Origin of the sequence: Agrilactobacillus fermenti, assembly GCF_021030645.1 — a bacterium.
Lineage (GTDB): Bacteria > Bacillota > Bacilli > Lactobacillales > Lactobacillaceae > Agrilactobacillus > Agrilactobacillus fermenti.
The window spans coordinates 1-57,671 of the sequence record NZ_JACGCJ010000015.1 but is presented as its reverse complement, the minus strand read 5'-3'; the positions used below and the strand labels follow the sequence as shown (position 1 = coordinate 57,671).

At 39.4% G+C, this 57,671-nt stretch carries 61 protein-coding genes and 1 other annotated feature (1 of these 62 running past the window's edge); of the genes, 9 read left to right on the top strand and 52 right to left on the bottom strand.

Features of this window, described 5'->3' with window-relative positions; translation table 11 throughout:
• From radC to FHQ08_RS07060, 8 genes are all read right to left on the bottom strand, one after another.
• Positions 1-648, bottom strand: the 5' portion of a protein-coding gene (radC, locus tag FHQ08_RS07095) for a RadC family protein (protein ID WP_230913703.1). Its footprint begins 30 nt before the window's first position; 648 of the gene's 678 nt are visible here — the first part of the coding sequence; its start codon is at positions 646-648; its stop codon lies beyond the left edge, outside the window.
• A gap of 63 nt (positions 649-711) precedes the next feature.
• Entirely contained in the window at positions 712-1,362 is a 651-nt protein-coding gene (locus tag FHQ08_RS07090) for an HAD family hydrolase (protein ID WP_230913702.1), read from the bottom strand.
• On the bottom strand, positions 1,355-2,671 hold the full coding sequence (locus tag FHQ08_RS07085; RefSeq protein ID WP_230913701.1) for a bifunctional folylpolyglutamate synthase/dihydrofolate synthase: 1,317 nt from the start codon (positions 2,669-2,671) through the stop codon (positions 1,355-1,357). The genes FHQ08_RS07090 and FHQ08_RS07085 overlap by 8 nt, the downstream gene beginning before the upstream one ends.
• Before the next feature lie 351 nt (positions 2,672-3,022).
• Complete coding sequence (locus FHQ08_RS07080) at positions 3,023-5,662, bottom strand: valine--tRNA ligase (protein WP_230913700.1); 2,640 nt, start codon at positions 5,660-5,662, stop codon at positions 3,023-3,025.
• 272 nt (positions 5,663-5,934) lie between these two features.
• Positions 5,935-6,600, bottom strand: a complete 666-nt coding sequence (locus FHQ08_RS07075; protein WP_230913699.1) for a redox-sensing transcriptional repressor Rex — start codon at positions 6,598-6,600, stop codon at positions 5,935-5,937.
• Between the two features lie 222 nt (positions 6,601-6,822).
• Positions 6,823-8,052 carry a tRNA uracil 4-sulfurtransferase ThiI gene (thiI, locus tag FHQ08_RS07070; RefSeq protein ID WP_230913698.1) on the bottom strand — a complete coding sequence of 410 codons (1,230 nt, stop codon included), beginning with the start codon at positions 8,050-8,052 and terminating at the stop codon, positions 6,823-6,825.
• A 14-nt stretch (positions 8,053-8,066) separates the two neighbouring features.
• Positions 8,067-9,215, bottom strand: coding sequence for a cysteine desulfurase family protein (locus tag FHQ08_RS07065; protein WP_230913697.1), 1,149 nt, complete (start codon positions 9,213-9,215; stop codon positions 8,067-8,069).
• 250 nt (positions 9,216-9,465) lie between these two features.
• Positions 9,466-11,175, bottom strand: coding sequence for a septation ring formation regulator EzrA (locus FHQ08_RS07060; protein ID WP_230913696.1), 1,710 nt, complete (start codon positions 11,173-11,175; stop codon positions 9,466-9,468).
• A gap of 147 nt (positions 11,176-11,322) precedes the next feature.
• Here FHQ08_RS07060 and FHQ08_RS07055 point away from each other — a divergent pair, with 147 nt between their 5' ends.
• Both FHQ08_RS07055 and rpsD read left to right on the top strand, forming a co-directional pair.
• Positions 11,323-11,787 (top strand): GAF domain-containing protein, encoded by a 465-nt coding sequence (locus FHQ08_RS07055; protein WP_230913695.1) that lies wholly within the window; start codon positions 11,323-11,325, stop codon positions 11,785-11,787.
• A gap of 216 nt (positions 11,788-12,003) precedes the next feature.
• Positions 12,004-12,615 carry a 30S ribosomal protein S4 gene (gene rpsD, locus FHQ08_RS07050; RefSeq protein WP_230913694.1) on the top strand — a complete coding sequence of 204 codons (612 nt, stop codon included), beginning with the start codon at positions 12,004-12,006 and terminating at the stop codon, positions 12,613-12,615.
• A gap of 84 nt (positions 12,616-12,699) precedes the next feature.
• Here the strand turns inward: rpsD and FHQ08_RS07045 are convergent, their stop codons facing one another.
• From FHQ08_RS07045 to FHQ08_RS07035, 3 genes are read right to left on the bottom strand one after another with little or no spacing between them, the layout of a single operon-like run.
• Positions 12,700-13,410 (bottom strand): CPBP family intramembrane glutamic endopeptidase, encoded by a 711-nt coding sequence (locus tag FHQ08_RS07045; RefSeq protein WP_230913693.1) that lies wholly within the window; start codon positions 13,408-13,410, stop codon positions 12,700-12,702.
• Between the two features lie 21 nt (positions 13,411-13,431).
• Complete coding sequence (locus tag FHQ08_RS07040) at positions 13,432-14,037, bottom strand: DUF1054 family protein (RefSeq protein WP_230913692.1); 606 nt, start codon at positions 14,035-14,037, stop codon at positions 13,432-13,434.
• Positions 14,021-16,210, bottom strand: coding sequence for a hypothetical protein (locus FHQ08_RS07035; protein WP_230913691.1), 2,190 nt, complete (start codon positions 16,208-16,210; stop codon positions 14,021-14,023). Before FHQ08_RS07035 ends, FHQ08_RS07040 begins: the two co-directional genes overlap by 17 nt.
• 79 nt (positions 16,211-16,289) lie before the next feature.
• Between FHQ08_RS07035 and FHQ08_RS07030 the strand changes: the two genes are divergently transcribed.
• The 3 genes from FHQ08_RS07030 to FHQ08_RS07020 all read left to right on the top strand — a co-directional run bounded on the left by FHQ08_RS07030 (position 16,290) and on the right by FHQ08_RS07020 (position 18,799).
• Positions 16,290-17,567, top strand: a complete 1,278-nt coding sequence (locus tag FHQ08_RS07030; RefSeq protein WP_230913690.1) for a replication-associated recombination protein A — start codon at positions 16,290-16,292, stop codon at positions 17,565-17,567.
• A gap of 373 nt (positions 17,568-17,940) precedes the next feature.
• Positions 17,941-18,219, top strand: a complete 279-nt coding sequence (locus tag FHQ08_RS07025; protein ID WP_230913689.1) for a hypothetical protein — start codon at positions 17,941-17,943, stop codon at positions 18,217-18,219.
• Positions 18,220-18,295: 76 nt separating this feature from the next.
• Positions 18,296-18,799, top strand: a complete 504-nt coding sequence (locus FHQ08_RS07020; RefSeq protein WP_230913688.1) for a universal stress protein — start codon at positions 18,296-18,298, stop codon at positions 18,797-18,799.
• A gap of 134 nt (positions 18,800-18,933) precedes the next feature.
• On the opposite strand, the gene FHQ08_RS07015 is transcribed toward FHQ08_RS07020, so the two are convergent.
• Positions 18,934-19,788 carry a helix-turn-helix domain-containing protein gene (locus tag FHQ08_RS07015; protein ID WP_230913687.1) on the bottom strand — a complete coding sequence of 285 codons (855 nt, stop codon included), beginning with the start codon at positions 19,786-19,788 and terminating at the stop codon, positions 18,934-18,936.
• A 328-nt stretch (positions 19,789-20,116) separates the two neighbouring features.
• Here FHQ08_RS07015 and FHQ08_RS07010 point away from each other — a divergent pair, with 328 nt between their 5' ends.
• The gene (locus tag FHQ08_RS07010) at positions 20,117-20,812 is read left to right on the top strand and encodes a hypothetical protein (RefSeq protein ID WP_230913686.1); all 696 of its coding nucleotides are present in this window, start codon (positions 20,117-20,119) and stop codon (positions 20,810-20,812) included.
• 107 nt (positions 20,813-20,919) lie between these two features.
• Here FHQ08_RS07010 and FHQ08_RS07005 read toward each other — a convergent pair whose 3' ends face one another.
• Positions 20,920-21,900 (bottom strand): DUF2785 domain-containing protein, encoded by a 981-nt coding sequence (locus tag FHQ08_RS07005; protein WP_230913685.1) that lies wholly within the window; start codon positions 21,898-21,900, stop codon positions 20,920-20,922.
• 12 nt (positions 21,901-21,912) lie between these two features.
• A complete protein-coding gene (locus FHQ08_RS07000; protein ID WP_230913684.1) occupies positions 21,913-22,350 on the bottom strand; it encodes a flavodoxin in 438 nt (145 codons plus the stop codon).
• A gap of 172 nt (positions 22,351-22,522) precedes the next feature.
• Between FHQ08_RS07000 and FHQ08_RS06995 the strand changes: the two genes are divergently transcribed.
• A complete protein-coding gene (locus FHQ08_RS06995) occupies positions 22,523-23,332 on the top strand; it encodes a Cof-type HAD-IIB family hydrolase (protein WP_230913683.1) in 810 nt (269 codons plus the stop codon).
• 95 nt (positions 23,333-23,427) lie between these two features.
• On the opposite strand, the gene FHQ08_RS06990 is transcribed toward FHQ08_RS06995, so the two are convergent.
• The 37 genes from FHQ08_RS06990 to FHQ08_RS06810 form a co-directional block, all read right to left on the bottom strand.
• Positions 23,428-23,823 carry an iron-sulfur cluster biosynthesis family protein gene (locus FHQ08_RS06990; protein ID WP_230913682.1) on the bottom strand — a complete coding sequence of 132 codons (396 nt, stop codon included), beginning with the start codon at positions 23,821-23,823 and terminating at the stop codon, positions 23,428-23,430.
• A 55-nt stretch (positions 23,824-23,878) separates the two neighbouring features.
• Positions 23,879-24,406: a GNAT family N-acetyltransferase gene (locus FHQ08_RS06985; RefSeq protein WP_230913681.1), complete on the bottom strand. Its 528-nt coding sequence runs from the start codon at positions 24,404-24,406 to the stop codon at positions 23,879-23,881.
• Positions 24,407-24,424: 18 nt separating this feature from the next.
• On the bottom strand, positions 24,425-25,774 hold the full coding sequence (locus FHQ08_RS06980) for a replication-associated recombination protein A (protein ID WP_230913680.1): 1,350 nt from the start codon (positions 25,772-25,774) through the stop codon (positions 24,425-24,427).
• A 332-nt stretch (positions 25,775-26,106) separates the two neighbouring features.
• Positions 26,107-26,457 carry a hypothetical protein gene (locus tag FHQ08_RS06975; RefSeq protein ID WP_230913679.1) on the bottom strand — a complete coding sequence of 117 codons (351 nt, stop codon included), beginning with the start codon at positions 26,455-26,457 and terminating at the stop codon, positions 26,107-26,109.
• A gap of 304 nt (positions 26,458-26,761) precedes the next feature.
• Complete coding sequence (locus FHQ08_RS06970) at positions 26,762-27,271, bottom strand: GNAT family N-acetyltransferase (protein ID WP_230913678.1); 510 nt, start codon at positions 27,269-27,271, stop codon at positions 26,762-26,764.
• Positions 27,272-27,439: 168 nt separating this feature from the next.
• Positions 27,440-28,873 (bottom strand): Fe-S cluster assembly protein SufB, encoded by a 1,434-nt coding sequence (gene sufB, locus FHQ08_RS06965; RefSeq protein ID WP_230913677.1) that lies wholly within the window; start codon positions 28,871-28,873, stop codon positions 27,440-27,442.
• Positions 28,860-29,360, bottom strand: coding sequence for a Fe-S cluster assembly sulfur transfer protein SufU (gene sufU, locus FHQ08_RS06960; RefSeq protein ID WP_230913676.1), 501 nt, complete (start codon positions 29,358-29,360; stop codon positions 28,860-28,862). The genes sufB and sufU overlap by 14 nt, the downstream gene beginning before the upstream one ends.
• Positions 29,347-30,585: a cysteine desulfurase gene (locus tag FHQ08_RS06955; RefSeq protein ID WP_230913675.1), complete on the bottom strand. Its 1,239-nt coding sequence runs from the start codon at positions 30,583-30,585 to the stop codon at positions 29,347-29,349. Before FHQ08_RS06955 ends, sufU begins: the two co-directional genes overlap by 14 nt.
• A complete protein-coding gene (gene sufD, locus FHQ08_RS06950; RefSeq protein WP_330166087.1) occupies positions 30,554-31,873 on the bottom strand; it encodes a Fe-S cluster assembly protein SufD in 1,320 nt (439 codons plus the stop codon). The genes FHQ08_RS06955 and sufD overlap by 32 nt, the downstream gene beginning before the upstream one ends.
• A gap of 2 nt (positions 31,874-31,875) precedes the next feature.
• A complete protein-coding gene (sufC, locus tag FHQ08_RS06945) occupies positions 31,876-32,688 on the bottom strand; it encodes a Fe-S cluster assembly ATPase SufC (protein WP_230913674.1) in 813 nt (270 codons plus the stop codon).
• Between the two features lie 345 nt (positions 32,689-33,033).
• Entirely contained in the window at positions 33,034-33,858 is an 825-nt protein-coding gene (locus FHQ08_RS06940) for a MetQ/NlpA family ABC transporter substrate-binding protein (RefSeq protein WP_230913673.1), read from the bottom strand.
• 33 nt (positions 33,859-33,891) lie between these two features.
• Positions 33,892-34,527, bottom strand: coding sequence for a methionine ABC transporter permease (locus FHQ08_RS06935; protein ID WP_230913715.1), 636 nt, complete (start codon positions 34,525-34,527; stop codon positions 33,892-33,894).
• Between the two features lie 46 nt (positions 34,528-34,573).
• Positions 34,574-35,617, bottom strand: a complete 1,044-nt coding sequence (locus tag FHQ08_RS06930; RefSeq protein WP_230913672.1) for a methionine ABC transporter ATP-binding protein — start codon at positions 35,615-35,617, stop codon at positions 34,574-34,576.
• Positions 35,618-35,664: 47 nt separating this feature from the next.
• Positions 35,665-35,898, bottom strand: a binding site (T-box leader).
• A gap of 59 nt (positions 35,899-35,957) precedes the next feature.
• On the bottom strand, positions 35,958-36,266 hold the full coding sequence (locus FHQ08_RS06925; RefSeq protein ID WP_230913671.1) for a glycine cleavage system protein H: 309 nt from the start codon (positions 36,264-36,266) through the stop codon (positions 35,958-35,960).
• An 18-nt stretch (positions 36,267-36,284) separates the two neighbouring features.
• Entirely contained in the window at positions 36,285-37,478 is a 1,194-nt protein-coding gene (locus tag FHQ08_RS06920; RefSeq protein WP_230913670.1) for an FtsW/RodA/SpoVE family cell cycle protein, read from the bottom strand.
• Positions 37,479-37,501: 23 nt separating this feature from the next.
• Positions 37,502-37,732 carry a DUF2969 family protein gene (locus tag FHQ08_RS06915; RefSeq protein WP_230913669.1) on the bottom strand — a complete coding sequence of 77 codons (231 nt, stop codon included), beginning with the start codon at positions 37,730-37,732 and terminating at the stop codon, positions 37,502-37,504.
• 10 nt (positions 37,733-37,742) lie between these two features.
• Complete coding sequence (yidD, locus tag FHQ08_RS06910) at positions 37,743-38,033, bottom strand: membrane protein insertion efficiency factor YidD (RefSeq protein ID WP_230913668.1); 291 nt, start codon at positions 38,031-38,033, stop codon at positions 37,743-37,745.
• Between the two features lie 16 nt (positions 38,034-38,049).
• Positions 38,050-38,256, bottom strand: a complete 207-nt coding sequence (locus FHQ08_RS06905) for a DNA-directed RNA polymerase subunit beta (protein WP_230913667.1) — start codon at positions 38,254-38,256, stop codon at positions 38,050-38,052.
• 18 nt (positions 38,257-38,274) lie between these two features.
• The gene (gene mreB, locus FHQ08_RS06900) at positions 38,275-39,261 is read right to left on the bottom strand and encodes a rod shape-determining protein (protein ID WP_230913666.1); all 987 of its coding nucleotides are present in this window, start codon (positions 39,259-39,261) and stop codon (positions 38,275-38,277) included.
• Positions 39,262-39,354: 93 nt separating this feature from the next.
• Positions 39,355-39,588 carry a DUF1146 family protein gene (locus tag FHQ08_RS06895; RefSeq protein ID WP_230913665.1) on the bottom strand — a complete coding sequence of 78 codons (234 nt, stop codon included), beginning with the start codon at positions 39,586-39,588 and terminating at the stop codon, positions 39,355-39,357.
• A gap of 159 nt (positions 39,589-39,747) precedes the next feature.
• Positions 39,748-40,200: a F0F1 ATP synthase subunit epsilon gene (locus FHQ08_RS06890; protein WP_230913664.1), complete on the bottom strand. Its 453-nt coding sequence runs from the start codon at positions 40,198-40,200 to the stop codon at positions 39,748-39,750.
• A 14-nt stretch (positions 40,201-40,214) separates the two neighbouring features.
• Positions 40,215-41,675 carry a F0F1 ATP synthase subunit beta gene (gene atpD / locus FHQ08_RS06885; protein ID WP_230913663.1) on the bottom strand — a complete coding sequence of 487 codons (1,461 nt, stop codon included), beginning with the start codon at positions 41,673-41,675 and terminating at the stop codon, positions 40,215-40,217.
• A 23-nt stretch (positions 41,676-41,698) separates the two neighbouring features.
• Positions 41,699-42,607 carry a F0F1 ATP synthase subunit gamma gene (locus FHQ08_RS06880; protein WP_230913662.1) on the bottom strand — a complete coding sequence of 303 codons (909 nt, stop codon included), beginning with the start codon at positions 42,605-42,607 and terminating at the stop codon, positions 41,699-41,701.
• A 24-nt stretch (positions 42,608-42,631) separates the two neighbouring features.
• A complete protein-coding gene (gene atpA / locus FHQ08_RS06875) occupies positions 42,632-44,191 on the bottom strand; it encodes a F0F1 ATP synthase subunit alpha (RefSeq protein WP_230913661.1) in 1,560 nt (519 codons plus the stop codon).
• A 21-nt stretch (positions 44,192-44,212) separates the two neighbouring features.
• Positions 44,213-44,758, bottom strand: a complete 546-nt coding sequence (gene atpH / locus FHQ08_RS06870; RefSeq protein WP_230913660.1) for an ATP synthase F1 subunit delta — start codon at positions 44,756-44,758, stop codon at positions 44,213-44,215.
• A complete protein-coding gene (gene atpF / locus FHQ08_RS06865) occupies positions 44,745-45,260 on the bottom strand; it encodes a F0F1 ATP synthase subunit B (RefSeq protein WP_230913659.1) in 516 nt (171 codons plus the stop codon). Before atpF ends, atpH begins: the two co-directional genes overlap by 14 nt.
• A 58-nt stretch (positions 45,261-45,318) precedes the next feature.
• Complete coding sequence (atpE, locus tag FHQ08_RS06860; protein ID WP_230913658.1) at positions 45,319-45,528, bottom strand: F0F1 ATP synthase subunit C; 210 nt, start codon at positions 45,526-45,528, stop codon at positions 45,319-45,321.
• A 29-nt stretch (positions 45,529-45,557) separates the two neighbouring features.
• Positions 45,558-46,268, bottom strand: a complete 711-nt coding sequence (atpB, locus tag FHQ08_RS06855; RefSeq protein WP_230913657.1) for a F0F1 ATP synthase subunit A — start codon at positions 46,266-46,268, stop codon at positions 45,558-45,560.
• Positions 46,269-46,657: 389 nt separating this feature from the next.
• Entirely contained in the window at positions 46,658-47,287 is a 630-nt protein-coding gene (gene upp, locus FHQ08_RS06850) for a uracil phosphoribosyltransferase (protein ID WP_230913656.1), read from the bottom strand.
• A gap of 75 nt (positions 47,288-47,362) precedes the next feature.
• Positions 47,363-48,601, bottom strand: a complete 1,239-nt coding sequence (gene glyA, locus FHQ08_RS06845; protein ID WP_230913655.1) for a serine hydroxymethyltransferase — start codon at positions 48,599-48,601, stop codon at positions 47,363-47,365.
• 131 nt (positions 48,602-48,732) lie between these two features.
• On the bottom strand, positions 48,733-49,440 hold the full coding sequence (locus FHQ08_RS06840; protein WP_230913714.1) for a demethylmenaquinone methyltransferase: 708 nt from the start codon (positions 49,438-49,440) through the stop codon (positions 48,733-48,735).
• Between the two features lie 143 nt (positions 49,441-49,583).
• Positions 49,584-50,033 carry a YagU family protein gene (locus tag FHQ08_RS06835; RefSeq protein ID WP_269073893.1) on the bottom strand — a complete coding sequence of 150 codons (450 nt, stop codon included), beginning with the start codon at positions 50,031-50,033 and terminating at the stop codon, positions 49,584-49,586.
• Positions 50,034-50,210: 177 nt separating this feature from the next.
• Positions 50,211-50,723: a DoxX family membrane protein gene (locus FHQ08_RS06830; protein WP_230913654.1), complete on the bottom strand. Its 513-nt coding sequence runs from the start codon at positions 50,721-50,723 to the stop codon at positions 50,211-50,213.
• A gap of 363 nt (positions 50,724-51,086) precedes the next feature.
• A complete protein-coding gene (locus FHQ08_RS06825) occupies positions 51,087-52,145 on the bottom strand; it encodes an L-threonylcarbamoyladenylate synthase (RefSeq protein WP_330166086.1) in 1,059 nt (352 codons plus the stop codon).
• Between the two features lie 23 nt (positions 52,146-52,168).
• Positions 52,169-53,026 (bottom strand): peptide chain release factor N(5)-glutamine methyltransferase, encoded by an 858-nt coding sequence (gene prmC / locus FHQ08_RS06820; RefSeq protein WP_230913653.1) that lies wholly within the window; start codon positions 53,024-53,026, stop codon positions 52,169-52,171.
• The gene (gene prfA / locus FHQ08_RS06815) at positions 53,004-54,101 is read right to left on the bottom strand and encodes a peptide chain release factor 1 (protein WP_230913652.1); all 1,098 of its coding nucleotides are present in this window, start codon (positions 54,099-54,101) and stop codon (positions 53,004-53,006) included. Before prfA ends, prmC begins: the two co-directional genes overlap by 23 nt.
• Positions 54,102-54,110: 9 nt before the next feature.
• A complete protein-coding gene (locus FHQ08_RS06810; RefSeq protein ID WP_230913651.1) occupies positions 54,111-54,704 on the bottom strand; it encodes a thymidine kinase in 594 nt (197 codons plus the stop codon).
• Positions 54,705-54,855: 151 nt separating this feature from the next.
• Between FHQ08_RS06810 and FHQ08_RS06805 the strand changes: the two genes are divergently transcribed.
• Together FHQ08_RS06805 and FHQ08_RS06800 are read left to right on the top strand one after the other, a co-directional pair.
• The gene (locus FHQ08_RS06805) at positions 54,856-56,202 is read left to right on the top strand and encodes a Mur ligase family protein (protein ID WP_230913650.1); all 1,347 of its coding nucleotides are present in this window, start codon (positions 54,856-54,858) and stop codon (positions 56,200-56,202) included.
• A gap of 40 nt (positions 56,203-56,242) precedes the next feature.
• Positions 56,243-56,590, top strand: coding sequence for a DUF1516 family protein (locus FHQ08_RS06800; protein WP_230913649.1), 348 nt, complete (start codon positions 56,243-56,245; stop codon positions 56,588-56,590).
• A gap of 86 nt (positions 56,591-56,676) precedes the next feature.
• On the opposite strand, the gene FHQ08_RS06795 is transcribed toward FHQ08_RS06800, so the two are convergent.
• The coding region (locus FHQ08_RS06795) for a group II intron reverse transcriptase/maturase (protein WP_230913648.1) at positions 56,677-57,671 on the bottom strand (995 nt) is incomplete at its 5' end.

Below are 57,671 nucleotides of genomic sequence, written 5' to 3'. Positions count from 1 at the left end.
GAATTTGTCATGCCCAATAACTAAATGATCTAAGCAATTAATGCCCATCAATTCACCACATTTGACCAAACGTTGAGTAAATTCAATGTCATGTTGTGAGGGCTTAGGATTGCCACTAGGATGGTTATGGCAAATAATAAAACTCATGCAAGACAATAGGACTGCTCGATGAAAAATTTCTCTCGGATGGGCTACTGACGAATTTAGCGTCCCTTGAAAAATCATCTCTTCGGCGATAATTTGATTTTTCGTGTCTAAAAAAATAACGATTAATTGTTCCTGCTCAACCCCTAGAAAACGTTGCAGCATCAATTCTCCAGCACCCTGACTAGAAACAATTTGACCCCGACGAAAGGTCTTCATCTGTAGACATCTGCGCCCGAGTTCAATTGCAGCCTGAAGCATAACTGCTTTTGAAAACCCGATTCCAGTCACTTGGCATAACTCTGCCAATGTACAATCGGCTAAAGCACCAATATTTTCAACGGATAATAGTAGCTCTCGGGCAACTTGATCAATTGGTTGCTGCTTAGTGCCACTGCCCAAAATTGCCATAATTAACTGGCGGTCACTCAAAGATTTTGCACCATGTTGGGCAATAATTTCACGAGGCCCATCTAAAGAATCTGCATGAACTGTTTCAATCATAATAAAAACTCCTATTTTTCATAAATTACGAAAAATAGGAGCTTTTATATGGCTACAATTTAATTAAACCACTTGTAAAAAATCAATGACTTGTTTTAAATCGGGCAAAATAGCCGTTGCTACCTGCCGCTCAGCCGCTTTAGGCTGCAGTAAATCTGGAATCATAACCACTGGTACCTGAGCTGCTTTTGCGGCCGCTACACCATTCGGCGAATCTTCCAAAATCAAAGTCTCCGACTTCGCTAAGTTCAGTGTCGCAACAGCTTTTAAAAACAAATCTGGTGCCGGCTTACTTGCCGTAACATCTTCTCGAGAAATAATCTCGTCAAAGTATTGATTCAATTTAAAATAATCTAAAAAAGCCGCAATCATCCGCTTATTATTAGACGAAGCAATAACACGCTGTAAACCATGCTGCTCAATAAAAGCTAACAGTTCAGTCAAACCCGGCTTTCGCGCAATTTCCCCAGCTTCAAGCAGCTCTAAAACATGCTGTTCCGTCAGACGATAAAAAGTTTGTTCCTGTTCTGGACTCGTAAAATGTGTCTCGATGAAGCCAGTTGCTTCTTCTTCAGATGCGCCGACAAGCTGATAATAATCTTCAGCAACCATATGAATATTCAAGTCATCACTTGCCATCAAGTTTGCTTTTAAATAAGCTGCTTCTGTATCAAACATCAAGCCGTCCATATCAAAAATAATACCTTTATACATCTTCTTTTCCATCCTCCAATAGTTCATGCCGTGCTGCAGAAACCAAGTAAATAGATCCAGTAATCACAATCAGATCCTCTGCAGAAGCATTTTGATAAGCCGCTAAAAACGCTTGCTGCCAATGAGTGTAAAACTGGTCTTTGGCATGCATTAGCGGCTCTAGATCCGCTTTGGTAGCCGAACGCGGCATGTCTAGTTGCGTTAAGTATAAATTTAGCCCCGACTGACGCCGCAATAACGGTAAAACCTCCGCAATAGCTTTGTCTTTCATAAATGCTGCAATCAGATGAATCTCTGTCTGTGGGAACGCCCGAGTTAAACTATCTAATAAACTTTTAAAAGCTGGTGGATTGTGGGCGCCATCTAATAAAATAAATGGTGATTCACTAATCAATTCCGTACGCCCAATCAAATCAGTTTTGGCCAAAACAGGCTTGAATGTATCTTGAGTTTGTAGCTGACCTGTCAATTTGCAAAACAAAATATAAGCCATTACCGCCACAGCAGCATTATCGACTTCAAAAGCAGCAATGCTTTTGATTGTCAAGTTTTTAAAACGTCTATTAGGTAACGTCAAGTCAAATGTCTGACGATAATCCGGTAATAAATGAACCTGTGTTGCTTTAAATTCGTGATCAAAACGGTAAACCGGGCTGTTCTGCGCCTGTGCCTTAGCTGTTACAATAGCTGCTAATTCAGAGGACAGCCGGCCGAGAATCACTGGTCGGCCAGGCTTGATCACACCAGCTTTTTCAATGGCAACATCTGCTAAAGTTGGCCCAATTAATTGTAAATGATCCGCGCCAATAGTCGTAATTATTGAAAATAGCGGATCAATCACATTCGTTTTATCATGAGCACCGCCAATGCCGACTTCGATAACAGCCACATCAACTTTATGTGCCGCAAAGTACGCGAACATAATTGCTGTTACGGTTTCAAATTCTGCCAACTCAAACTCAGGCTGTTTTTTTTTAATTGTCTGAACCCCTAAAGCCACTTGGTTCGTCCAATACACAAGTTCGTCGTCACTAATAGGTTCAAGGTCAATTTGAATACGTTCATTGAATCGGCGAATAAAAGGCGACAAGAAGGTGCCTATTTTCACACCGGTATTCTGAATCATTGCACTCAATAGATAGGATACAGAACCTTTGCCATTAGTGCCCGTAATATGGATCGACTGAAAGTTTTTTTGTGGTTCCCCCAGATACGTTAATATCTGGTGCATATTTGCTAAACTAGCCGTTCGATGTTTTTTGGGCCGTGAATGAATATAAGTTAAAGCTTCATCGTATGTTTGCATCATGTGCCCCTGTATTTGTTATTTTCGGTGGTTGTCTTAAACAACAATATTCAATTTATCATGTTTACTTGTAAAGTTAAAGAATCATAGGCGTGAAAATGGCAAATACAATATTCAAAAAAAGCGCCTGATCGTTAGAAAATTCATCTAACAATCAGACGCTTATGAAGAGCCGGGACAAAATTAACCTTTTACATTCAGCCCAGCCTTAGTTACGAACAATTTAATTTTAAATGCACTTTAAAGGGCAACATCGACCTCACTTAACAAAAGTCACTAGTTATCGTAATTCTTGTTAAGACTCAGCCGCTAAATGCCTTTTGTGCCAATCTCACTCACTTAATATCAAAAAAATTAGGATTGTTTTAATTCTTGAATACGATTTTGAACGGCCTTTAATTTGCCTTCATAATCGGTCCGTTTTTCTTTTTGTTCGTTCACAACTGCCTCAGGCGCTTTTTTGACGAAATTTTCATTGCCTAGCTTGCGGTCCACAAAGTCGATTTCTTTTTGCCACTTTTCAGCTTCCTTTTCTAAGCGGGCAATTTCATCATCGATGTTGATCAGCTCAGCTAACGGCACAAAAATCTCTGCACCTGTAATAATCGCTGTTTTAGATAACTTAGGTGCGGTCACTTTTTCAGAGATTTGTAAGGCCTTTGGATGCGCAAAGCGTTCAATATATTCCTGATTGTGTTCTAAAATATCAGTAATATGGGTGTCCTGTGTCCGAATCAGAATATCAATTGGTGACGATAATGGCGCATTCACCTCAGAACGAATATTACGGACTGCCCGAATCACATTGATCAAAACTTCCATTTCTTCAACAGCTTGAGCATTATCAAAATCAGATATAGCTTCAGGATAAGCCGCCACACTAATGGATGAGCCTTCATGAGGCATGGATAACCATATTTCTTCCGTGACAAATGGCATGATTGGATGCATCAATTTCAAAATTTTATCAAGTACATAAGCTAGATGGTACCGTTTATTTTTCTTTGCAGTTGTATCGGTTCCTGAGAGGACTTCTTTACTCATTTCAATGTACCAATCACAGAAATCATTCCAAATAAAGTTATAGAGTATGCGGCCAGCCTCGCCAAACTCAAAACTGTCAAACAACCGAGTGACTTCGCGAATGGTATGATTCAACCGTGCAAAAATCCAACGATCTGCTAAATCAAAATTAGCTTTATCCGGAGCTTTGGTCGGTGCTGGTGTGTCAGCTAAATTCATGATTACAAACCGACTGGCATTCCAAATTTTATTAATAAAGTTCCAAGCAGCATCCATCTTGTCATAAGAAAAACGGGTATCTTGTCCAGGTGTAGACCCATTAGAAAGGAACCATCGGAGTGCGTCTGCACCATACTTATCAATGACATCCATTGGATCGATCCCGTTGCCCAGTGATTTACTCATCTTACGGCCCTGTTCATCTCGAATCAAACCATGGATCAAGACATTTTTGAATGGCCGTTTTTGAGTAAACTTCAAGCCTTGGAATATCATCCGAGCCACCCAAAATGGGATAATATCATAACCTGTGACTAACGTATTAGTTGGGTAGTAACGCTGATAGTCAGCTGCTTGGGTATCTGGCCAACCCATTGTCGAAAACGGCCACAAGGCACTGGAAAACCAGGTATCTAAGACATCCGGATCTTGTGTCCAATTTTCAGCATCTTTAGGCGCGGTCATACCTACGTATGTCTCGCCAGTTTGCTTATTATACCAAGCCGGGATTCGATGTCCCCACCATAATTGACGTGAAATAACCCAATCATGGATATTTTCCATCCATTGTGTAAAGGTATTCTCAAAACGAGGTGGTACAAAATCAACTTTGTTGTCTGACTTTTGATTGGCTAAAGCTGCCTCTGCCAAAGGTTTCATTTTAACAAACCATTGAGTGGATAACCGCGGCTCAACTTGAGCATCTGACCGTTCAGAATGACCAACGCTATGCGTGATTGATTCAACGTCTAGCAAATAGCCAGCTGTTTTAAGATCAGCAACAATTGCTTTACGTGCTTCAAAGCGGTCCATGCCATTATATTTTCCGGCTTGTTCATTTAAGGTAGCATCGTCATTCATGATATTTAATCGTTTCAGATCATGCCGGTTACCAACTAAGAAGTCATTAGGATCGTGTGCAGGCGTAATCTTAACGGCCCCAGTCCCAAAAGTTTTATCAACGTAGTGATCTTCAATAATTGGAATCTTACGGTCAAATAATGGCACGATTACGTCTTTACCAACTAAATCTTTATAACGTGGATCTCCTGGATAGACGGCAATCGCTGTATCACCAGGAATTGTTTCTGGACGCGTTGTCGCAATTTCAATATCTCCAGAACCATCTGCCAAAGGGTAACGGACATGATAAAGTGCCCCAGCATCATCTTTATGGATGACTTCAATATCAGATAAAGCTGTCTTTAATTCTGGATCCCAGTTGATGATATATTCACCACGATAAATCAAACCTTCGTTATATAAATCAACGAATACTTTACGGACAGCTTTAGATAGACCATCATCTAAAGTAAACCGTTCCCGAGAATAATCTACTGATAGACCTAATTTGCCCCACTGATTTTTGATCGTGTTTGCATATTCGTCTTTCCAAGCCCACACTTGATCAATAAACTTTTCTCGGCCGAGATCATAACGAGAAATCCCCTGTTCACGTAACTTAGCTTCAACTTTAGCTTGCGTGGCAATCCCAGCGTGATCCATTCCGGGTAGCCATAAAACATCATACCCTTGCATCCGTTTTTGACGAATGATCATATCTTGTAGCGTTGTATCCCAAGCATGACCTAAATGCAACTTGCCAGTTACGTTAGGTGGCGGGATAACAATTGAATACGGTTTGGCTTTTTGGTCGCCACTTGGCTTAAATAATTGTTCATCTAACCATTTTTGATAACGGCCTGCTTCAACTTCTTTGGGATCATATTTTGTGGACATTTGCGTTGCCATAGGGATCCTCCTTTAAATTTAACAAGAAAAAAAGCACTCGTCTTAGACATAGGACGAATGCTCGCGGTACCACCTAGTTTGGTTACAATAACCCAACTTCATTGAGATAACGGAAAAAATCCGGAAGAACTTACTAAGTTTCAGTCCAACTGCTTCCAAGCTACCAGTATTTTATCGGATCATAGAAAAAGTCTCAGCCTTGCTTTTTCCTCTCTGAAAAGGCGATAAAACCCGCTCTTGTTCTTTGCATTTCTATTATTATAGTGCGGGAATTAACTTTGGTCAACACCAGAAAGTACTTGATTTTCAGCTTCACGGTCAGATAAATAAATTAAAGTTTGTAATTCAGAAGTAAGGTCAATATAACGAATCATCATGTGCTGCGGTGTTTTTAAACGTTCAGGCGCAAAATTCAAAACCGATCGGATCCCAGCTTCATCTAATAATGGCATGATTTTGCCAGCGTGAGCACTGGGTACTGTGGAAATTGCCGTCGTGATCTCATTTTCTTGGATCTTTTGTCTTAACAGCGCCATGCTATAAATTGGAACACCATTAAAGATGGTATCGATCAATGTCTCATTTTGTTCAAAGGCAATTGTGATTTTTAAATTAGGATTGCGGCGAAAATTATTGCGAATCAACGCTTGACCCAAATTTCCCACCCCAATTAAAGCAATCTTTTCCAATTTATTGACATTCAAAACTTTAGCAAAGGTTTCTTTTAGAAATTGGACATCATAGCCATACCCTGACCGACCTAATTCGCCAAAACAAGAAAAGTCACGACGAATCGTTGCTGAGGGAATATGGATCAACTTACTTAATTCCTGGGACTTAATTCGTTGAACCTGACTCGCTGCCAGCATATTTAAATATCGATAATACATGGGAATCCGTTCAGCAGTAGCATTCGGTAGATTTGTCTTTGATTTCATGATTATTTACCTCAGTTTGTATAGTATTTCACATATAATTGTATCACCATAAGAAAGCGCTGACAACTATAACCATTCGAAATCCGCTGTATTTAATATAGTAACTAATTGACACAAAAAAATAAGGCCGCCCAAAAGTTAGATGCATATCTAAATTCTGGAGACCTTATTAATATAGTCTTTTTCATGAATTATCTTTAGGTTTCAGATAGACTTTAATTGCTATAGTAAATCGGCAATTTGATCACTAGTCATACCCTGCGTTAGGAACTTATCTTCTGGATAGATCTTTGAAACTTTAATACCCGCTAAAGCTCTATCTTCCAACTCAGTTACGGCTAACTGCGACTCATAATAGCGTGCCCTTTCTAAATTGGGGTGTGTTTTAGGCTGTGGTGGCGCGAAAATCGTGCAGCAATCCTCAAAGGGTTGAACTGACAAATCGAATGTATCAATTTCTCTAGCGATATCAATAATCTCCGTTTTATCTAAAGTCGCCACTGGTCGTAAAATAGGCGTTGCCGTGACATCATTGATGGCCGCCATACTTTCCAACGTTTGGGAAGCCACTTGTCCAACTGACTCACCATTAAAAATGGCCAAGCCTTCACGTTGTGCCCGGATTTTATCGGTTAACCGCAACATAAAGCGCCGTTGAACCGTCATCAGATAACCCTCAGGCACATTTTCTTTAACCGTCTCTTGTATTTCTGTAAATGGTACTTCGATAAAATTAATTGAACCGGCATAAGCTGCAACTTTAGCAGTCAATTCTTTCGCTTTGTTTAGTGCGTTTGTTGTCGTATAAGGTGGTGAAAAGAAATGAACCATTTCAATAGCTACACCACGCTTCAAAGCTAGATATGCGGCTACCGGTGAATCGATTCCGCCAGACAACATCAGCATCGCCTTACCAGAAGTCCCGACTGGCAATCCCAAAGCACCTGGGATGGTCAAATAAGATACATAAAAAGCATCACGACGAACTTCGATTCGGACTTTAACATCTGGTCTTTTCATTTCTACTTTTAAGTCTGGTCTTGCTTCTGAAACGAAGTCACCAACCGCTAAGTTAATATCATTTGTGTCCAATGCATAGTTGTGATCCGAGCGACGTGTGTTGATTTTAAAAGACATGCCAGCTTCGGATGCACCCTCATTGACCATCTCTAACGCAACTTGCTTGACCTGTTCAAAATCCTCAATAGCTACTCGAACGACTGGTGAATAAGTCTGAATCCCAAAGACTTTACCTAGTGCATTCATAACCGCATCGGCGTTCTCACCGTTTAATACTAAATGGAGTCGATCCCGTTTCGGCTTAATACTCAACGCTGGAAATTGACGCAAAGCTTTTGTGACATTACCATTTAACCGGCCAATAAAATCGCGCCGATTTTTGCCCTTGGTGGATAGCTCACCATAACGAGCCATTACTTCCGTATATTGCATTCATAAACTCCTTTTTATGCGTATAATTTTTCAAAATGATGATAAATTTCGTGAAAAGCTGCCACAAAGTCACGGGCTTCTGCCATCGTATTATGTTCATCCAGACTCACCCGTACTGCGCTTTCTGCAATTGTCTTAGGTGTGCCCATTGCTTTAAGCGTGCTAGACTCTTCGCCTTTTTTTGAAGAACAGGCACTTGTGGTCGAAATATAAATATCCTTGTCTTCAAAAGCGTGAACGATAGTCTCACCCCGAACGCCTAAAATACTAAAGCATAAAATATGCGGTGCAAATTGATCGTTCATTTGTGAGAAGATCCGAATATTAGGCATTTTACTAATTTCGGTTACTAAATACTTTTTAATGGCTGCTTGTGCAGCGGCCTTTTTAGCTTCATCCGTTTTAACAAGACGCAATGCACGTGCCATGGCAGCAATGGCCGGTGTGTTCTCTGTACCCGAACGCATATCTTTTTCCTGGCCGCCGCCAGTCATGTATGGCTGTAAAAGTCGATGTTTTTTAGCATAGACAAAGCCAATACCTCGTGGCGCATGAAACTTATGTCCAGAAAAAGTCAAAAAATCGATGCGTGGCTCATGTAACAATTGATCTAAGTTTTTACCAATAGCCTGCACAGCGTCCACATGAAAATGAATAGAGGGGTAATCAGCCAAAACATGGGCGATTTCATGAATTGGCTGAATCGCACCAATTTCATTATTTACAGCCATGATCGATACTAAAATTGTATCCGGCCGAATTGCTTGTGCTAGCGTTTTAGGATTTACAAACCCAGCGTGGTCCACTGGTAAATAAGTGATTTCAAAACCGAGACGCTCTAACTGTTTCATAGAGTTGATCACAGCCGGATGTTCAATTTGAGAGGTGATAATATGCTTGCCAAAGGGGGCCTTTTCCATAGCAGTACCTTTGATGATCCAATTGTCGCCCTCAGTGCCACCACTTGTAAAATAAATCTCTTCTGGTAAAACATGCATTAAGTCCGCAATCTGCTGGCGCGATTGTTGTAAAATTGTATTTGCTTGTTCGCCTACACGATGCAAGCTCGATGGATTTCCAAAAAAACTCTGACTCACTTTCACATAAGTTTGTAAAACTGAGTCATCAATTTTAGTTGTGGCACTATTGTCAAAATAAATCATGTTTGTCCCTCTTCAATGTCCATTAACCATTTTCAATGTTATCAAATTCGATTCATCTCCGTGAAATATTACTAGCAACAGAGACTTCTGTCATTTTTCACTTACAAAAGTATAACAAAAAAACCAAAAATAACAACTTCCAATCAGACGATCTGTTTAACATAAATTATTTACAAATAAAAAAGCCCGAAAACAAACCTGCCGTCTGTTTCAAACTTTTCAATTCATCAGTCAAATCGCAGTCAGCATACTAGCCTAGTGCATCGTCTTTATTGGCATAGTAACTATCTTCAATTTTTTTATATGTCCCAGGCTCGATTTGTTCAACCACCGTGGCGATTCGATCCAACGCAGTTGGATAGTCATAGTGTTCAAATAAATCCGTAGCTGAGTCAATCGCTGTTTGTACTTCTGGCCGGTCAGCCTTTAGTTTATTAGCATACTGCAACATTGCCTGACCTAGAGTAGCTGAGTCAATTAAGTCTTCACTTTGTTGCTTTAACTTATCGAGATCATCTTGAATCAAAATCAGTTGTTTTGTAATTTGATCCAAATCAATTTTCACTTGGTTTAAATCAGACTTTAACTGATTGACTTCATCAGATACAACAAAAAAGAAATCTAAGTATTTTTTAGGCAAGCCCGGTAAATTGAATTGACTCACACGCCGTTTGATATTTCTTAAAGTGACTTCAAATTGTTTCGCACTATTATCTGCGACTTTCTCACCTTCATATAACCCCGAAACTTTTTCGTGAATGTTTACTTGACTCTTTTCAATTGTTTGGAGCGCTGTTTGATAATGTTTAAAATGTGCTGCCAATTCTGAATAAATAACCTTCTTTTCAACCATGCCTTGAACATCTGCATCAAACTGATTTTGCAGTTCACTTAATTGTTTACCTAATTTTTCGGCATCAGCCACCTCATGATCATTTAGCACGTAGCTCTTATCTAGGTGGTCCAACTCGCGCCGTAAATTTTGATTTTGTCGCTGCGCATGGGCGAAAAAGCGTGTTAATTTATCCTGTTGCTCATTTACAAAAGTCTGACTGTCAATTTCAGTTTGCATCACATCATATAGGTGGTCAATGGTCTGTTTTTGTTCACCATTACGCGTCTTAGCTGTTTTTAGTTCCAAATTTTTTATTGCAAGTAATGTCCCCTCTTGATACTTACGCAGTTTAGCAATTTCCCCAGGTATATCGATACCTGCAAATCGAAAAGATTGTTTATGTAATACATTAAAGCCCTTTTGTTGCTCGTCTAACTGCGGCGTAAATTCATTCATGATCTGTGCAAATAGTGGCCTTGTTTCAATTAAGTTCGCATCCAAGGCTTCAATCTGTTTCTCAACTTGATCTAAGGCAGACTGTTCCTCCAGATAATCGCCTTTGGCTTTCGCTGTGTCAGCTAAATCAAAACTTTTACCAATGGCCGCTAAGGCTGCTTCTAATTTGTCAATCGCAGGGCCAAAAGCAAATGACTGCGTCAACAGTTGCTTGCGTAATTGCTCATATTGCTTAACCAAAGCCATATTTCTAGACTGATTTGCTTTTGCACGTGTTAATATCGTATCAAAAGCTGCTGAAATGTCGGCCATCTGTTTCTCTGCGTTAGACAAATCATTTTCGATTTCTGTGATGACTTGCTTACTCTTAAGAAAATGGGCAAACGTATTATTGTCCGTGGCAGCCTGAAGCGACTGGTCAATTTTATTGAACTCGTCCGTCGTTAATTTATGATACGCACCTGACCACTTTTGATAATTTTTTAGGCTTTCCCCACTGAGGTCGAGTGTTTCTATTTTAGTCATTTTGTCATCTTGTGGATGATTCGCCAACTCTAATTGACGCGTTTCTAAAATACGAATCCGTTTACGATTGGCATTCGTTTGAAACATCACAACAATCAAAGTGACAAGTACAATTACAACCACTGCCACTAGAAAATACCACATAACATCGCACATCCTTGAGCCATAATTACAAAAAATTTGCAGAAAATTCATTTTCCGATTACAATACATATCAAATTATACCAGATGTTAACGTTCAAAACATAGCTACTATTGAATTTATCATAATAATACGTGAGGATGAAGCCCATGACGGACACAACTTTGGCACTACTACCTGAACAAATTGATGCTTTGTTAACTGACGAAACAAATTCCATTACCAATTTAGCCAATGCTTCAGCCCTACTAATGCAATCCTTGAAAGATATCAATTGGGTTGGTTTTTACTTATTTAATCATAAAACTAACACACTAGATTTAGGTCCTTTTCAGGGAAAAGTAGCGTGTATGCATATTAAAAATGGTACTGGCGTTTGTGGTACTGCCTTTCAGCAGCAAAGTGTTACGCGCGTTGCTAATGTTCATGACTTTCCTGGTCACATCGCCTGCGACAGTGCTAGTAATTCTGAACTTGTCATACCTTTAATCAAAGCTGGACAAGGCTATGGGGTCTTAGATATTGATTCTCCTGAATTCGATCGTTTTACTGCTGATGATGAGGCGCTCTTGATAACATTTGTTCATAAATTGATGGCTCACCTTGCTATTTAAACCCATATGGTGTTACACTACTCTTTGTGTAAAATAATGCAGCAGTAAACGGCAGAGCCGTCAACAGTTGTTGGCACTACACTTCAAAGTGTACTCAATAACGTTCAATTGTGTAGCCTTAGGTGCTGCAAAGGTGAAGATTGTAACATCAACTGTACGACTGTTAAGTTTATAATGAATTATTTTACTCCAATAAAAATTTGGAGGAATTTATTTATGTCTCGTTATACTGGCCCACGCTGGAAATTATCTCGCCGTTTAGGCATTTCTCTTTCTGGCACTGGTAAAGAATTAGCTCGTCGCCCTTATGCACCTGGTGACCATGGTCCTAATAGTCGTCGGAAAATTTCTGAATATGGTTCACAATTACGCGAAAAGCAAAAGTTACGTTTAATGTACGGTTTAAATGAACGCCAATTTAGAAATCTTTTCGTTCGCGCCGGTAAAATCAAGGAAGGTAAGCATGGTGTTAACTTCATGATCTTACTTGAAGAACGTCTAGACAACGTTGTTTATCGCCTTGGATTTGCCAGCACTCGGCCACAAGCACGTCAGCTTGTGAACCACGGCCATGTTACTGTTGATGGCAAACGTGTGGATATTGCTTCTTATGAAGTACAACCTGGCCAAGTGATCGGTCTACGTGAACGCTCACAAAACTTAGATATCGTTAATGCTTCTCTTGAAGCAACTGTTGCACGGCCACCATATGTTTCATTTGATGACAATGCAAAAACAGGGACGCTTGTCCGTTTACCAGAACGTGATGAAATGGAACCTGATATCGATGAATCATTAGTCGTTGAATTCTATAACCAAATTCTTTAATTTTAGTTTGGTTCTATCAAAAAAGCGTGATGCATTTTGCATCGCGCTTTTTGTGTGCTTTACTTTTTTACTTTCAAAACCATGTTAATGTGCAAACTGTGCTGCAATCATCCCAAAAGCCATTAAGATTGCATTACTGCCATTAAAGATTAGATGAACCGAAAGTGAACCCCAAATGGTCTTCGTAAATTGATAAATTAAGGCAAAATACATACCAATGAACATATAAGGAATCATTTGTAATACTTGACCATTAAAATTGTTCCAATGAACCAAACCAAATAAGACTGCGGAAACAAAAAACATGAGCCATTTAAGTCCAATTGGCTTGACACGATAAAACAGTAAATGTCTAAAAATAACTTCTTCTACAAAGGGTGCCATTAGCGGCAACGTCACTTGCAGTAATTGGGCCCATAATGGTACAGCTGTGATCTTTCCAGGATCCGCAGCAGTTAAAAAGTTGAATTTAGGCGCCACACTGAGTAAATTTAATCCACTGCGAACAAATTGTAAAATAAAAGTTAATATAACGGCGCCAAGAATACTTAACAGCAAGTTTCGCCAGATATGAGTTCGATAAATAGCCCAATCTCTTTTAAATAACGGCTTAAACATAATAATAATAATAATAAAAGCAGCTAAAAAAATTAACCAATTGACAAAACTTGCCCAAGTCGGATTCTCTCGTAACGGCTTAATATACCCAATCAAATTCCCTAATCCAAGCTCAAAGACAGGAATCAAAATGATCAACAATGTCTTGAGCCCGTATTTTTTAGGATATTCTGTCATAAAGATGCCTCCAAAATATATTTACCTGATAATAATTGATTCATAGATATTTAGCAATCGATTCAACTCGGACTTTAAAAATTCTTCCTGCTGTCTTTTATCTTGAAACATTGGATCAGTTTTTGGAATAAGATGACCTATTAAAAACTCCCCTTTTTTTGTTTTAGCGAATCGTTGCTGCACACTGGTAAAATTTTTAGGCGTTAGTGGTAAGAACTCAGCTTGCGTATGATCTTTAGACAACGTTAACTTTGAATCAAATAAATTAGGACTTTGTTGTAATTTTTGCAATTGCTGTCCGTAATATGCCTTTTGTTGAACTTCAGACAGTAAAGCTAACCAAACAAATAGTTTGTCCGGCCATAAGCCAATTTCAAAATGCGGCATCATTTTATAGCCGCGAGTCCCTTCACTAATTGCTAGCCAAGTATCTGGTGGTGGATTTTTATGCCGCCGTAAATGTTTTGCAATATGCAAATAAAATGGTCGTTGTGTTTTAAGCTTAAAAGCATCGACAAATTGACTACCGATCACTTCAAATTTTGGATCTAATGTTTGCTTGATTTTTGCTAATCTTCCAGCCAATGTTGGGTCTTGAAAGATCTCAAAATCATCTAGTGTTATCATGTGATTTCTCCAATAAAAGTTCTGATTTGAATAAAGTCTGAATCAATTGATCACTTAACTGCGCTGCTTTGCCCCTGGCTGGATAATCAAAAGCAATTAAATTAGGTGTGCTTGAGGCAGCCAATAAGATAGCGTTCTGTGACCTAGCCTGATAAGGGGCATAGATATTATCAATGACTAGTTTCATCGTCCCATGCCGCAATTGAATGTGTGCAGCTACTTTTTCAACTAACTTAAGATAACTCGTGTCTATTTCTGCGGTAACGATCATCGTTTCGCCACCATAGTGTCGACCTGTTTGCTGGCTCAATAGCACTTGAACGCCTCGTTCTGGAATGGTGTCAAGTGTCATATTTTGGCGCGTTAACATTGCCTTTACTTCAGCTGTAGCTTGCAGCGTGACAAAGGGGGTTTGTTCCCAACGGCCTCGGTCAGCGTGATCATTTTTTTGCATAATCAACTCAGCTATCGTGCTGATTCCGTCACCAATCACATTACCTGGTACTTTCTCTATCACAGCTTGAACCTGACCATCACAAATGTAGAAATCATAAATCGACCCGGGTACATAAGCAGTTACCATCACATGAGCGTCAACATCTTCTGCTTCAAGATAGGCCTGCTTAAATCGTTGCTCTGAAATCGGTTCAGCAAAAAAATGTTCGCCAAATTGATTGTCTGCTTGATGCAATGGTTGAATGATCACCCCATTGTTCGCAAAACGACGCTTAAATTGTTGCTGTGCTTGCGTCCAAGAATCCGTAACAATTCTCTTGGGTATGGCAACAACACTGGCAAGTGTTTGGCTTAATGCAATTGGATCTGCCAAAAGCGCCGCTAAAGTGGCCGAATTTTGGCTTGTTTTTTGCCCCTGTGCCACGTATTCTAAATGATGCCCCAACCGCAAAGCCAGCATGTCGGTCATATCATTCAAAAAGTGATAGTGTACCCCAAACTTAAGCACACTGCTTAAAAGATGTTGCACTGACAAGGTCTTTTCAGAATAGCCACGCAATGAGAAACCGTTATTCCGTGTAATGCGTTTATTCTTTTGCGCAACTGTCTTGCCAAAAGCCAATGCACCAATATTGGAATAAGATTGGGCGACTTGATAAGCTTGTAACTGATTATTTTGACGTGCAGTCGCAATTAACCGGGTTAATAGATTCTGATAACCATGGTTTTTTAAATACTTGTCATTAAAATAACTCAAACTTGAAATTGCGTTAACTAAGTCATCTTGATAAGCACTGGCAACCAAGGGATCTTCACCGACCAGTGCTCGCCAGTGTTTCAATTTTGTTTGAATATGCACCGTGGTCGCTTCAGGACTAACAAACGCATTTAGCAACGCAATTTTGACTAATTGCAGCTGATATTCAAAAATACCATCCACCACATTAGGTTGAAGATCTAAGCCCCTAAGTTCAATGAACTGAATCCCCTGTTTAAATTCAGGATCTCCGGCTGCTGGCCGTAAGAAAATAGGACTGTTCAACAATTTAGGTTGTGCCAATTTAGCCGCTTGTCGGATTGCCTGTCGATAATTTGTTAAACTATTAAAAAGCGCCCCATCTAAATATAACTCCGCTTGAAAAGCTGAACGTTTTAAACGACTATTAGCTTGATCAAATATTGGAGTAGCCGCAAAAAAATAAGTCAACGTTGCTAGCTCAGCAACCATATTTTTGGCAATATGTAAATAACAGGCATCCTTGAATGCACGGTAACTATCGTATTCACTACCTAGACGTCCATATAAAGATCTGAGCAAAATTTCTGGCAAAGCAAAACGAACGGCTGTCTGTGAAGCTTCAAATGGTGTATTATGATTAGCTGATTGTCCAAAATCCTGCGGTAAATAACTTAAAGGCCATTGATAGACATCTTGAGCCAACTGTCGATCAATAACATCGTCCAATGCTTTCAATTGTGCCATTGTTTTGGCTTCATCAGTAAAAAAATCAGTTTCTAATAGTAACTGGGTGTCCTGGTGCCCTAAGTGACTATAGTTTTCATGCACCAATGCCTTAATTTTTGCTATCTCAGGCAGAGCTGCTTTTGCCTCAGTAAATTGCACAAATTGAATATTTTTTTTAATACTGAGACTGGCATAATTAAGTTGCTGTTGTAATTTTAAATCAATGATCGTCTCGCCAATATTTGTTAGCATCCCTTCACCCCTCTGGTACTATAGTTTTCATTATAACTTCCCAGAAATCACTTGTACATTAATAATCAAAGGAGAAATCATGCAAAAACCACTTGCCTATCGAATGCGCCCGACAAACATTGCTGAAATTGTTGGGCAGCAGCATTTAGTTGGCCCAGGTAAGATCATTTACCGTATGGTCCAGGCCAAAATGCTGTCTTCAATGATATTATATGGCCCACCCGGTATCGGCAAAACTAGTATTGCTAGTGCCATTGCCGGCAGCACTAAATATGCTTTTAGAATGTTAAATGCGGCGACCAACACAAAAAAAGATCTTCAAATTGTCGCCGAAGAAGCCAAAATTAGTGGCACGGTTATCTTATTACTTGATGAAATTCATCGTTTAGACAAAAGCAAACAGGATTTTTTATTACCCCATTTAGAAAGCGGCCGTATCATTTTGATTGGTGCAACCACGGAAAACCCCTACATCAATATCTCCCCAGCAATCCGCAGCCGTACACAAATTTTTGAGCTAAAGCCTTTAACTCCGGCTGATATTCAAACAGCACTCACGCGTGCTTTAAACGATACTAAGCATGGGTTAGGCACCTATCATGTGACACTCTCATCGGAAGCCTTAGCTCATTTTTCTGAGGCCACCAATGGTGATTTACGGAGTGCCTTAAACGCACTAGAACTAGCGGTCTTATCAACAACGCCTGATGCTGATGGTAATATTCAAATCGATTTAAAAGCAGCTGAAGAAACATTACAGAAAAAATCATTTTCCCACGATAAAGATGGTGATGCTCATTACGATGTGATCTCTGCGTTTCAAAAATCAATTCGTGGTAGTGACACTGATGCTGCCCTACACTACTTAGCACGTTTGATTGAGGCTGGCGATCTGACAAGTATTATGCGGCGTTTAATGGTTATTGCTTATGAAGATATCGGCATGGCAAATCTACCAGCCTGCGCTCGAACCGTAACTGCTGTTCAAGCCGCCGAACGGTTAGGATTACCCGAGGCACGCATTCCCCTAGCCGATGCCGTCATCGAATTATGTCTCTCGCCGAAATCAAATTCAGGCATGGCTGCTGTAGATGCTGCACTTGCAGATATTCATAATGGACAAATGGGCGAAGTTCCTGCTAGCTTAAAAGATGCCCACTATGCCGGTGCTAAGGCTTTGGGTCATGGTACGACATACCAATACCCACATAATTTCCCCGGTGATTTTACGCCACAACAATATTTACCAAATAAATTAAAACATCGGCAATATTATGAACCCAAAACTAATGGTAAATATGAACAAGCTTTCAAGCAGCAATATGAAAAAATCAAAAAACTATTGGATCAAATTTAAGGCGAACTTGACCATATTCGAAGCGTTTTCTTGCACGTCCCACCTAAGTATGATAAATTAAAGATGTGGTTACTAAGGTGTACGACTTTTCCCACTTATGGTTGACCGATCAAGTAATTCTACATTAGGGTGGCTATACTATCGATGATTGGCATGCCTTTTCACGAGGATCCTGATTAAGAAGTTAACCATCCACTCGCTTTAGTGAATAGCGGGTTCAACACAAGGGAATATACGAACCGGCACCACTAGTTATCACATAAAGCGTTGAGCTTTATAGAGGTCGGGACAAAATTTGCGTTTTGTTCCGGCTTTTTATTTTTGCAATAATTGAAATTCGATATGAACATTTATCTTTATAAGGAGTTATTTTATGTTGATCACCATTGCCATACTTATTTTTCTGATCGTTGTTGCTGCATTAGCCATCTATTTACTGCGCCATAGTCATACTAATTTTTTGGGCCGTTCAATGACTGACGAACCAGTACTCAAACGAACGATGCAAATAACAGCCTACGCGCTCTTATTAATTATCTTAGTCAGTGTTATTTTATTATTCGTTGGTCAGCCAAAACTACAAGTTATTCCGTTATTATTGGCCAGCTTCATTGTGGCATTTTTTGCTGTAAGTATTGGTAAATTGATGTAATAAAAAAAGCCTTTACATCCAAATTTGTTGTACAATAAAGATAAATAAGATCGTAACGATCGAAGGGGTGATTTTTGTGTTACAACAATATAAAAAAATTCTTGTGGCTGTAGATGGTTCTTATGAAGCTGAACTGGCTTTCCGAAAGGCAGTAGAAGTTGCCAAACGTAACCAGGCACACCTTTACTTAATTCACGTCATTGATACGCGAGCTTTTCAAAATGTTTCCAGTTTTGACTCAGCGATGGTTGAACAAGTCACACAGACTGCCAAAAGTACAATGGAAGAATATGTTAAAACTGCTAATCAAGCCGGTTTAGATGATGTTTCATATAGCATCGAATATGGGGCACCAAAAACAATCATCGGGCGTGATTTTCCCAAAGACAATGGCATCGATTTAATCATGATCGGGGCTACTGGTCTCAACGCTGTTGAGCGGTTATTGATTGGATCCGTAACTGAATTTGTCACACGTTCAGCAAATTGTGACGTCTTGGTCGTCCGTTCCGATTTGGAAAACAAGCCCGCTTTAGATGTTGTGAATAAGAAAAGCACGATCAAGGGTCCTCAAAAATAAGAACTTTGACTTATTATTAAGCCATTATATAGGTACCACGAATGAGAGGTCGAAGACAAAATTGTCTCCGACCTCTCATCATTCCGAACACTAAATTTTTTTATTACATTCTTGTTCTTGCTATTGTAAAAACATCAAGCAAACTTGACCCATTTTTTGATTTCTAATTCTTGGCTAAATAATAATTTAGCCAAATCCAAATGAACGATCTCTGCTAATGCACAGGCAATCATTTTGTTCTTAGCGGCAGTGATATCATCACAAAAAGCATTTAGGCCATAAAAAATGGCTAGAAAAACTAGAGTTTGCTTTGCCTTGGCAATTTCAATACCTTGATCAATATATTTGATAGCATCGTGCTTGCGGCCAGCTTTGAATAAAGCAATACCCATCGCATAATCTACAAAAATCTTAGTATCATTGTCCAATTGATATGTTTCAGTATGATTGCTTAACATTTTTTGTAACTGTTTCACATAACTTAAAGCGTCTTCTAAGTCATTTTTATCAATATATGCCAATACCAAACCAGCAACAGCCTCTAGATCATAGATTGAAGTTGTCGGTGTATAGTGGCTTAATGTCTGGTTAAAGGAAAAAATAGCCTTATCCGGATTTTGATCGCGTAATAACTGAATAATACCTTTGATAGTATAATATTGTTTTAATTGCACCATATCTAGAATTTCATTAACGTTTAACTGATTGATCAAGGTTAAAGCCGCTTCAAAATCGCCTCGAATTACAAGTTCCCTTGTTTGTGATAACGAAGTCTTAGTTTCGTTGCGTTCAGAATCCATAATGTCATCTAATTCAATATTTAAACGTTCACAAATACTGAGTAAGATGCGAATGCTTGGAACTTTGTTCTGTTTTTCAATCAAACTAATGGTTGCTTGAGTACAAACCCCCTCAGCTAACTCTTTTTGTGATAATCCCAGATCACGACGATAATGTTTGATCTTACTACCAAGTATTTTCATTGTCATTGTCACTCCATCCATAGTATCGGTAATTATAAATATATTTTTATAATTTGCCAAAAATAATTTAACACATAAATTTAACCCCTATAGAAAATATTGCTTTTCTAAAAACCTATACCCCAAAATAATAAGTAATGTAATGGCACTTATTATCAATCAAATTATATGTTATTTAATCAAAAATCGCAACATAAAAATCATAATACATTATTTTTATTTAATTAAATGAGTAATTATCTCATTATTGTACTTATACCATGATTCTCATTCTTTTATACCAATTGTTTTTTAACTCATAAACCATCTAAATTAAATAACGGGACAAATATTAATGAAAAAACAACATTTATCGGCAATGCACTTGTCAGCAACACAAAGTATTTCTTTTTTAATTTTATCCATCATCTTAAATGCAACTGGAAATGGTTTAACTGTTAGCCTGAATTTAGGGAGTGCGCTTTGGACGGCGTCAGGTGTCAATTTAAGTCATCTACTTCACTTTAATCTCAAGTGGCTATTAATTATCTATGGCGTTGTTGTTGTCATCATCAACGCTGTTATTTTACAGAAAATTGAGCCGAGACGAATCTTGAATAACTTTGTTTTTATGGTACCTTTCAGTTATTTGGTTGGTGTTTTTGCGGACACATTCGATTTACTTAATTTACAGCGTTTTGATTTAGTACTGCGTATCTTATTGGATTGCTTCGGTATTATTTTAATAGCAATCGCTGTTTCCATTTATCAGCGTGTGAACATTTTACTGCATCCAAATGACGACTTCATGCAAATTATTCGCTTTCGTTTTTTTAAAGGTAATGCTGCAATCGCAATGTGGGTTTCCTTTATGCCGCCCTTGCTCGTTTCGTTACTTTGTTTCTTGATCACGCACCAGCTTTACGCCATCAATATTGGCACAGCATTTTCATTAGCCCTACAAGGTTCAATCATCGGCTGGGCTGATATCCATATCTTTCCGAAACTAAAACATCAAGGCCTCCATTTACCACCAAACTCAGCTAAATAAAAGCCTGAAAGCAAAATATTTTTTGTCTCAGGCTTTTATTGTACCGATATCATTCTATTTTAGTGGCCTTTTCGCTGTGCTTTTAATAACTATTTTTGAACCCAAATTTAATACATGGTCACAATTTCATTCAGATAATCCATAATTGCATCTGGAAAGTCATTGCGTACGATCAAGGCTTGCAATAAGCGATTACGATTGTACCACCGATTCCAAAACGCTTCGTTTTCCTGTGGTCTTACCAACAAAATACTAGCTTGCCAATCTTTAAGTAAAGTTAGAAAATACTCCGCAAAAAAATTATCTCGATTAGCTAAGTAGCTGAAAGTCATTGCCAATCGATGGTCTTCACCAAATACGAGCGGAACACTCATATGTCGGTAGCCTTGAAGAAAAACAGTTAAGAAAAATAGTTTATTGGCCCGATTCAAATCTGAAGCCATAATTTCGTCAAAAACATTGCCAACATGAGTATAAGCATGCCCCCAGCCCTTGGTCCCAATATAGCCACGGCCGTCCGCTTCTAAAACAATATAAGCGGTCACTCGGTCAATAATTGCGACAAGTTCGGCGTCTGAAAAAGTATGATATGTAGACCGATCGGCATACAATAGCGCTGAAAGGATCAAGACACTAAAGGATCGTTTGAAGACACCATCATTTTGTGGCTCTAAAATATGATAGAATAAGAAATCATCGGATAATAATGTATCTTTTACATAGTGCAATTGCTTATCTGAGAAAGCCTGCATGTGTAATAAATCATTGAACAAAAAATAAACGCCCTTGTCGCGTACCTGTGGATTCAAAGCGGCTAAATGATCTAACAGATAATCTAAATCTTCGTCTAGTAATACAGGCTCTCCCGCTTGTTTAGCTGTAACAGCAACTGCTTGAATTCGCGCTAAGGCGGCTTCATCATCCTCAGGCAGGTCCATCCGCGTCACCTTATTGCGATAGACAACACCATCAAAAATATGCCCGATTCTACCTGATAAATTCTTAAAAATCTTGCCCGACTCAAATTGTAACCGTGATTGTTTTAAATCACGACTAACTTTTTGAATCACTTCATGATCTGCGTTCAATTCAATTGCCTCCTATGCGTTCAATAATTGATCGGCAAACATACGCAAATCGTCTAGGTCTGAGGTCTCAGGATCCCCATTGATTTTAACGTTCTCAGCACCCTTCACAGCGCCAATTTGTTGAAAGGCCGCATCAAAATAGTCTACAGCTCGGCCAAAATGCTGATGTTTTTTGGAACTAGAACCAGCAACACCATAAATTTTACCATGGAGATCTAGTTGCTTCAGATCTTCAAAAAAATCAACTGCTTCGTCTGGTAAGTCACCGTCATGGTAAGTATAAGTGACAACAATACCAACATCAAAATTTTCTAAATCAGTGGCATCTGTCTGTGAGATCTCACTCTTATCCACAGTTGCCCCTTGAGATTCAAGGTACTCCTGTAAGTAGTTTGCAATCTGTTCGTTACGTCCACCCATACTAGCATAGACAAGTTTTATATTGGCCAATTGACGCCACTCCTTTACAAAAAATAACTTATATTCATTTTACCGTTTTATATTGCTTGTGACAAAGAATAAACTTATCCTTTAAATCACGAATTATTTAGCGGTACTATTTGCTAAAATATATATTAGTCTCATAACCCAATCAAAATATGCATAGGAGCTTAATTTTACTATGATCAAATTAATTGCAATTGATATCGATGGTACATTACTAAATGATAAGCTACAAATTACAGCAGCCACTAAGAAAGCTATTGCAGCTGCAAAAGCAAAACAAGTAAAAATCGTATTAACATCAGGCCGCCCACTACCGGGTATCCAGCCCCAACTCGAAATTTTAGACCTATGGTATCAAGACAACTATACCATTGCTAGTAATGGTGCAACCGCTCAAGAAAATAACTCACAACGAGTCCTCATTGAACAAACGCTTACAATTAATGATTTCAAATTTTTTGCGGCTTTAGCACAAGTTAATGATATGAACTTAGTTGCACAGGACCGCAACTACACCTATACACTTACGACCCATGATCATCCGCTAAGTGTGGCCGAAAGCCAAAAGGTTCACCTGCCATTACGCCACGTGACTTTGGCCGACCTTGACCCTGACCTAAAATTGGCAAAAATCATGTACGTGGACTACCCTGATAAGCTAGCTCATTTCATACCAAAAGTTCCAAAATCTGCTTTTAAGCAATATACTTTGTTGCACTCGATTCCAACCGTATTTGAAGCCATGAATCCTGCAGCTAGTAAAGGCCAAACGCTAGCCAAGCTGGCTGAAAAATTAGGCATCAACGCTAGTGAAGTTATGGCGATTGGTGATGAAGCTAATGATCTATCCATGCTAGAATATGCTGGCGTAGGCGTTGCCATGGGTAATGGTACAGTGGCTGCAAAAACAGCGGCTGATTTTATAACTAAAACGAATAATCAAGATGGTGTCGCTACGGCGATTGATTATTTTGTGTTGCAATAATGATTGGCACATTAATTTCAAGTTTCAATTATAATTTAAAAAATGCGATTCATAGTCTGTTTAGACCCTTGAATCGCATTTTTTATAACTTTATTCTAACAACTTTGACCATTAGCCGTAATGCCTTGTTTAAAAGCATCTAAAATTTCCTGGCCATTGGCAATCAATACTGACCCATCCAACATACCCGAATCATCTTTTAAAATAATCGCATAATCTTTGAAATCCATTTTCAAACCATTACTAAAGAACATCAAGTCATATTTGGATGTATATAAATTCAAATTAGCGTTATTAGCCATCTTGATCGGATAGGCTGGATCCGGCTGCTCCAAAACTACAATCGAGAACTTGGAACCAATACTACAAGCCCCACCTTGTAGTGAGTAGTCGCCACCACCGTCATCCGTCACTAGTAACAACGTTTTATCAACAATACCCTTACGCGTTAGTAAATCGACAACACTATTAGAAACTGTAATTTTTGCCATCTAATCACCTCACTTAGATTGTACACCATTTATTTCAAATAAGTTGACTAACTGCTTATAAATTTAAACTTAGTTCATAGGCTTCTGTTTCTAAATCACCGTGTGGGTCATGAATATGGATTGTCCCACGATGTCCAAACCCAAACTGACGCATTAAATACTGCATCCGTTTATTGTCATGGTGGGTGTCCATCCGCACGTGCATTATGCCTTGATTTCGAATTAGGGTCAGTGCATGAGCAATAGCCATTTTACCAAGATGATGGCCAGCAAACTCATGATGCATAGCCAGCCGATGAATCGTAGCGTAAGGTGCATCGCTATGCCAGTGACCACCCTTTAACGTTTCATAATTAGGTTCAGGTGTGGTCTGAATGGCAAGTACGCCAGCAATTTGTTGCTGATAAATAATTTCATATAACTGTGCTTTGGCTATATCTGATAATAAATTAGTTCGATCTGGATAACCATTGAACCACTGATGCACACCATCTGTTGCCATAGTTGCTTGCGCGCTATGGATGATGGCCATGATACGATCCAGATCCAATTGATGTGCTGGCTGTAAATACATATATGTCATTAAATTTCCTTCACTTCACTAATCGTCAGTTTTAGGGTGCTTTGAATCTAGGGGATGTTTTTGATGCCACGCTTTAATTTGTGCCAAACGGGTTTTGAACCGACTTTCATGGCCCTGCTCTGTAGGCACATAATAAATGTGTCCAATTAACTTTGCAGGCATTGTCTGCATGGTGGTTAATTTATCTTTGGTATCATGGGCATACTGATAATTTTTACCGTAACCTAAATCAGACATCAATTTAGTCGGTGCATTCCGAATCTGTAGTGGTACTGGTTCATTAATGGTTGCTTGGACATCTGGTTTAACGGCTTGTCGCGCTGCATAAATTGCATTTGATTTCGGCGCTAGCGCCAAATAAGTTACGGCTTCGACTAGATGAACATCACATTCCGGCATACCTAAGAATTGACAGGCCTGAAAAACATTAATCGTAACATTCAATGCATTTGTATCTGCTAAACCGACATCTTCACTGGCAAAACGAACCAGCCGCCGGGCAATATAGGTGGGTGCTTCACCACCAGCAAGCATACGGGATAGCCAATAAATTGCTGCATCCACATCACTATTACGCATAGATTTGTGTAATGCTGAAATTATATCATAATGCGCATCGCCATTTTTGTCATACTGCATAAATTTAGCACTGATCAATTGACGTAAATCAGCTGCGGTGATCGTAATCGTTTGGCCTTGACGCTCGCCATTCAAAACGGCCATCTCTAACGTATTCAAAGCCATCCGGGCATCACCACTGGCAAAATCAGCAATCGCTTGAATTTCGGCTTTGGTAATCTTGATCGTTTGTTTGCCAAAGCCGTCAGGATGGTGTAAAGCATTGGTCAGCAGCTGAACAATATCAGCTGGCTGTAACGATTTTAAAACAAAGACTTTGCATCGCGAAAGCAAAGCTGAATTTACTTCAAAAGAAGGATTTTCAGTCGTTGCACCAATCAAAATAATACTGCCTCGCTCCACAAATGGTAAGAAAGCATCTTGCTGAGCCTTATTAAAACGGTGAATCTCATCTACAAAAACAATAGTTTTTTGTCCCAATTCACGATCTGCTTCAGCTTGATGCATAATTTTTTTAATTTTACTGATACTGCTATCCACGGCACTAAAACTTAAAAACTTTGCTTGAGTTTGTCGGGCAATGATCTCAGCTAGCGTTGTCTTACCCACGCCAGGCGGCCCCCAAAAAATCATCGAAGAAATTTGATCCTGCTCAATCATCTCACGTAAAATCTTACCTTCCCCCAGTAATTGGGCCTGTCCTACAAATTCTGACAATGTCTTAGGCCGTACCCGGTTAGCTAATGGCGTATCATCGTTAGTGCTTGAAAATAAAGACTCTTGTTTCACGATTCGACATCTCCAACGGTTCCATTTGGTTTAAAAAGTAAGCTAAAATTAGTTCAATATAAGAATGAAGCGCAAAATAATAAGAGCAACATTTATATGACTAATAACCACCAAATTGTAAGTAGTTGGTTCGACTATAGCAGAAGCTTGCTAGGAAATAAATAATAGCTTCTGAATTTTGCTATTAAAAGACCTCATAATCATTAGTTTCCAATTAATAATTACAAGGTACTTTAACAAATACTTTTTACTGAATCTTGTCAATCTAACTTTATTTGATCTCAAATTAAACTATAAGTGAAAATTATGCAACTTATTACTTCATCTTCAGATCATGCTGGATTCAAAGCCTTCACTTCTTTGAAAATATCATTAAATTTATCAACAGCAGACTTATAATCATCAATTTTATCAGCAAATTTGGCGTTGAAACCTGCTAAGCCATTCGCTGCAAATTCATACTCATATGGATAGATGGCTTCATAAGCATAAGAAAAGCGTGCTAATAACTCATGATGGCTGCCATCACTTTGTAACGCCATCTGAATCGTTCGAAAATCAGTGTAAGCTAATTCAAATTGTATTGCCCAGGCCCGCATAAATTCATGCTGCGCTTGAATGTGTAAAAAGTGGTGATTGACGGTCCAATCTAGCCGTTCAATTGAATTCTTAACATCTAACATGGCAAACAAACCCCTCTCGTCACTTTGATGAAGTCAGTATAGCGCACCCATAAGGAAAATAAAAACAATTAAGACTAACTAACACAAAAACACTGAGCATAGATTCGAAAATGAAAGAAAATAGGTAAATATTATTTTTAATAACAAATTAGCAACAATGTCGGATTACGCTTTAATCTTAAATATCTGGGAAAAATCTGTTAGAGCAACCCACGATTTTATTGATCCTAGTGACTTAGATTTCTATAAGAAACAAATTCACAAAAACCAAGCAATTTAATTACTCTACAAGAACCGATTGTTTTTATTTAGTCTTTGATGCTTTCCAGCTTTTCGCTAATATGCCCATATATATCTTGTCAAAACGCTGATCATCTCTTCGTATAGCTTCTTTTGCTACGCCTTCAGTTTCAAATCCATTTTTCTTGTAACAATAAATAGCAGTATCATTATTAGAAATGACATCCAACTCAACTTTGTGCAAATTCAATTCATAAAATGCATAATTTAACAGTAATTGAATTACTTCACTACCATAACCATTTTTACGATATTTTGCTTCACCAATGCCGATTGCCATTGAAGCGATTTGATTATTCCATTCAATACTGTGAAGAGAAATAAAACCGAATAGTAGTTGATCTTGTGGTACATACAGCCCAAATTGGATCATATCTGATGAATCTTCAAATGACTGAATTTGATGTTTATAAAACTCTGCGTTTCGTGGCCTTGCGAAATCTGTATCTAGCCCTCTTAAATATTCACTATCTTCACTCCATTTAGAAAAACTAATCGCATCTTCCTCACTCAATGAGGCAATTGAATTCTATTACTTTCAAATAATTTGTTCATAAAAAATCTTCTTCCTAAATTTATTAATATTGATATTCTTTTTTCCATCTTAAAATTGGTATAAAAATAAGGTGTCAGTGGACAAACATCCACCGACACCCAAAAGTAGAGCATCATAAAAATTAGATTACCCTACACTACCTTCCATTTCATAAGAAATCAAACGATTCAGTTCAACTGCATATTCCATTGGCAATTCCTTAGTAAATGGTTCCACAAAGCCCATGATGATCATTTCAGTTGCTTTTTCTTCAGAAATTCCGCGACTCATCAAATAATACAGCTGTTCCTCAGAAATTTTAGAAACCTTGGCCTCATGTTCCATCGAAACGTTACCGTTCATAATTTGGTTATAAGGAATCGTATCGGAACTGGACTTTTCATCCATGATGATGGTATCGCATTCCACATGGGCAAAAGAACCATCACTCTTACGACCAAAGCGCACTGTCCCACGGTAATCGACGGCACCGCCATCTTTGGCAATAGATTTAGAAACAATTGAAGATGAAGTATTAGGCGCATTATGAATCATCCGTGCACCAGCATCTTGGTCCACACCTTCACCAGCCACAGCGATAGATAACATGGTCCCCCGGGCACCACGACCATTCAAATAAACACTTGGGTACTTCATCGTGATCTTAGAACCTAGGTTACCATCAACCCATTCCATAGTGGCATTTTCCAAAGCTTGAGCGCGTTTGGTTTCTAGACTGTAAACATTCTTAGACCAGTTTTGAATCGTTGTATAGCGGCAGTAAGCATCTTTTAAGACGTTGACTTCAACAACAGCGGCATGCAAGCTATCGGAAGAATAATTTGGTGCCGTACAGCCTTCCACGTAGTTTACACTTGCACCCTCGTCAACGATGATCAAAGTACGCTCAAACTGACCCGAATTTTCCGCATTGATTCGGAAATAGGACTGAATTGGCGTATCGGTTTGAACACCTTTTGGTACATAAATGAACGTGCCACCAGACCAAACAGCCGAATTCAAAGCCGCAAACTTATTATCTGTTGGTGGAACCAGTTTAGCCCAATACTTTTTAACAAGATCTGGATATTCTTTCAAGGCTGTATCCATATCCGTAAAGATGATGCCTAACTTTTCAAATTCGTTGCGCATATTGTGATAAACAACTTCAGACTCGTACTGTGCTGATGAACCTGCTAAATATTTCCGCTCAGCTTCAGGGACACCCAGACGTTCAAACGTATCTTTGATTTTATCTGGAACTTCATCCCAATCACGATACTGTTTGTCGGTTGCCCGTTGGAAATAAAGCATGTTCTTCAAATCCAAAGCAGATAAATCGGGGCCAAAGTCAGGCATGGCTAACTTTTTATAAATTTTATAAGATTTCAAGCGGAAATCTAGCATCCACTGGGGCTCTTGTTTGTGCGCGGAGATTTGTCTTACAATCTCTTCCGTCAAACCACGGCCGGTTGAAAAGACCGGTTTCACATCATCACTAAAGCCATAGTCATAATCGTCTATCGTTGGTACTGAAGAAAGCATCTCTTCATTGTTTTTCGTATTTTTAGTTTCTGTCATGGGATTCGTCCTCCTTTGGTGCATGTGCATGAAGATCGCCAATCTCGGCAGTATGGTCTTCTGAATTTAAAGCTTTATGCAACGCTTTCCAAGCTAACGTGGCACATTTGATTCGTGCCGGAAACTGCTTAACGCCCTCTAAAACAGCAGCATCGCCAAGAATAGAGCTGTCCACAGGTTTATCGCCAACGATTAATTCTGAAAACACTTCAACCATATTTTCCGCCTGAGTCACACTTTTATTCAAAACAGCATCGGTCATCATACTAGCTGATGCTTGTGAAATCGTACAGCCACTACCACCAAAGGCAATATCCTTGATGGTATCGCCATCCAATTGAACTTGCAATTCTAGTACATCACCACAAGTAGGGTTGCGCATTTCAATGTCATTCGTAGCATCAGCCAATTGACCATGATGATGGGGGTGTTCGGAATGATCAAGAATCACTTGACGATATAAATTATCTAATTTAGATAGCCCCATTTTTAAAGAACTCCTTTGCGGCCTTAATTGCGTCAACCAAACGATCGGCATCGTTAAAATCATTGTATAAATAAAAACTAGCTCGAGCTGTAGCTGGCACAGATAAATACTTCATTAATGGTTGTGCACAGTGATGACCCGCGCGAACGGCTACCCCTTCCATATCTAGCGCAGTTGCCAAATCATGTGGGTGTAACCCTTTTAAGTTAAAAGCAATGACCCCAGTATGTTTGCTTGGATCTTGAGGGCCATAGACCTCTAAATCATCGATTGCTAATAGTTTTGGCAAAACATAATCAACAATCGCTTGTTCATGTTTTTGCACTTGATCTAAACCAATAGCCTCTAAGTAATCTATGGCCGCACCCATGCCGATTGCGCCAGAAATATCCGGTGTCCCAGCTTCAAATTTCCAAGGTAATTCTTTCCAAGAACTCTCATAGAGATCCACAAAGTCGATCATCTCACCGCCAAATTCAATTGGGGGCATGGCATTAAGCAGCGCTTCTTTACCATAAAGACCACCGATACCAGTTGGACCTAACATCTTATGCCCTGAAAAAGCATAAAAATCAACATCTAAGTCTTGAACATCAACGGGCATGTGGGGGACGGATTGAGCCCCATCACCTACCATAATTGCGCCATGTTCATGAGCCAATGCTGCTAATGCCTTTAATGGATTCACAACCCCTAATACATTGGAAACGTGAGCAATTGAAACGATTTTGGTTTTATCCGTGATCAGTTCTTTAGCCTGAGCCATATCCAAGGTACCATCATCATGCATACCGATATATTTTAGGGTCGCATGCTTACGTAACGCTAATTGTTGCCAAGGAACCAAATTGCTGTGATGTTCCATATAAGAAATCACAATTTCGTCGCCAGCTTTTATATTTTGTTCACCATAGCTAGCTGCGATCCAGTTTAAACTTTGGGTCGTGCCCCGGGTAAACAAAATATTGCGCTTACTAGGTGCATTAATGAAAGCAGCCGTTTTTTCGCGAGCATTTTCAAACTGCTCGGTGGCTCTTTCTGCTAATGTGTGCACCCCACGGTGAACGTTAGCATTATCATGGTAATAATAATGGTCTAAAGCTTCAACCACAGCTTTAGGCTTTTGCGTCGTTGCTGCATTATCTAGATAGACTAATTGTTCATCATTGACTTTTTGATCTAAAATTGGAAAATCAGTTTTTATCGTTTTCAGTTGCTTGACCATCTACTAACTTCCTCTCAATGGTTTCAGCTAGTTGATCCCGGGCAGCTTTTACAGGAATGGCTGTCAATACAGAACCAAGGAAGCCACGAATTACCAAACGTTGCGCTGTTTCTTTATCAATACCACGACTCATCAAATAATACATTTGCTGTTCATCCACACGACCAACTGAAGCCGCATGACCCGCACGAACATCATTTTCATCAATTAATAAGATTGGGTTCGCATCACCAATGGCTTTATTGGAAAGCATCAATACCCGACTCTCTTGTTGGGCATCAGAACCGCGTGCGCCTTTGACTATATGACCAACGCCGTTAAAAGTTAACGTTGCTTTTTCTAAGATAACCCCATGTTGCAAAATATTACCAATTGATTGTTGCCCATAATTTGTGACCCGAGTTTCAATACCTTGCGTTTGCTTACCGGTAGAAATAGCGACAACATTGGCTTCCGCATGGGAACCACGGCCCTTGAGTGCGGTATTGAAATCGTTGATAATATTGCCGTTATTCATGGCACCAACGGCCCAATCAATTTGCGCATCATTCATGACATAAGCGCGCCGATTTAAATAAGTCGTCGTTTGGGCGCCAAGTTGATCAACAGCCGCATAATGAACATGACTGTTATTCTTTAAAATAACTTCAGCCACGATATTCGCTACGTTTTTGTGATCACCTAAAGTTTCATAGTTTTCTAGGTATGTAAATTCGCTACCCTCATCAGCAATTAGTAATAGATGATGTACAAAATCTTGCGCCTGTGTACTGTCTTGAACAAAATAGGCTTGAATTGGCTGATCGATCACTACGTTTTTAGGAACGTAAATAAAAGCACCGTTATTCATCAAAGCGGCATGAAAAGCCGTTAATTTATGTTCATCCGGCGTTGTCGTAACTTGCATATAATACTGTTGTAATAAGTCGGGATATTCCTTTTCAGCCGTGAAAATATCGGTAATAATTACACCTTTTGCTTTAAGTGCATCGTCTAAAGCAATCTTAATTGTTTGATTGCCAAACTGAACGATAGACCCAGCAGCCTTTTCTAAATGCATATTGATCGTACTTAAATCAGGCTGTTCTGAACTTTCCACTTCAAAATTACGTGTTTCTGTTAAGGGCCAGTTCCGATAATTCATGCGTTCATATTGGGGAAAATCCAACGATTCAAATTGATTCAAAGCCGCTTGACGCAGCTGCGTCATCCAAGCAACTTCATGATGTGCTTCTGAAAAAGCTTTAACGGCTGTTGGTGCAATTGGGAGTGTTTGTGCTAATTTCACGCTTAACCCTCCTTAGAAGTAGACGCTTTATCATCTGTCAGTTGAATATCTAACCCTAATTCATCACGCAAACCAGCGTAACCTTCATCTTCCAACTTTTTAGCTAAGTCCGGACCACCAGTTTTAACGACACGACCGTCCATGATGACGTGAACCACATCGGGCACAATATAGTTTAAGAGTCGTTGATAGTGGGTAATGATCAAGGCACCAAAATTGTCGCCGCGCATAGAGTTCACACCTTTAGCAACAACTTTCATAGCATCGATGTCTAACCCCGAATCAATTTCATCTAAAATGGCAAAAGATGGTTGGATCATCATCAATTGTAAAATCTCATTACGTTTCTTTTCACCACCGGAAAAGCCTTGATTCAAATAACGTTCGGCCATATCCTCATCCATGTCCAAAACAGCCATATTTTTATCTAAAAATTTAATGAAGTCCATAACTGAAATTTGATCATCTTCGGCACGACGCGCATTGATAGCAGCACGCATAAATTCAGCATTGGTTACCCCGGCAATTTCAGCAGGATATTGCATTGCTAAGAAAAGACCAGCACGTGCGCGTTCATCAACCGGCATGTCCAAAATACTTTTACCATCTAATAAAATATCACCTTCTGTAACTTGATAAGTGGGATTACCCATAATTGTCTCAGAAAGTGTTGACTTACCAGTACCGTTTGGCCCCATAATGGCATGAATCTCGCCAGTGGACATCTTTAAATTAACGCCTTTCAAAATCTCTTGACGGCCTTCTTCTTGGGTATCGATGGATACATGAAGATTTTTAACTTCTAAAGTTGCCATATAATCATTAACCTCCAGTTAGGTAGTAACTAACTCATTTTATTTATTTCGAGTAACTTTATTCTATGCTAATTGAGAATGATTTTCAATGATTTTTATAATGATTATCATTTATGGGGAATCGCCTAATTACAGTTAGTGAAGCGAATACAATTTGAAAGTTCACAAAATTTTCTCATTTTATCAAACATAAGTCTCAACATTACCTTTATTCTGAAATTATTAATTTATAGATACAGAAAAAGCCTGAAAACAAAACGTTGATTTTGTCTCAGGCTTTTTCTATTGTTCTTCAATGATTCATATCATTCGTGATGTCTACATAAATCAGACCACTCGGCTAGTCTAGTCTTTAACTGGTAAGACAGCCCCTTTATACTTTTTATCGATCCATTGTTGGGTACTCTTAGATGTTAGAGCTTTAACTAATTTCTTAATAGCCGGTTTGTTTTGGTCCCCTTTACGTACGGCAATAATGTTGGCATACGGTGAGGATGTTTTCTCTAGAGCAATAGCATCTTTCTTAGGATTCAATTTTGCACCAACAGCATAGTTAGCATTAATGGCAACCAAAGCCCCTTCATTATTTTTTAATAACTCCGGCATTAATTTTGGTTCAAAATCATATTCGAATTTCAAATGCTTTGGATTTTTAGCGACATCTTTAAAAGTGGCTTTAGTTTCATTGACACCCTTTTTGAGGGTAATTAATTTAGCGTCTTTCAACATTGTCAAAATCCGACCCCAATCAGGTTTGTTATTACTGACGAGTACCTTAGACCCATCTTTAACCTGTGATAATTTTTTGACTTGTTTGGAATAGATACCGATCGGTTCAATATGCACGGACCCAGCATTGACAATATCGGTATTATTTTTCTTGTTATAATCCTCTAAAAAAGGAATATGCTGGAAATAATTAGCATCTAACTCTTTAGCGGTCAACGCCCGATTAGGCATCACATAATCGGTAAATTTTTTAATTTTTAGATTGACGCCCTCTTTTTTCAATTGTGGCTTTACATGCTCTAGAATTTGAGCATGTGGTACTGGTGAGGCCCCAACCGTAATTGTCGTAGCGGCATTAGCTTTACCAGCGCCTACTGCAAATAGTAAAGCCGCGCCAAAAGTAACTAAGGCAAAACTGATCTTTTTGTTTAATAACTTCATAATTCATACCTCCAATAAATTTAAAATCAATCTCTAAGCAATCGACCGCTTATCAATTTTGCGGACGACTAAATCACCAATTGCCTGAAAAATAAATACGATGATTAAAATTACGATCGTTGCCGTTAAAGTAACGGCATTTTGGTTCGCTTGAAAGCCATCTTGATAAGCCAAATTTCCCAAACCACCGGCACCAATTACCCCAGCCATCGCTGTATAGCCGATCAATGAGATACCAGTTACCGTAATTCCAGAAATAATGGCTGGCATACTCTCTGGTATCAGGACTTTCCACATAATCTGTAATTTGCTGGCGCCCATTGCCTCGGCCGCTTCGATCACACCAGCTTCAATTTCGTGAAAGCCAATCTCTACCAGCCGTGCATAAAATGGTGCCGCGGAAATAATTAATGAAGGAATAGCTGCTTTTGGTCCAATGATCGTCCCCGTGATTTTCTTTGTAATGGGGATCAGGAGCACAATCAAAATAATAAATGGGATTGATCGAAAGACATTGACGAAAATTGCAGTTAACTTGTTCAGCAATACCGCCCAAAACGAGTGTTTGCCAGTTGTCTCAAACAGTAACAAACCTAAAACGATTCCTAAAATAAATACGAAAATCACTGACAGCAACGTCATCCAAACGGTATCCCAGGTTGCCGTCATCAAGTCATGCCAATTGACTTGTGAAAAATTAAAATATGATGCAAAGCTATTTGGATCCTGCACTTCTGATCACCTCCGTATCCACATGCATTTGGTTCAGAAAATGGACCCCTTCATCCAGCAGGGGCTTTTCTCCGATTAACTGTAAATATAGATTTCCCAGAGCCCCGCCTTGTGTTTGGTGAATGTTACCTTCAATGATATTTAATTCAATTGCTGGGAAGCGTTTCAGCATCTCAGAAATAATCGGCAATTTGGCCTGTTCACCATGGAAAGTTAATTTTAAGATCAAACCGTCTGGCACCTGTGCCAATAATTCGCTGACAACCGTTTCCGTTTCTTCAGTTTCAGGATTAACTTCATCTTGAACAAATTCTTTGGTCAGATCAGCTTGGGGATGACGAAAGACATCTAACACCGCTCCCTGTTCAACAATAGCACCGGCATCCATCACAGCCATATGTTGGCAAATTTTACGCACCACATGCATTTCGTGTGTGATGACCACCATGGTGATATGAAGCCGTTTATTGATCTGTAATAACAATTCCAATACTTCCTCGGTGGTTGCCGGATCCAATGCACTCGTAGCCTCATCACACAGCAAAATTTCAGGATCATTAGCCAAGGCCCGCGCAATGCCAACTCTTTGCTTCTGTCCACCAGACAATTCAGATGGATAAGCTGTTTCACGGCCCTTTAGACCAACTAAATCAATTAACTCATCTGCTTTTTGCTGCCGCTCTGCTTTGCTAAGACCCTTCAATTCCAATGGAAATTCAATATTGTCACGAACAGTTCGGGACCAAAGCAAATTAAAGTGTTGGAAAATCATCCCAATATTTTGACGACGTTGGCGTAAAGCTTTGCCGCTTAATTCAGTAATATTGTCGCCATCAATCAAAACTTCTCCTGAAGTTGGTTTTTCCAAGTTGTTGATCAATCGAACTAAGGTACTTTTCCCAGCACCAGAATAGCCAACGATGCCGAATATTTCTCCAGCCTCGATTTTTAATGAAACCTGATCCACAGCGGTAATCGTATTTTCGCGTGTATGGTAGATCTTACTGACATTTTTAAATTCAATCAAAAATAAATCACTTCCTCAAAGACATAAAAAAAACGCCCTTTCTATAACGAAAGGACGTTAAAACGTGTTACCACCTTTATTTACAAATACTTCACAATACTTGTCTCAATAACTATCGTATGGATAGTTTGCGGATAACGGATCCCACCGTGAATGGCTTACAAGAGCTCACCACTCAATACTTCCAGACCATCTTCAATCATTGTTTTTGGTTTCTTTTCAGCAAACCGAAACTCTCTTGGCAAAAACTAATGATATACTCATCTGTTCCCAGTAAAAAACTTATTATTTTAATCTTGACTAGTATACTATACAATTTTATAAAACGTGTCAAGAACTTTTAGTCTACACTAATATCGGCAATCCAGTTTTTGTCGCGATCCGTACTATTCATTAGTTCTGGATCATCAACAATTGCTTGGTGCACAGCTTTAATAGTTCCAGCGAGCGGTGATTCTAAATCCAAAACGGCTTTTTCCGCTTCCACTGCTAATAAGGTATCGCCTTGTGCCAACTTACCGTCTAAATTTGGTAGGTCCACAAATTTAACGCGGCCCAATTCATCTTGAGCTTCTGCCGTCAAGCCCACCCGCGTGGTACCATCAGCTTGCGCTTGTGTCCAGAAATATTTTGTCTGTTTGATTGCCATAACTCAATCTCCTTCGCATTATTTAAAACTCTCATCAGTACTAAACATATAACTTTTATAATGATAACGCATTGACATAATTAAGCCAATGCCAATCATATTACCGAGTAACGCAGAACCACCTTGAGAAATAAATGGCAGCGGAATCCCAGTTAAAGGTAACAAACCAATACACATACCAATATTTTCAAACACATGAAATAGGATCATCATGATCACACCTGTTGAAATATAGGCATAAAATTCATTTTTAGTATCCACGATCACTCGAATCATTTGATAAATCAAGAGAAAATAAAGTAAAACTAGTAGGCAGCCACCAATAAAGCCAAAGTTCTCTCCAATTACCGAAAAAATCATATCTGATTCACGCACGGGTACATAAACATTGGCATGGTTAAAGCCCTTGCCTGTCAATTGACCGGAACCAATGGCTTTCATACTCTGCCATAATTGATAGCCCTGATCGGTTGTATTCTGAGATGGATTTAACCAACTGTCAATACGTGCAAATTGATACGTATGAAAACCAACTTTAGCCAATGCAGCGCGGCCCCAGTCGGTTCTCACAAAAGTGATCGCGGTGGCACCAACGACTGTAACTGCCGATATGACAGGTACTAAAATTTTCCAACTAATTCCGGAAACCAATAATACGCCACCAAAAATGGCAAAGAATACTAACATCGTCCCAAAGTCATTTTGTAATTTAAGTAGAACGGCAACTGGTAGTAAAACTAGCAGCATTTTACCAATCAACATAAAATCCAGCTTAACCGTATGGGTATTATACCGGCTATTATGTTGATTAACGACTTTAGCCAGCATCAAGATAAAGGCTGGCTTCATCACTTCTGAGGGCTGAAAAGTCAGTGAGCCTAACGCAAACCAACTTTTGGCACCCGTTTTGGCCTCATAGGGTCGGCTATATAAAAACAGGACAGCAATCAGTAACAAAATTCCCGCCCCATACACATACGGCGCAATTTTCCATAGTTGTTCGGCATCAAACTGCATAATAATGATGATGGCAATCCCGCCAATCAAATACCATAAAGCCTGAATAATAATCGCCCGCAATGGACTACCTGCGCTAGAATCATGATTGATCGCAACATATAGCGACATCAATCCGATCAATGCTAAAAGCATTAACGTTAAAATGATGCCATAATCAATTCTTGAAGATCCATCATTTGTCGTTTCGTTCATGAATAGACTCCTTTAACCTGAAACTACGAACCTCGGTGCAAGTTATATTCCATTAATGCATCGTTGATTGCATCGTCTAACGTCTTGAAGTGTCGCGGTTCAATTTGACTCGCAAACTGAGTTTCAAAGCGCTGCTCTGAAATTTGTGTAATGGTCGCAAAGGCACTATCTTTGATCCATAATTCGAATTTTTGTGTTTCACCTGCTGAGATATCTTTAACCTCAACATCAATTTTCTGTTCTTTTTTAGCCATAAAAAACTCCTTATTTGTTGGCATAAAATTTTTTAGCAATAATCTCATCAACGTAACGTTCAGGATGGGGATTACGTCGAAGTGTGAATTTATCTGGTACTGGGTCGACACCGCCATGAACAAAGGGATTACACCGTAAGATTCGTGCAATCCCCATAATTGTCCCCTTAATAAACCCGAACTTTTTTAAAGCCGTCACCATATAGTTCGAACAAGTCGGATAGTAGCGGCAGCTAGGTGGTAATAGTGGTGAGATAAAACGTTGATAAAAATGTACGAACGTAATTGCAATAGAGCGCATAATGATTTACCTCATTTTAGTGGAAAAAGCTAAAAATATGTTGCCATGTACTTGGCAAAAATACTCTAAACGGGTTACCACCACCGAGTTTATAACCAATCATTAAACCGATAATGAGCATCACCAAAGTAACGACTAACAAGATCAATAAGCGTTTCAAAATCCAATGGGCATAATTATCTTGTTTTGCCGTTGCTTTAGATACTTGCTTTTGTTCTGCCATGTTGCTACACCCTCTATATTAGCGCTTTTTGTCTGCTATATGTTCCAACAATTTACCAGTACCTAAAGCAACTGAATCCAATGGTTGTTCAGCTAATAATACTGGCACCTGCAAATTATCTGCAAATAATCGGTCGATTCCCTTTAAGAGCGCGCCACCACCAGTGATCATAATGCCACGGTCAATGATATCTGCCGATAATTCAGGTGGTGTCTTTTCAAGGACTGACTTAGCCGCTGCAATGATGGCATAGAGCGTGTCATGCAACGCTGACTCGACTTCAGTAGATGTCACAACAACTTCTTTTGGTAAGCCGGTTACAACGTCACGCCCACGAACAGACATCTCTGTATCTGTTTCAGGTTCAAAAGCTGAGCCAATCTGTTTTTTGATCATTTCAGCCGTATGATCCCCAATCAATAGATTGTGCTTTTGTTTGACAAAATTAGCGACATTCTGATCCATTTTATCACCGGCGAGTCTTAATGATTCACTCGTGACAACTTCACCCATTGAGAGTACCGCAATATCGCTAGTACCACCACCAATGTCGATCACCATATTACCTTGAGGCTTAAATATATCCAGACCGGCCCCAACGGCTGCTACTTTTGGTTCAAATTCTAAGAAAACATTCTTACCGCCAGCAGCTTCGGCTGCTTCAATAATTGCTTTTTGTTCAATAGAAGTCGTATTTGTTGGTGCGCAGATCAAAATATTGGGTTTTGAAAGTACCCCTTTTACATTTAATTTATTTATAAAATACGTCAGCATTTGTTCCGTGATGTCAAAATCAGCGATCACGCCATCTTTGAGCGGACGAATTGCACGGATATTACCTGGTGTACGACCAACCATTCGATACGCTTCAGAGCCCACCGCCAACACCTTACCATCCGTCATATTGATGGCGACGACGGAAGGTTCATTTAAAACGATCCCCTTGCCTTGAACATTGATCAGAACATTTGCCGTGCCTAAGTCAATGCCAATTCCTTTTGCCATGCTAATTCTCCTCTCATTACATTAAACATTCACGCTGATTGATTATAGCATATATCCAAAGCCATTGAAATAAGCCCTCAGACCGTTTATGGATCATCGGAACAAAAAAATAAAATTGTGCGCTTGCTCGACTAAACTGATGAAAAATGAACTAACATCATAGCCAATGGCAATCGCTATAAATACTAAGATCAATTGAGCTTGAGGAATATGATCTCGCTTGACAATTTGATCAAACCGCAGTGACTGAATGGCCCAAAAACTTAAGACAATAAAAAAAATATGACTGGTTACCGTATAAATTGCTTGAATACCAACGTATTTCACTTTGAGCTCCTTTATAAAAAAGATTGATAAGTTTACTTTAGCTTAATTCAAAACGAGCGTCAAAGGGAATCACATCAATTTGTATATAAAAAAGCATGGTAGAAACAAACAAAAAGCTTGTTTTAACCATGCTTAAATGAAAATATCGATCACTAAGTTTTACTTGTGACTTGATACACTGATACGATTCAATGCTCGATTCAAAGCAATCTCAGCTCGACGAACTTGATCAACGTCATGCTTCGTTTTTGCCGTCTGGATTGCTCCTTCAGCCCTTTGCTTTGCGCGTTGCGCCCGACGTAAATCAATGTCACGCGCACGTTCAGCTGAATCGGCAGTGATTGATGCTTGGTTATGACTGACTTCAAGAAAGCCCCCATTCACCGCAATTGCATCTAAATGATTCTCATCCATCCGGTGAACCCGCACTTCAGAAATCTTCAGCGGTGCAATAATCGGTTCATGATTTGCCATAATACCTAAATCACCATCAATTGCCTTAACAACTAACATCCGTGCTCGGTGGCTATAGACTAAGCCATTAGGTGTCACAATATTGACACGTAAAACTTGATCTTGTTCAGTTCTATTTTGGGTTTGATCATCAGCCATTTTTGCTAACCCCCTTAGGCATTAGCAGCTTTAGCTTGATCAGAAGTGTCAGCATCCGTAGACTTATCACTTGAAAAGCCCATCTTCTTAGCCTTTTCGACAACTTCTTCGATGCGACCAACTGAACGGAAAGCATCTTCTGGTAAATCATCATATTTACCATCTAAAATTTCCCGGAAGCCTTTGACAGTTTCGGCAACTGGCACATAAGAGCCTGGTTGTCCTGTAAATTGTTCGGCAACGTGGAAGTTTTGTGATAAGAAGAATTGAATTTTACGTGCCCGGGCAACGATTACTTTCTCTTCATCAGATAATTCATCCATCCCTAAGATGGAAATAATATCCTGTAATTCACGGTAACGCTGCAAGACATGCTGTACTTCAGTTGCAACTTCATAATGTTCTTCGCCAACGATTTCAGGATCCAAAGCGCTAGAAGAAGATTCCAAAGGATCAACGGCAGGATAAATACCTTGTTCCGTCAAACTGCGTTCCAAGTTAGTCGTTGCATCCAAATGGGCGAACGTTGTGGCTGGAGCAGGATCCGTATAGTCATCGGCAGGCACATAAACGGCCTGGATCGATGTAACAGAACCCTTCTTAGTAGATGTGATTCGTTCTTGTAATTGACCCATTTCAGTTGCTAGTGTTGGCTGATAACCAACGGCAGAAGGCATCCGGCCAAGTAAAGCAGATACTTCTGAACCAGCCTGTGTAAATCTAAAAATGTTGTCAATAAACAAGAGCACGTCTTGCCCTTCAACATCACGGAAATATTCCGCAATTGTCAACCCAGTCAAAGCAACGCGCATCCGAGCACCAGGCGGTTCGTTCATTTGTCCGAACACCATGGCTGTTTTCTCCAATACACCAGATGCTTTCATTTCAAAGTATAAATCATTACCTTCACGGGTTCGTTCACCGACACCGGTAAATACTGAGATACCACCGTGTTCTTGAGCGATATTATGAATCAATTCCTGGATCAATACGGTTTTACCAACACCGGCACCACCGAACAAACCAACTTTCCCACCACGTAAATAGGGTTCTAGTAAATCAATAACTTTGATCCCAGTTTCAAGTACTTCGGAACTTGGGTTTAAATCTTCAAATTTTGGAGCTTCCTTATGAATATTGTCACGACGAAAATCCTTGGGGAAATCTTCGCCGCCATCAATCGGTTCACCTAAGACGTTAAACACACGCCCTAAAGTTTCTTTACCGACTGGTACAGAAATAGAACCACCCGTATCTTCAACAGTTGTACCCCGTTGAATCCCATCGGTTGAGTCCATGGCAATGGTTCTTAACACACCATCGCCCATTTCCAAGGCAACTTCCAACACAATTGTTTTGCCTTCGTTATTCTTTACCTTTAAGGCATTGTTGATATCAGGCAAGTCCTTGTCCAGCGGAAACGAAACGTCAACGACTGGTCCAATAACCTGGACAATTTGGCCTTGATTACTCATATGGTCACTCTCCTTTCTTAAGGTTATTCTAGTGCAGCTGCCCCACCGACAATCTCGGTGATCTCGGTAGTGATTTTAGCTTGTCGCGCCCGGTTATACCGAATGGATAACCGACTGATCAAATCATCAGCATTATCTGATGCACTCTTCATTGCCGTCGTAGAACTGGCATGTTCTGAAGTCTTGGCATCAATAATCGCACCATAGATCAAGCTTTCAGCATACTGCGGTAAAATTGCATTTAAAGCTTCTTCGGGAGACGGATCGGCAATATAGTCGATTTTCTCTAAATCTTCAGAGTCATTTAAATCTGTAATTGGTAGCATCTTTTCAACTCGAAATGCTGAGCTTAAAGTATTTACAAAATGATTGTAACAAACGTAAAGTTCATCAAAGACACCAGCATCATACATAGACACAATTGTTTTGACGATCTCACGAACCTCATTGTAAGTTGGAATATCACTTACGCCGCGATATTCATAAGAAACATTTAAATTACGTGCTTTAAAGAAATCTGCACCTGTCCCGCCAATGGCAATCAAACAATACTTTTCTGGATCATCTGCATCAGCGATAACTGACATAATGTTCTTTAGAATCGTACTATTATAACTACCCACAAGACCGCGATCACTCGTGATCACCAAGTAAGCCGTCTTCTTGATTGGACGCTGTTGCAACAAACTACTTGTTGAAATAGCATCCTTATCTTTAGAACCTGAGGCCCCATTGGCATTAGATAAAATCTGTGATGCTGCCAAATGAACGACAATATCACGCACTTTAGAAGAATAGACTTGATAATTTCGCGCCCGTTCTTGTGTTTGTGAGAGTTTGGCAGCTGATACCATTTGCATGGCCTTCGTAATTTGCTGTGTACTTTGAGTCGATGCGATTCTTCTCTTAATATCAATTAACGATTCAGCCATTTGATTGCACCGCCTTCATTTGTACTAGTTTGCACCGTTTGCCTGAGCATCTGTTTGATCAGTATCATCTTCAGAAGCTTCACCAGTATCAAAACCAGACATAAAGGAGTCAATTGCCGCATTCATATCTTTTTCAGCTGGCAGATTGCCTGTCTTGTGAATCGAATCTAATAAATCTTTATGATTCGAATCAAAGAATGAGAACAATTCATCTTGATAACGTTGAATTTGATCAACTGGTACAGCATCAATGTAACCATGAGTCAAAGCATATAAAATCAAAACTTGTTTTTCAACAGGTAGTGGTTTATGCAGTGGCTGTTTCAAAACTTCCACCGTTCGCCGGCCACGATTTAATTTAGCTTGTGTTGCTTCATCCAAATCAGAACCAAACTGTGCAAATGATTCCAATTCACGATAAGACGCTAAGTCAACACGCAACGTCCCAGCGACTTTCTTCATTGCTTTGATCTGAGCAGCCCCACCAACACGGGAAACAGAAGCTCCGGCGTCAATAGCTGGTCGTGTTCCTGAATAGAAAAGATCACTTTCCAAGAAAATCTGACCATCGGTAATGGAAATAACGTTAGTTGGAATATAAGCGGAAATATCGCCGGCTTGTGTTTCAATGAATGGTAAGGCTGTCATTGAACCGCCACCCAATTCATCACTTAACTTAGCAGAACGTTCTAGTAAACGTGAATGCAAGTAGAAAACATCACCAGGATAAGCTTCACGGCCAGGAGGTCTTCTCAATAGTAAAGAAATTTCACGATAAGCAGCAGCTTGTTTTGATAAATCATCAAAGACGATCAAAACATGTTTGCCGTTATACATAAATTCTTCACCCATGGCACTACCAGCATAAGGTGCAATATAAAGCATAGGTGCTGGTTCAGAAGGACCGGCTGTCAACACGATCGTATAGTCCATTGCCCCATATTTACGTAAAGTTTCAATCTGATTCTTAACAGTGGATTCCTTTTGACCAATCGCCACATAGATACAAATCATATTTTGATCTTTTTGATTGATAATTGTATCAATGGCAATTGATGTCTTACCAGTCTTACGATCACCAATGACTAATTCACGCTGACCACGACCAATTGGAACTAAGGCATCAACGGCCTTTAACCCAGTTTGTAAGGGTTCACTAACAGACTGACGTTGCATAACCCCAGGTGCTTTAAATTCGATTGGTCGTGTTTTAGTCGTTTTGATTTCACCTAAGCCATCAATTGGCTGGCCTAAAGGATTAACGACCCGACCGATCATTTCTTCACCAACAGGTACTTGCAAAATACGGCCCGTTCGTTTAACTTGGTCCCCTTCACGAATATCGTCAAAGCGGCCAAAAATAATAATACCAACATCGTTCGTTTCCAAGTTTTGGGCAACACCATAAGAACCATTAGAAAATTCCAACAATTCGTTAGACATGACATTGTCTAATCCATGAGCACGAGCAATACCATCACCAACATAGGTCACAGTACCAACTTCGTCAACGACGAGCTGATCATCATAATGTTCCAGTTGTTGTTTAATCAAAGCACTGATTTCTTCAGCTTTGATGCTCATTCATTTCACCTCTCAATTGGATCAATTGTTTAGCAGCAAGGCACGCATTTTTTGCAAACGTGTCTTAATACTGCCATCGATCACTTTATCTTCTGTACGAACGATCACGCCACCCATAATTGATGTGTCAACAACATTAGTAATTTCCACGGAATTAGCGTCAAAACGCGTCTTAAGTCGATCCGAGAGGCGTTGTTGCTGATCATCAGTCAATGGCACCGTCGTAGTAACGGTAGCTAACACTGTTTTATTCTTTTCGTCGTACATTTTTTCAAAATAATCGACCATGAATAAAATATCGTCCATCCGTTTATAATCAAACACCATTTGAAGAAATGTTTGCATTTGCGGACTAAATTGTTGTTTTAAAGCATCAAGAATTGGCTTTTTTTCAAGCAAATTCAACCGTGTATCCGTTAAAATTTGCCCTAAATCGTCATTCTCAGTAAAGATTTGACGTATAGCAAGCAATTCTTGATACGTTGCTTCTAAATTACTGTGTTCGTCAGATAATTCAAATAAGGCTTTTGCATAGCGTCTACCAACAGTATATTTATCTAGAGCCATTGGTATCGCCTAACCCTTCAATATAAGAATCGATCAATGCTTTTTGGTCATCTGCACTTAATTCTTTTTGAATCAATTTAGAAGCTATTTCAACAGATAACTGAGCCACATCGTCTCGAGCACTATTCAAAGCATCTTGACGTGCTTGTTGCGCATCTTTTTGTGCATTAGCTTTTAATTGCTGAGCTTCAGACTGAGCTTGCGTAATGATTTGATCACGTTGATTATCACCGCTTTTTTTAGCATTTTGAACGATTTGTGTTGCTTCAGTCCGTGTGTTTTTCAATTCAGCTTCACGTTGAGCAGCCAATTCATCAGCCTTTTTGCGCGTTTCATCAGCATAATCTAAATCACCATTGATCTTATCTTCACGTTTTTGCATCATCTTTGAAACTGGCCCGTAAGCATATTTCATGACGATGATAAACATAAGAATGAATAAAATCAAATATATCAGCATATCACCCGTTTGAAGTGCAACACCAAAAACAAGGGCATTCATATATTTTGCACTTCCTCTCTATCATTGTTTGACTTCAATATCAAAGCTACCAAAGTTTTTAGAACAATAATAGGAATGAAACAACGATTGCGATGATTGGCACGGCTTCAATCAAACCAACACCAATAAACATCGTACCACGTAATGATGATGACAATTCTGGTTGACGAGCCATACCTTCAATAGTCTTAGAAATAACAAGACCATTACCGATTGACGCAGCAAGGGCAGCTAAACCTGCAGCGATACCAGCACCAATTAACCCCATAATAAAATACCTCCTAGTTTTTTCAACTATTATTCTTGTTCAAGTTTTTTAGAAATATAAACCATAGACAACGTTACGAAAACGTATGCCTGAATACTTCCGATGAATACGGAAAATGCTTGCCAGACCATCTCCAGAAAAATACCAGGAATAAACGTTATTACACCATGACTCTTCATGAAGGTTGCAATCAATTTCAATAAAATTTCACCGGCATAAATATTACCAAACAAACGTAATGACAATGTTAAAAAGTTTGTAAATTCTTCCAGAACATTGACTGGTGTCAAAAACGCAACGGGTCTTGAGTAATTCTTTAAGTAAGTACCAAAGCCCCATTTTTTAACACCATAATAATGAGACAATAGCAAGATGATCATTGCTAAAGTCATAGTTATCACTGGACTGGCGGTTGGTGATTTAACAAAATTATAATCACCAACGTTTACCTGTAAGAACAAGCCTAGCTGATTGGACATGAAAATGAATAAGAACATGACAAAAGCTAGCCCGTAGAACTTTCGACCTTCCTCACCCGGAATAGAACCTTTAACAATATTATTAACAAAGTCAATGAGCCATTCTAAGATATTTTGGCGCTTACTGGGCCGAATTTTAGGATTTTTTGCGAGAAAAAATACAAAGCCCAATACCATTAATGCAGCAATGACTCCAGAAATATCATTGCCAAGATTAAAATTCAATCCAGCAATGGTGAAAGTAGGTATTTTATCTTCCAAAGATTAGCCTCCTTTCTATATGAAATTTATTATGTAGATGCCCGTCTGGCAAGGGCAATCAACACAATCCAGCAAAACTATGCTCAGCATTTTGACGAACCGAGTTGAGTCAAAATACAAGTGAAATGATACCACCAAATTAAGTAAAAAACAAAGTACCTTATGAAAAAAAATAAAAATTTATACTGACAAATATATTTTCAAAAAATTCCTGTATTAATAGCTGCCAAACTCTGTTAACTTTTGAAAACAGTAAAAATAGAGGCCGAACAAAACTCATGTTTTGTTACCGACCTCAAACTGTTTACATAATTAAATTTTAAGTGCAGAAATGCTTATCTCAGATTCAATAAACAAGATGCTATATTAAAAATAATCAAATTTCATGATTATTTCGTACCAAATAAACGGTCTCCAGCATCGCCTAAACCTGGAACGATATAACCATCTTCATTCAAACGTTCATCCAAGGACGCAGCATAAATATCTACATCTGGATGAGCTGCTTGAACAGCTTTGACACCTTCTGGTGCAGCTACTAATACAACTAACCGCATTGAAGTTGCCCCCCGTTTTTTTAGAGCTTCAATAGCCATATTGGCAGAACCACCAGTAGCTAGCATTGGGTCAACAATAAATAAATTACGTTGATCTATGTCTGCGGGCATCTTCACAAAATACTCGTGAGGTTTTAGCGTCTTTTCATCACGATACATCCCGACGTGACCTACTTTAGCGGCAGGAATCAATTCCAAAACACCATCGACCATACCTAAGCCGGCACGCAAAATCGGCACGACGGCAAGTTTCTTGCCAGCAAGTGTCTTTTGAGTTGTTTTACCCATCGGCGTTTCAACTTCAACATCTTCCAAGGGTAAATCTCGTGTAATTTCATAAACCATCAGTTCAGCAATTTCATTTGCTACTTCACGAAAAACCTTTGTCCCTGTGTGCTTGTTCCGAATAATCGTCAACTTATGTTGAATAAGCGGGTGATTTAATACGGTAAATTTTCCCAATTTTTAAGAGCCACCTTCATTTTTATCTCATACCATTTTAGCGTATTGACTTCAAATTGCAATAGGATAACCAAATTATCCTTTAATTGGAAAGGCAGCTGTCAGTTCTTGAACGCGTTGATCTATTTTTACCAATGCTGCTGCATCATCTTTTGCAGCACATGCTGCCAAAATTAACTCTGCGACTTGCCTTGCTTGTGCCTCCTTAAACCCTCGAGTCGTGATGGCTGGAGTTCCGACACGTACGCCACTTGTTTTAAAAGGCCCATTTTGTTCATTAGGAATCGTATTTTTATTTAAAGTGATATGAACCTCGTCCAGTAGATCTTGAACATCGCGGCCATACAGACCCATTTTAGTAACATCCAACAACATCAGGTGGTTATCCGTACCACCAGAAATCACGCGAACTTGATCACTAGCATTGAAAACCTCAGCCATAGCTTGTGCATTTTTCTTGATCTGTTGGGCATAAATTTTAAATTCTGGCTGCATGGCTTCCTTTAAACAAACTGCTTTTGCAGCAATCACATGTTCCAAAGGGCCACCTTGAATCCCAGGAAAAACAGCAGAATTAATTGCTTTACCATAAGCTTTTTTGGCCAAGATCATGCCACCTCTTGGGCCACGTAAAGTTTTATGGGTGGTAGTCGTAACAACATCGGCGTATGGCACTGGACTTTGATGCTCACCAGCAGCTACCAATCCAGCTATATGTGCCATATCAACCATTAAGTAGGCTCCAACCTGATCACAGATGTCTCGAAATTTAGCAAAATCAATTTCACGACTATAGGCTGATGCACCAGTAACGATCATCTTGGGTTGAATTTTTTTAGCCTGTGCTAAAATTTGATCGTAGTCTAACCGTTCCGTCTCAGGATCAAGACCATATTCATGAAATTCATATTCTTGTCCACTAAAACTTACTTTAGCTCCATGAGTCAAATGACCGCCATCTTGCAGGCTCCAGCCCATTACACGATCGCCATCATCCAAAAAGGCACGATAAACGGCCATGTTAGCTGATGACCCTGAGTGTGGCTGTACATTGGCAAACTCAGCACCAAATAATTTTTTGGCGCGTTCAATCGCTAAATTTTCAGCAACATCAATATATTCACAGCCACCATAATAGCGGTGTCCCGGATAACCCTCAGCGTATTTATTAGTCAACACACTCCCCTGGGCCGCACGAACAGCATCCGAAACAATATTTTCAGATGCTATTAGTTCAATGGTATGTTCTTGGCGCTGCACTTCATCGTGAATGGCCGCAAATAATTCTGGATCAACTTGTTCGTATTTATTCATGACGTGTCCTCCTGTAATTATGATAAATTAAATTATACCAGACTGACTGCGCCGTGCGTTAACTCGCAAAAAAAGGATTGAGCAACAGCGATTAGCTGGCTTCAATCCTAAAACTGATCATACTGATCCAATTATTTTGTACCAAAATGTGCGGCAGCCGTCCCAAACAAAAACGTCTGATAATGTACTTGTTTGAAACCAGCCTGCCAAAACTTTTCTGCTAAAGCCTGTGGCGATAAAAAGCCATGGGTTGAACTTTGCAGATAATTATATTCCTTATAATGATGTACCAAGCCGCCCAGCAAAGGCATTAGTTTACCCACATATAACTCCCAGCCCATACGCACAAATTTATTCTGAGGCTTAGATGTTTCCAAGCAAGCAACAATCCCGCCTGGCTTTACCACGCGAAACATTTCCCGTAACACCTGATCGGCATCAGGAACATTACGAAGTCCAAAGCCGATAGTGACGCGATCAAAATGATTGTCAGGAAATGGCAGGTGCTGGGCGTCCCCTTGCTCAAATCGCACATTAGTCAATCCTGCAGCGTCTTTTTTCTCTGTGGCAATTTGTAACATAGCTTCACTAAAATCCAAACCAGTAATCAAACCGCTAGGACCAACATATTGAGCCAATCCAAATGACCATACCCCTGTCCCACAACAAACATCCAAAATCTGATCACCGGCCGTTAACTGCAAGGCCCGGTTAGTTACTGTCCGCCAATGATTGTGTAAACCCAGACTAATGACATTATTCATCGCATCATAGTTCCCAGCGATATTATTAAAAATTGCTTGAACTTTAGTGGCAGGCGTTTTATTCGTTAAAACCATTTTTTCACCGTTCATTTCTTCAAAATATCAGGTTGCATAAAATTTACACTTCATTTTGATCAACCATGAGTTATGATTCATTTTAACTTAAATAGACATTAAAAAACAACGATACCTATGATGACTACCTAATACTCACTATCTTAAGCAACGTGCCCTGTCAAACGACGGATCCAGTCTGTTCTAAAAATCTCAATTGTCCACATCCAGACCATGTGGCCTAAAGCTTCAGAAATATGTTCTTCAATTGGCTGATGCCAAGGTACTGGTACGGTACCCATGACTGGCATGATTATTAGGTGAAAAGCAATCCAAACCACAAGACCAAATACGGTGCCTTGACCCAAGGTGATTTTGGGAAACTTTTCAGCCAACAAACAATAGATAATTGCAAATGCGATTGAAAAACCAAAGTGTACAATGAATGAGACCCAAGGCATCTGTGCGCCAGAATAAGTATAGGTTAAATGAGTAATGTGCTTAGGAATCCCTAATTGCTGCAACAACATTTGTGGTGGGTTTGTAAGATTTCGAGCAGCTGTTCTCGGCGGTAAGATGTTCTCCCAGCCAAGTTTAACTAAGCCTGAGATCAAGCCACCAAAAATACCAGCCTAAATAATTGCCCAAATCCGATTCATTTTACGTGTCTTTTGCGTGATAAACATCTCCAATTTTTTATTACCATATAAATAAAAAAGCCAAATCATTCTTTATTTGATTGATTTAGCTTTTAATTTATATTAAGCGGTTGAATCATAATTATAAGTACATTAATTGTGTTTTAGATCAGGATCGCCCTTTAAGAAAGGTAGCTTTCTACGCAAGAATGGAATGATCCAGCGATCCAAACCAATTTTACCGGCATTAACGCCAGCAATTAAAAAGAAAATTTCGAAAATAACATATTTAGGATTGACTGAAACAGTGCCTGCCAATAAATATGAGAAGTTCATCAAAATTGCAAAGAATGAAGCCGCAGTTGTGAATGCGCCCAATAATAGACCAATACCAACGAGTAATTCGCCCCAAGAAACTGCAAAATTAAAGAAAGAAATATTGGGTTGAACAAATGATTTCAAGAAACTAGTGTACATTGGATACACGGCTTCAGGTCCATGTGGCCCAGGTACGGGATGTTTGATGGCATTCATAATGAATCCAGAGGCATCAAAACCTTTAGAGACTTTTCCCCAACCATCTAAAATCCATTCGTAACCTAAATAAATGCGCATAATGGTTAAAATCCACATTGCAATTTTATTATTTCTAAGCCAGTTAACCATATTTATCCTCCTTCCCGCTTAATATAATCAAATCATAGCATAAAATGTGTAATAAATCACTATTATATCGCAATTTCACAAGCAATTAAATAACGCTTACAGTTTAAAAGTACCGGTATATCCATTTTAAACCCACTTATAAAAATTTGCTTAAATGTATTGAAATTCACAATATTTAGAATGCCGTCTTTTAAGCTAACGAACATGCACCAGCTATAAGCTATAGTGTGCTCGAATTTGACTTTGAACCCCTAACGATATTTAACCAAATAAGACCCCAAAAAATTAGTTTTTTCAGTCTAACTTCTGGGGGTCTTATTTAATTTAGCTAATATTGGCACACATTTTTAACGCACCATGAAACTAACGTGTCATTTCACGTATGACGCTTACCTGCTGGTCATCAATTTGTAAGTACTCTGATCCAGCTGATTTTTCCAGCCGGTTCATGTAGGCTTCGCCTAATCCCTGCCGTGGAAACCCTTGAGCAATGATCAATTTAATTTCAGGATTTAAGTCGAAATAACGTAAACCGTCGAATAGCTGATGGCTGGCTGATTGAATATCTTCACCTAGACTAAATTGATTTTTAAAGCGCAAAAGATGCTGACTTGCAATAATGGCATCAGTTGCTAACAATCCAACTTCTTGGTTCTGAGCCAGTCCCCACTTGACAGCACTTTGAAATTTATCTGGATCTGTTGAATTGACAATATAAACTTGTGCATTAGGCGCGTAGTGTTTATATTTCATGCCTGGTGCTTTAGGAATCTCATCCTTAGCAACATGATGATGATTATCCAAAACATCAGGAATATATTGCAATAGCATTTCGCGCGTGACAGCGCCCGGACGCAAAATAACTGGTGGTACAACCGACAAATCTAGAACAGTCGATTCTACGCCAACATCGGTGGGTCCATCATCCAAAACACCAGCTATTTTGCCACTCAAATCATGTAAAACATGATCAGCTAACGTTGGACTTGGCTTCCCCGACGTATTTGCCGATGGTCCGACTAGTGGAACACCAGCTAAATCAATCAAATCCCGCGTCAACTGGTTTCTGGGCATGCGAAAAGCCGCTGTCTTTAAACCGCCCGTAACGATCGGATCCAGGGCGCCATGTTTAATTGGTAATATTAAAGTTAATGGTCCCGGCCAAAAAGCCTTTACTAAAGTGGCCGCATAATCATTAGGTAAGACAGCATATTTTTTAACTTGCTCAAAGGAACTAACATGTACGATCAATGGGTTATCACTGGGCCGCCCTTTTGCAGCATAGACTTTTTTAACCGCTGCCGCGTTGGTTGCATCTGCACCGAGACCATAGACTGTTTCCGTGGGAAAAGCCACTAATTCACCAGCTTGTATCATTTGCGCAGCTAGTGCTAACTCTGTTCGTTTTAACCTTTGTGTCACATTATCACTTCTTTTTATTTTTACTATTGATTGGTTCCAGAATTGATTATTCCCCGCAGCACGCGGTCTTTTTGTGCCAAATCTTTATGAAATGCGATGCCTGCAGTAGGTAATTCTGTCTGTAAAAGCGCCTTTAATGCAGCTTTTTGTTGAAAGCCAAACTCCATGTAAAAACGCCCTTGTGCTTTCAAATACTGGGAAACCGTTGTAAAAAAGTGTTGATAAAACGCTAAACCCTTATTTTCAGCAAATAAGGCAATTTGTGGTTCATACTTCAAAACACTGGCATCCATCACGTCTCGTTCCTGCACACCGATATAAGGTGGGTTCGAAACGATAAGATCAAATTTAGCCGCAATGTTTGCAAACATATCACTTTGAACCAAAGTAACGTCTACTTTTAATTTAGCGGCATTAAGCTTAGCAACGGCTAACGCATCAGTAGAAATATCAGCTAAAGTCACTTGCCAATCAGGATGCTGTTGTTTGAGTGTTAACCCTAAAATACCGCTGCCAGTTCCAAGATCTAGAACTTTAAGTTGCTTGGTGTCTGGATAATCAGCCAAAACCCAAGAAATTAGTATTTCCGTATCCATTCTGGGAATCAATACCCGAGAATCAACATAAAACGGCAGACCATAAAACCAGGATCGTTTTACTAAATATTGTGGTGGTTCGTCAGCTAATAAGGCTTTGATATCGGCAGCTAATTGCCGTTGTTCAATTAGTGGCATTGCTTGCTGCTGGTTGACTAAAAAATCAGTCATTGTCCACTGTTTGCGTTCCAGCAATACATAAACAATGGCCTCTGGATCTTTACCTGCTTTAGTCAATTGCGTTTTAGCCGCATTGATCAGCTTAAAATAGGTTTGTTTCGCCATCTTGAATCTGCTCTAATTTTTTAGTTTGATCGTACAGAATTAACGCATCAATGACTTCACCTAAATCCCCAGACATAATGCGATCTAATTTGTTCAAGGTCAATCCAATACGATGATCTGTCACCCGGTTTTGTGGGTAGTTATAGGTACGAATACGTTCCGAACGATCGCCAGTCCCTACTGCAGATTTACGATTAGCATCATATTCAGATTGGTTTTGACTTTCGTAATAATCATAGACCCGGGCACGCAAAATTTGCATGGCCTTTTCTCGGTTTTGTTGCTGTGAGCGTTGATCTTGCATCGCAACAACGATTCCCGTAGGAATATGCGTCATTCGTACGGCTGATGAGGTTTTATTGATATGCTGTCCACCAGCACCTGACGAACGATAAACATCGACTCGGATATCTTTAGGGTCGATATCGATATCAACTTCATCATATTCAGGCATAACGGCTACAGTTGCCGTAGACGTATGGACCCGACCTTGAGACTCAGTTTGCGGTACCCGCTGTACCCGATGTGCCCCGTTCTCGTATTTCAATTTAGAGTAAACATTCTCGCCAGTGATCAAAACAGAAACTTCTTTAAACCCGCCAACTTCGGTTCGATTCTCATCAATAATTTCAAAATGCCAGCCTTGATGCTCAGCATATTTTTGATACATACCTAATAGATCGCCGGCAAATAAACTGGCTTCATCACCACCGGCCGCGCCACGAATTTCCATAATGATATTTTTATCATCATTAGGATCCTTGGGCAACATCAAAATTTTGATGTCAGCTTCAAGTTTTGTCTTTTCATCTTGGAGATTACTCAGATCTTCTTTAGCTAACTCTTCCAATTCAGAATCATGTGATTCGCGTAAGACTTCTTCGCTTTCTTCAATATCCGAATTGACCTGTTTCAAACGCCGATATTTTGCGACCACTTCACGCATATTTGCTTCTTCTTTAGACAAAGCCATGTAACGCTTGGTATCATTGATCACATCTGGATCAGACATTAATTCTTGTAATTCATTATATCGATCCAACAAACCATCTAACTGTTCAAATATTTTATCCATAGTTGCTCCTTATTCATTTGTTGCATTACGGCGAGGTAAAATAGGATGAAAATAGTGCCGCCGACACACAGGATAGTAACTTTCATTACCACCAATTTCGACTTGTTCACCTTCATACACTGGTTGACCATTGTGCACACGTAAATTCATGATGGCTTTCTTTTTACAAAACCAACAAATTGTTTTCATCTCTTCAATTTTATCAGCATATAATAATAAATACTTCGAACCTTCAAATAAATCATTTTTAAAATCGTTCTTTAACCCAAAAGCCATCACCGGAATTTTTAAGGTGTCTACAATTTGGGAAGCCTCTAAAATATGATGCTTTTTCAAAAATTGTGCCTCATCAATTAGTATACAAGCAGCGTTAGGGTTTAATTTATTCACAAGATCATAAAGGTTGGTCTCATCATAAATCGCCACCGCTTCACGTTCCAAACCAATTCGACTTGAAACCATCCCAACGCCATGTCTCGTATCCACACTACTTGTCATAATAATAACAGGTTTTTCTTGTTCTTCATAATTATGAGCAACTTTTAGGATTTCAATTGTCTTCCCACTGTTCATTGCACCATATCGGAAAAATAATTGTGCCACGCTGATCGTTCCTTTCCGAGATATTCACAAACATCTAGTATACCCGTTTATAGGCCAAAATTCATCATGGAATTCATGCAAAAACTACTCATTCTAACGAGTTTTTGCTATGATATAGGAGTTGTTATCAATTACTAGAAAGGCGGCTATTATGAGTACAAAGTCTGCTTTAGCAACCATTACAGGAAAATCGTCCTATTGGTTTTTACATAATTTTTTAAAAGGCGGGAGCTCTTTCCCAGGTAAAGTTGCCGAACGCATCGATCCTGATATTCTGAAAACCTTAGCTAATGGTTATGATGTGGTCATCGTAACTGGAACCAATGGCAAGACTTTGACGACTGCTCTGATCGTTAAAGTCTTGCAGCAAAAATATGACGGTATCTTAACGAATCCTACTGGCTCAAATATGACGCAGGGTATCGTGACGGCATTTCTAGCGCACAAAAAGAATAAAAACGGCAAGAAATTAGCTATTCTTGAAGTTGATGAAGCTAACGTTGCGCCAATCTGCCGCTATATTAAACCTAAAGCTTTTGTTTTAACTAATATTTTTCGCGACCAAATGGACCGCTACGGTGAAATTTATACCACTTATGCCAAAATACTCGATGGCATTAAACTGGCCCCTGAAGCAACAGTGATTGCTAACGGCGACGCAGCCATCTTTGCTTCTAAGCCTTTGCCAAACCCGACGATCTATTATGGCTTCAGTACCGAAGATGATCATCTCGATTTCAAAGCCAATGTCAATACTGATGGTGTGCTTTGTCCGGTATGTAATCACATTTTACATTACCATGAATTAAGCTACGCTAATTTGGGTAACTATTTCTGTCCTAACTGTGGTTTTCATCGTCCGGAATTAGCTCAGAAAGTGACTCAAATTTTAGAAAAGACCCCAAAACATTCAAAATTTATGATCAATGAGCAAACGTTTACGATCAATATCGGTGGAACCTATAATATTTATAACGCCTTAGCTGCTTACACCGTGGGCCGTTTCTTTGATATTGATCCAGTCAAAATTGCCCAAGCTTTCGCCTATGATGAAAAAGTCTTTGGCCGCCAAGAAGTAATCTCCATGGCCGATAAAGAGCTAACTTTGATTTTAGTCAAAAATCCGGTTGGCTTAAATGAAGTCTTAAATCTATTAAATAATGAAACAGATGACTTTTCGCTAGCCGTATTATTAAATGCCAATTATGCCGATGGGATCGACACTAGCTGGATCTGGGACGGTGATTTTGAACATTTACCATTTGATAAGATCAAAGGCTATGTAGCTGGCGGTGAACGTTCAGATGATATTGCCTTCCGCTTGCAAGTTGCCAACGTCCCAGAAGACAAATTAAACCACATTCAAGGTATGGCCCCGGTTCTAGATGCTATCAAGGATTTACCGACTAAGAAAGTCTATGTTCTCGCAACTTACACAGCTATGCTGCAGTTACGAAAGGCTTTGGCTAGTGCTAATCTAATCAAAGAGGGCTTTTAAACTGACTCTGAAATCATCAATCTTAAGGAGGTGTCAAAACATGCCAACGATTGTATTGATTCACGTCATCACAGCAATTTTAATTGCTATGTTAACGGTTTTTGGTTTAATTTCAACCAATCCGTCGCTCACAACAACTAGTAAAATGCTCGATCGTATTTTATATCTCGTTTTGATTTACTCTGGTGCCGTTATGCTGTTAAGTACCTTTCAACTGTCCCCGATCTGGATCATCATCAAAGCTGCTTTGGGCTTAGCTGTGATTGCGCTGATCGAAATTGCCTTTGCTAAAAAACAGCAGCGTCAAAGTAACATCTTACAATGGCTCACCGGTATCTTTGCACTGACTGCCATTTTAGGATTTGTAATTTCAAAGTTCTTTTTATAATGGTCGACAACCGATCATAATCGAGTAGGAGACCCTAACGGGTCGGCCTCTCACACCACCGTACGTACGGTTCCGTATACGGCGGTTCAATAACTTAAGCGTTTCTGAATAGACTGGTACGTTGTGGACAGATTGATAAGTCCACGGCGTTCCAGTCTTTCGTTTGTTAGAGTATATTTCAGTACACCGGTATGTGCAGTATGCCAATACCCTTTACGGGTATTAGAAAATATTCGTGCTTCTGACACCGATTCCCCTAACTTTCTAAGATTTCGGAACTTCGTTTTGATTTTCTTCCATGATTTCCAGATATACTGCCGGATCCTCGTGCGCAACCATGTGTCTAGCGCTTTAAGAAAGCCCTTCATGCGGCCAATACTATAGTATCGTAACCAGCCTCGCATTTTACGCTTGATCTCTTTAAGGACAGTGTCTAGACTAACACCGCGGTTCCGTTTGGTGATTAGCTTTAGGGCCTGTTTGATACGTTCTTTGGCAACTTTGTGCGGCCGGGCATATGCTTTGCCTTTACTCACACCTAAAGTGAACCCTAAAAATTTCAATCTCAAGGGCGACCCGACATGAGTTTTCTTTTGGTTGACTGTTAACTTCAAGTCTTTCTCCAAGAACTTGGTCACATTGGCCAGTACGCGGTAGCCTGCGCGCTTACTTTTGACGTAGATATTACAATCATCCGCATAGCGCACAAACTGATGGCCTCTGGCCATGAGCAGCTTATCCAACTCATTAAGGTAGATATTCGCCAATAATGGCGAGATATTTCCACCTTGCGGCGTGCCTTGAGCTGATTTCTCAAACAGACCACCATTCATAACCCCACTCGTTAAGAACTTACGAATAAGTCTTAATAGCCAGGAATCATCGATATATTGGCCGACAAATTTCATCAGTAAATCATGATTGACCGTGTCGAAATATGCCTTAAGGTCAAGGTCGATCACATAGTGATAACCTTGGTCATACAGCGCTATGACCCGTTTGATGGCATCATGAGCACTTCGATTGGGTCGGAAACCAAAACTGCTATCCGAGAATATCTTTTCAAACCTTGGCGACATCA

What these genes read in the sequence shown, in the direction of transcription:
- FHQ08_RS06880 (WP_230913662.1), bottom strand. Translation starts at nt 42,607, where the DNA reads ATGGCTGAATCGTTAATTGATATTAAGAGAAGAATCGCATCGACTCAA.
- FHQ08_RS07035 (WP_230913691.1), bottom strand. Translation starts at nt 16,210, where the DNA reads ATGCTAACAAATATTGGCGAGACGATCATTGATTTAAAATTACAACAG.
- FHQ08_RS06830 (WP_230913654.1), bottom strand. Translation starts at nt 50,723, where the DNA reads ATGGTTAACTGGCTTAGAAATAATAAAATTGCAATGTGGATTTTAACC.
- FHQ08_RS07015 (WP_230913687.1), bottom strand. Translation starts at nt 19,788, where the DNA reads ATGACAATGAAAATACTTGGTAGTAAGATCAAACATTATCGTCGTGAT.
- FHQ08_RS07025 (WP_230913689.1), top strand. Translation starts at nt 17,941, where the DNA reads ATGTTGATCACCATTGCCATACTTATTTTTCTGATCGTTGTTGCTGCA.
- FHQ08_RS07040 (WP_230913692.1), bottom strand. Translation starts at nt 14,037, where the DNA reads ATGATAACACTAGATGATTTTGAGATCTTTCAAGACCCAACATTGGCT.
- yidD (WP_230913668.1), bottom strand. Translation starts at nt 38,033, where the DNA reads ATGCGCTCTATTGCAATTACGTTCGTACATTTTTATCAACGTTTTATC.
- FHQ08_RS06800 (WP_230913649.1), top strand. Translation starts at nt 56,243, where the DNA reads ATGCCAACGATTGTATTGATTCACGTCATCACAGCAATTTTAATTGCT.
- prfA (WP_230913652.1), bottom strand. Translation starts at nt 54,101, where the DNA reads ATGGATAAAATATTTGAACAGTTAGATGGTTTGTTGGATCGATATAAT.
- FHQ08_RS06940 (WP_230913673.1), bottom strand. Translation starts at nt 33,858, where the DNA reads ATGAAGTTATTAAACAAAAAGATCAGTTTTGCCTTAGTTACTTTTGGC.
- FHQ08_RS07010 (WP_230913686.1), top strand. Translation starts at nt 20,117, where the DNA reads ATGAAAAAACAACATTTATCGGCAATGCACTTGTCAGCAACACAAAGT.
- atpD (WP_230913663.1), bottom strand. Translation starts at nt 41,675, where the DNA reads ATGAGTAATCAAGGCCAAATTGTCCAGGTTATTGGACCAGTCGTTGAC.
- sufC (WP_230913674.1), bottom strand. Translation starts at nt 32,688, where the DNA reads ATGGCAACTTTAGAAGTTAAAAATCTTCATGTATCCATCGATACCCAA.
- FHQ08_RS06925 (WP_230913671.1), bottom strand. Translation starts at nt 36,266, where the DNA reads ATGGCAATCAAACAGACAAAATATTTCTGGACACAAGCGCAAGCTGAT.
- sufB (WP_230913677.1), bottom strand. Translation starts at nt 28,873, where the DNA reads ATGACAGAAACTAAAAATACGAAAAACAATGAAGAGATGCTTTCTTCA.
- rpsD (WP_230913694.1), top strand. Translation starts at nt 12,004, where the DNA reads ATGTCTCGTTATACTGGCCCACGCTGGAAATTATCTCGCCGTTTAGGC.
- FHQ08_RS07065 (WP_230913697.1), bottom strand. Translation starts at nt 9,215, where the DNA reads ATGATTTATTTTGACAATAGTGCCACAACTAAAATTGATGACTCAGTT.
- FHQ08_RS06990 (WP_230913682.1), bottom strand. Translation starts at nt 23,823, where the DNA reads ATGGCAAAAATTACAGTTTCTAATAGTGTTGTCGATTTACTAACGCGT.
- FHQ08_RS07090 (WP_230913702.1), bottom strand. Translation starts at nt 1,362, where the DNA reads ATGTATAAAGGTATTATTTTTGATATGGACGGCTTGATGTTTGATACA.
- FHQ08_RS06905 (WP_230913667.1), bottom strand. Translation starts at nt 38,256, where the DNA reads ATGGCAGAACAAAAGCAAGTATCTAAAGCAACGGCAAAACAAGATAAT.
- FHQ08_RS06840 (WP_230913714.1), bottom strand. Translation starts at nt 49,440, where the DNA reads ATGGTTTTAACGAATAAAACGCCTGCCACTAAAGTTCAAGCAATTTTT.
- FHQ08_RS07075 (WP_230913699.1), bottom strand. Translation starts at nt 6,600, where the DNA reads ATGAAATCAAAGACAAATCTACCGAATGCTACTGCTGAACGGATTCCC.
- FHQ08_RS06920 (WP_230913670.1), bottom strand. Translation starts at nt 37,478, where the DNA reads ATGAACGAAACGACAAATGATGGATCTTCAAGAATTGATTATGGCATC.
- prmC (WP_230913653.1), bottom strand. Translation starts at nt 53,026, where the DNA reads ATGGCGAAACAAACCTATTTTAAGCTGATCAATGCGGCTAAAACGCAA.
- FHQ08_RS06995 (WP_230913683.1), top strand. Translation starts at nt 22,523, where the DNA reads ATGATCAAATTAATTGCAATTGATATCGATGGTACATTACTAAATGAT.
- atpH (WP_230913660.1), bottom strand. Translation starts at nt 44,758, where the DNA reads ATGGCTCTAGATAAATATACTGTTGGTAGACGCTATGCAAAAGCCTTA.
- sufU (WP_230913676.1), bottom strand. Translation starts at nt 29,360, where the DNA reads ATGGGGCTATCTAAATTAGATAATTTATATCGTCAAGTGATTCTTGAT.
- FHQ08_RS06955 (WP_230913675.1), bottom strand. Translation starts at nt 30,585, where the DNA reads ATGGTCAAGCAACTGAAAACGATAAAAACTGATTTTCCAATTTTAGAT.
- FHQ08_RS07030 (WP_230913690.1), top strand. Translation starts at nt 16,290, where the DNA reads ATGCAAAAACCACTTGCCTATCGAATGCGCCCGACAAACATTGCTGAA.
- thiI (WP_230913698.1), bottom strand. Translation starts at nt 8,052, where the DNA reads ATGCAATATACGGAAGTAATGGCTCGTTATGGTGAGCTATCCACCAAG.
- FHQ08_RS06805 (WP_230913650.1), top strand. Translation starts at nt 54,856, where the DNA reads ATGAGTACAAAGTCTGCTTTAGCAACCATTACAGGAAAATCGTCCTAT.
- FHQ08_RS07085 (WP_230913701.1), bottom strand. Translation starts at nt 2,671, where the DNA reads ATGATGCAAACATACGATGAAGCTTTAACTTATATTCATTCACGGCCC.
- FHQ08_RS07045 (WP_230913693.1), bottom strand. Translation starts at nt 13,410, where the DNA reads ATGACAGAATATCCTAAAAAATACGGGCTCAAGACATTGTTGATCATT.
- FHQ08_RS07080 (WP_230913700.1), bottom strand. Translation starts at nt 5,662, where the DNA reads ATGGCAACGCAAATGTCCACAAAATATGATCCCAAAGAAGTTGAAGCA.
- FHQ08_RS06975 (WP_230913679.1), bottom strand. Translation starts at nt 26,457, where the DNA reads ATGTTAGATGTTAAGAATTCAATTGAACGGCTAGATTGGACCGTCAAT.
- FHQ08_RS06915 (WP_230913669.1), bottom strand. Translation starts at nt 37,732, where the DNA reads ATGGCTAAAAAAGAACAGAAAATTGATGTTGAGGTTAAAGATATCTCA.
- FHQ08_RS06935 (WP_230913715.1), bottom strand. Translation starts at nt 34,527, where the DNA reads ATGACGGCAACCTGGGATACCGTTTGGATGACGTTGCTGTCAGTGATT.
- FHQ08_RS06890 (WP_230913664.1), bottom strand. Translation starts at nt 40,200, where the DNA reads ATGGCTGATGATCAAACCCAAAATAGAACTGAACAAGATCAAGTTTTA.
- glyA (WP_230913655.1), bottom strand. Translation starts at nt 48,601, where the DNA reads ATGAATAAATACGAACAAGTTGATCCAGAATTATTTGCGGCCATTCAC.
- FHQ08_RS07060 (WP_230913696.1), bottom strand. Translation starts at nt 11,175, where the DNA reads ATGTGGTATTTTCTAGTGGCAGTGGTTGTAATTGTACTTGTCACTTTG.
- FHQ08_RS06985 (WP_230913681.1), bottom strand. Translation starts at nt 24,406, where the DNA reads ATGACATATATGTATTTACAGCCAGCACATCAATTGGATCTGGATCGT.
- mreB (WP_230913666.1), bottom strand. Translation starts at nt 39,261, where the DNA reads ATGGCAAAAGGAATTGGCATTGACTTAGGCACGGCAAATGTTCTGATC.
- FHQ08_RS07055 (WP_230913695.1), top strand. Translation starts at nt 11,323, where the DNA reads ATGACGGACACAACTTTGGCACTACTACCTGAACAAATTGATGCTTTG.
- atpE (WP_230913658.1), bottom strand. Translation starts at nt 45,528, where the DNA reads ATGGGGTTAATTGGTGCTGGTATCGCTGCAGGTTTAGCTGCCCTTGCT.
- atpF (WP_230913659.1), bottom strand. Translation starts at nt 45,260, where the DNA reads ATGAATGCCCTTGTTTTTGGTGTTGCACTTCAAACGGGTGATATGCTG.
- atpA (WP_230913661.1), bottom strand. Translation starts at nt 44,191, where the DNA reads ATGAGCATCAAAGCTGAAGAAATCAGTGCTTTGATTAAACAACAACTG.